The sequence below is a fragment of the Roseateles aquae genome, assembly GCF_032337115.1.
Taxonomy (GTDB): Bacteria; Pseudomonadota; Gammaproteobacteria; order Burkholderiales; family Burkholderiaceae_C; genus Roseateles_C; species Roseateles_C aquae.
In genome coordinates, this window is record NZ_JAVXZY010000015.1 from 1 (window position 1) to 41,412 (window position 41,412).

General features: G+C 66.8%; 41 protein-coding genes, 1 pseudogene, 2 riboswitches and 1 other annotated feature. Of the genes and pseudogenes, 18 read left to right on the forward strand and 24 right to left on the reverse strand.

Going from position 1 to position 41,412, the window contains the following annotated elements; all coding sequences use genetic code 11:
• Positions 1–115 precede the first annotated feature (115 nt).
• The 3 genes from RQP53_RS23885 to RQP53_RS23895 are packed head-to-tail and all read right to left on the reverse strand — an operon-like array spanning position 116 to position 3,535.
• Positions 116–1,030, reverse strand: a complete 915-nt coding sequence (locus tag RQP53_RS23885) for an MBL fold metallo-hydrolase (RefSeq protein ID WP_315653244.1) — start codon at positions 1,028–1,030, stop codon at positions 116–118.
• A 33-nt stretch (positions 1,031–1,063) separates the two neighbouring features.
• Positions 1,064–2,761, reverse strand: coding sequence for a long-chain-fatty-acid--CoA ligase (locus RQP53_RS23890; protein WP_315653245.1), 1,698 nt, complete (start codon positions 2,759–2,761; stop codon positions 1,064–1,066).
• Positions 2,762–2,815: 54 nt separating this feature from the next.
• The gene (locus RQP53_RS23895) at positions 2,816–3,535 is read right to left on the reverse strand and encodes a DUF8198 family protein (RefSeq protein WP_315653246.1); all 720 of its coding nucleotides are present in this window, start codon (positions 3,533–3,535) and stop codon (positions 2,816–2,818) included.
• A gap of 141 nt (positions 3,536–3,676) precedes the next feature.
• Between RQP53_RS23895 and RQP53_RS23900 the strand changes: the two genes are divergently transcribed.
• Entirely contained in the window at positions 3,677–4,606 is a 930-nt protein-coding gene (locus RQP53_RS23900; protein ID WP_315653247.1) for an esterase/lipase family protein, read from the forward strand.
• Between the two features lie 57 nt (positions 4,607–4,663).
• Here RQP53_RS23900 and hppD read toward each other — a convergent pair whose 3' ends face one another.
• Positions 4,664–5,785, reverse strand: a complete 1,122-nt coding sequence (hppD, locus tag RQP53_RS23905; protein ID WP_315653248.1) for a 4-hydroxyphenylpyruvate dioxygenase — start codon at positions 5,783–5,785, stop codon at positions 4,664–4,666.
• Between the two features lie 123 nt (positions 5,786–5,908).
• Here hppD and RQP53_RS23910 point away from each other — a divergent pair, with 123 nt between their 5' ends.
• The gene (locus tag RQP53_RS23910; protein WP_315653249.1) at positions 5,909–6,391 is read left to right on the forward strand and encodes an Lrp/AsnC family transcriptional regulator; all 483 of its coding nucleotides are present in this window, start codon (positions 5,909–5,911) and stop codon (positions 6,389–6,391) included.
• A 56-nt stretch (positions 6,392–6,447) separates the two neighbouring features.
• Here the strand turns inward: RQP53_RS23910 and RQP53_RS23915 are convergent, their stop codons facing one another.
• The 3 genes from RQP53_RS23915 to RQP53_RS23925 form a co-directional block, all read right to left on the reverse strand.
• Positions 6,448–7,299, reverse strand: a complete 852-nt coding sequence (locus tag RQP53_RS23915; RefSeq protein ID WP_315653250.1) for an HDOD domain-containing protein — start codon at positions 7,297–7,299, stop codon at positions 6,448–6,450.
• 381 nt (positions 7,300–7,680) lie between these two features.
• On the reverse strand, positions 7,681–7,863 hold the full coding sequence (locus RQP53_RS23920) for a hypothetical protein (RefSeq protein WP_315653251.1): 183 nt from the start codon (positions 7,861–7,863) through the stop codon (positions 7,681–7,683).
• 737 nt (positions 7,864–8,600) lie between these two features.
• The gene (locus RQP53_RS23925) at positions 8,601–9,194 is read right to left on the reverse strand and encodes a hypothetical protein (protein WP_315653252.1); all 594 of its coding nucleotides are present in this window, start codon (positions 9,192–9,194) and stop codon (positions 8,601–8,603) included.
• A 175-nt stretch (positions 9,195–9,369) separates the two neighbouring features.
• Between RQP53_RS23925 and RQP53_RS23930 the strand changes: the two genes are divergently transcribed.
• Positions 9,370–9,894 carry an SRPBCC family protein gene (locus tag RQP53_RS23930; RefSeq protein ID WP_315653253.1) on the forward strand — a complete coding sequence of 175 codons (525 nt, stop codon included), beginning with the start codon at positions 9,370–9,372 and terminating at the stop codon, positions 9,892–9,894.
• A gap of 23 nt (positions 9,895–9,917) precedes the next feature.
• Here RQP53_RS23930 and fusA read toward each other — a convergent pair whose 3' ends face one another.
• Together fusA and RQP53_RS23940 are read right to left on the reverse strand one after the other, a co-directional pair.
• Positions 9,918–12,029, reverse strand: coding sequence for an elongation factor G (gene fusA, locus RQP53_RS23935; protein WP_315653254.1), 2,112 nt, complete (start codon positions 12,027–12,029; stop codon positions 9,918–9,920).
• 111 nt (positions 12,030–12,140) lie between these two features.
• Positions 12,141–13,436, reverse strand: a complete 1,296-nt coding sequence (locus RQP53_RS23940; RefSeq protein WP_315653255.1) for a D-amino acid dehydrogenase — start codon at positions 13,434–13,436, stop codon at positions 12,141–12,143.
• An 89-nt stretch (positions 13,437–13,525) separates the two neighbouring features.
• A riboswitch (glycine riboswitch) is annotated at positions 13,526–13,641 on the reverse strand.
• A gap of 1 nt (position 13,642) precedes the next feature.
• Positions 13,643–13,736, reverse strand: a riboswitch (glycine riboswitch).
• A 129-nt stretch (positions 13,737–13,865) separates the two neighbouring features.
• Here RQP53_RS23940 and RQP53_RS23945 point away from each other — a divergent pair.
• From RQP53_RS23945 to RQP53_RS23970, 6 genes are all read left to right on the forward strand, one after another.
• Positions 13,866–14,780: a DUF2785 domain-containing protein gene (locus RQP53_RS23945; RefSeq protein ID WP_315653256.1), complete on the forward strand. Its 915-nt coding sequence runs from the start codon at positions 13,866–13,868 to the stop codon at positions 14,778–14,780.
• 128 nt (positions 14,781–14,908) lie between these two features.
• Positions 14,909–15,121 (forward strand): YgaP-like transmembrane domain, encoded by a 213-nt coding sequence (locus tag RQP53_RS23950; protein WP_315653257.1) that lies wholly within the window; start codon positions 14,909–14,911, stop codon positions 15,119–15,121.
• A 4-nt stretch (positions 15,122–15,125) separates the two neighbouring features.
• Positions 15,126–15,689, forward strand: coding sequence for an RNA polymerase sigma factor (locus tag RQP53_RS23955; protein ID WP_315653258.1), 564 nt, complete (start codon positions 15,126–15,128; stop codon positions 15,687–15,689).
• Positions 15,690–15,858: 169 nt separating this feature from the next.
• Entirely contained in the window at positions 15,859–16,002 is a 144-nt protein-coding gene (locus RQP53_RS23960; protein WP_315653259.1) for a hypothetical protein, read from the forward strand.
• Between the two features lie 392 nt (positions 16,003–16,394).
• Positions 16,395–16,589: a hypothetical protein gene (locus RQP53_RS23965; protein ID WP_315653260.1), complete on the forward strand. Its 195-nt coding sequence runs from the start codon at positions 16,395–16,397 to the stop codon at positions 16,587–16,589.
• Between the two features lie 185 nt (positions 16,590–16,774).
• On the forward strand, positions 16,775–17,881 hold the full coding sequence (locus tag RQP53_RS23970; protein ID WP_315653261.1) for a serine hydrolase domain-containing protein: 1,107 nt from the start codon (positions 16,775–16,777) through the stop codon (positions 17,879–17,881).
• Here RQP53_RS23970 and RQP53_RS23975 read toward each other — a convergent pair.
• A complete protein-coding gene (locus RQP53_RS23975) occupies positions 17,862–18,923 on the reverse strand; it encodes a GNAT family N-acetyltransferase (protein ID WP_315653262.1) in 1,062 nt (353 codons plus the stop codon). The two genes, RQP53_RS23970 and RQP53_RS23975, sit on opposite strands and share 20 nt — an antisense overlap.
• Before the next feature lie 108 nt (positions 18,924–19,031).
• Here RQP53_RS23975 and RQP53_RS23980 point away from each other — a divergent pair, with 108 nt between their 5' ends.
• Complete coding sequence (locus RQP53_RS23980; RefSeq protein WP_315653263.1) at positions 19,032–19,781, forward strand: TetR/AcrR family transcriptional regulator; 750 nt, start codon at positions 19,032–19,034, stop codon at positions 19,779–19,781.
• Positions 19,782–19,805: 24 nt separating this feature from the next.
• Here RQP53_RS23980 and RQP53_RS23985 read toward each other — a convergent pair whose 3' ends face one another.
• The 10 genes from RQP53_RS23985 to RQP53_RS24030 all read right to left on the reverse strand — a co-directional run bounded on the left by RQP53_RS23985 (position 19,806) and on the right by RQP53_RS24030 (position 29,228).
• Positions 19,806–20,417, reverse strand: a complete 612-nt coding sequence (locus RQP53_RS23985; RefSeq protein ID WP_315653264.1) for a GNAT family N-acetyltransferase — start codon at positions 20,415–20,417, stop codon at positions 19,806–19,808.
• Positions 20,418–20,495: 78 nt separating this feature from the next.
• Positions 20,496–20,780, reverse strand: coding sequence for a hypothetical protein (locus RQP53_RS23990; RefSeq protein WP_315653265.1), 285 nt, complete (start codon positions 20,778–20,780; stop codon positions 20,496–20,498).
• A gap of 13 nt (positions 20,781–20,793) precedes the next feature.
• The gene (locus RQP53_RS23995) at positions 20,794–21,225 is read right to left on the reverse strand and encodes a hypothetical protein (RefSeq protein WP_315653266.1); all 432 of its coding nucleotides are present in this window, start codon (positions 21,223–21,225) and stop codon (positions 20,794–20,796) included.
• On the reverse strand, positions 21,222–22,094 hold the full coding sequence (locus RQP53_RS24000; RefSeq protein ID WP_315653267.1) for an alpha/beta fold hydrolase: 873 nt from the start codon (positions 22,092–22,094) through the stop codon (positions 21,222–21,224). The genes RQP53_RS23995 and RQP53_RS24000 overlap by 4 nt, the downstream gene beginning before the upstream one ends.
• Positions 22,091–22,726, reverse strand: a complete 636-nt coding sequence (locus RQP53_RS24005; RefSeq protein ID WP_315653268.1) for a TetR/AcrR family transcriptional regulator — start codon at positions 22,724–22,726, stop codon at positions 22,091–22,093. The genes RQP53_RS24000 and RQP53_RS24005 overlap by 4 nt, the downstream gene beginning before the upstream one ends.
• Entirely contained in the window at positions 22,723–24,033 is a 1,311-nt protein-coding gene (locus RQP53_RS24010) for a glycosyltransferase (protein WP_315653269.1), read from the reverse strand. The genes RQP53_RS24005 and RQP53_RS24010 overlap by 4 nt, the downstream gene beginning before the upstream one ends.
• A 212-nt stretch (positions 24,034–24,245) precedes the next feature.
• Complete coding sequence (locus RQP53_RS24015; protein WP_315653270.1) at positions 24,246–25,427, reverse strand: GGDEF domain-containing protein; 1,182 nt, start codon at positions 25,425–25,427, stop codon at positions 24,246–24,248.
• A gap of 48 nt (positions 25,428–25,475) precedes the next feature.
• Entirely contained in the window at positions 25,476–27,038 is a 1,563-nt protein-coding gene (locus RQP53_RS24020; RefSeq protein WP_315653271.1) for an AMP nucleosidase, read from the reverse strand.
• Between the two features lie 124 nt (positions 27,039–27,162).
• Positions 27,163–28,569, reverse strand: a complete 1,407-nt coding sequence (locus RQP53_RS24025; protein ID WP_315653272.1) for an ATP-binding protein — start codon at positions 28,567–28,569, stop codon at positions 27,163–27,165.
• A complete protein-coding gene (locus RQP53_RS24030) occupies positions 28,566–29,228 on the reverse strand; it encodes a response regulator transcription factor (protein ID WP_315653273.1) in 663 nt (220 codons plus the stop codon). Before RQP53_RS24030 ends, RQP53_RS24025 begins: the two co-directional genes overlap by 4 nt.
• 175 nt (positions 29,229–29,403) lie before the next feature.
• Between RQP53_RS24030 and RQP53_RS24035 the strand changes: the two genes are divergently transcribed.
• The 3 genes from RQP53_RS24035 (at position 29,404) to RQP53_RS24045 (ending at position 34,673) form a co-directional block, all read left to right on the forward strand.
• Entirely contained in the window at positions 29,404–32,037 is a 2,634-nt protein-coding gene (locus RQP53_RS24035) for a TonB-dependent receptor (protein WP_315653274.1), read from the forward strand.
• 291 nt (positions 32,038–32,328) lie between these two features.
• Positions 32,329–33,522, forward strand: a complete 1,194-nt coding sequence (locus tag RQP53_RS24040) for a DUF5009 domain-containing protein (RefSeq protein WP_315653275.1) — start codon at positions 32,329–32,331, stop codon at positions 33,520–33,522.
• An 86-nt stretch (positions 33,523–33,608) separates the two neighbouring features.
• The gene (locus RQP53_RS24045; RefSeq protein ID WP_315653276.1) at positions 33,609–34,673 is read left to right on the forward strand and encodes a lactonase family protein; all 1,065 of its coding nucleotides are present in this window, start codon (positions 33,609–33,611) and stop codon (positions 34,671–34,673) included.
• 12 nt (positions 34,674–34,685) lie between these two features.
• On the opposite strand, the gene RQP53_RS24050 is transcribed toward RQP53_RS24045, so the two are convergent.
• The gene (locus tag RQP53_RS24050) at positions 34,686–34,898 is read right to left on the reverse strand and encodes a DUF1127 domain-containing protein (protein WP_315653277.1); all 213 of its coding nucleotides are present in this window, start codon (positions 34,896–34,898) and stop codon (positions 34,686–34,688) included.
• 92 nt (positions 34,899–34,990) lie between these two features.
• On the opposite strand from RQP53_RS24050, the gene RQP53_RS24055 reads away from it, so the two are divergent.
• On the forward strand, positions 34,991–35,893 hold the full coding sequence (locus RQP53_RS24055; protein ID WP_315653278.1) for a LysR family transcriptional regulator: 903 nt from the start codon (positions 34,991–34,993) through the stop codon (positions 35,891–35,893).
• Here the strand turns inward: RQP53_RS24055 and RQP53_RS24060 are convergent, their stop codons facing one another.
• Together RQP53_RS24060 and RQP53_RS24065 are read right to left on the reverse strand one after the other, a co-directional pair.
• On the reverse strand, positions 35,894–36,370 hold the full coding sequence (locus RQP53_RS24060) for a CreA family protein (protein WP_315653279.1): 477 nt from the start codon (positions 36,368–36,370) through the stop codon (positions 35,894–35,896).
• Between the two features lie 809 nt (positions 36,371–37,179).
• Complete coding sequence (locus tag RQP53_RS24065; RefSeq protein WP_315653280.1) at positions 37,180–37,566, reverse strand: VOC family protein; 387 nt, start codon at positions 37,564–37,566, stop codon at positions 37,180–37,182.
• 75 nt (positions 37,567–37,641) lie between these two features.
• Between RQP53_RS24065 and RQP53_RS24070 the strand changes: the two genes are divergently transcribed.
• Entirely contained in the window at positions 37,642–38,247 is a 606-nt protein-coding gene (locus RQP53_RS24070; protein WP_315653281.1) for a hypothetical protein, read from the forward strand.
• 101 nt (positions 38,248–38,348) lie between these two features.
• Positions 38,349–39,125: a M23 family metallopeptidase gene (locus RQP53_RS24075; RefSeq protein ID WP_315653282.1), complete on the forward strand. Its 777-nt coding sequence runs from the start codon at positions 38,349–38,351 to the stop codon at positions 39,123–39,125.
• Between the two features lie 232 nt (positions 39,126–39,357).
• On the opposite strand, the gene RQP53_RS24080 is transcribed toward RQP53_RS24075, so the two are convergent.
• Positions 39,358–40,365 carry an NAD(P)/FAD-dependent oxidoreductase gene (locus RQP53_RS24080; protein WP_315653283.1) on the reverse strand — a complete coding sequence of 336 codons (1,008 nt, stop codon included), beginning with the start codon at positions 40,363–40,365 and terminating at the stop codon, positions 39,358–39,360.
• 142 nt (positions 40,366–40,507) lie between these two features.
• On the opposite strand from RQP53_RS24080, the gene RQP53_RS24085 reads away from it, so the two are divergent.
• Both RQP53_RS24085 and RQP53_RS24090 read left to right on the forward strand, forming a co-directional pair.
• Positions 40,508–40,729, forward strand: a complete 222-nt coding sequence (locus RQP53_RS24085; RefSeq protein ID WP_315653284.1) for a TIGR02450 family Trp-rich protein — start codon at positions 40,508–40,510, stop codon at positions 40,727–40,729.
• 308 nt (positions 40,730–41,037) lie between these two features.
• Positions 41,038–41,412 (forward strand): annotated as a pseudogene (locus RQP53_RS24090) (transposase); the annotation flags it as partial.
• Positions 41,316–41,412: a sequence feature (AL1L pseudoknot), on the forward strand. This feature is flagged as partial in the annotation. Its footprint overlaps the pseudogene before it by 97 nt.

Sequence of the window (41,412 nt, forward strand, 5' to 3'; positions counted from 1 at the left end):
CCACAGTGAGACCTGCAAGTTCAAAACCCCCGACTTCGTACGAAGCGGGGGTTTTTGCATTTGGGTTCACCGCGGAGAGCTGTGCCGAATGAGACCGATACAGCGCAACACTCGACTAGGCAGCGATTCGGATCACTTCACCTTCGGCCTTCAATTGCCCGCCAGCCAGAAGTTGTTCAACCACTTGCTCGCTCCAGCTGGCCAGGCTCTGCGCAGGTGCAAAAAAGCGCTTCCACATCGCTTGATGAACCGGCGTACTCATCTGCCAATGTTGCAAGGTATCGCGTGGCTGCCGCCGGTGCTCCAGCATGTGAAACATCACCAGCGCCTTGGCCGCATGCTGGGCATGACGCTCGGGCTGTTGCTTGAAGAAGCTCAGACGCGAGCGTGCTTCGGCCAGCGCCAGAGCAAGGCCGCTGAAGGGAGCGCCATGGCCGGGAATGACGACGGCCGGCTGCAGCGCTTCGATCAGATCCAGGCTCGCGGCGACGGCCTCAAAGGCATGCTCGCCATCGAGTTCCGGAAAGACGATGCCGAAACCGTGCTCCCACAGCGCATCGCCGGCAATCAAGACGCCAGATTTCGGATCGAACATCAGCACAGCATCAGGATCATGACCTGGTGCGGCATGAATTTGCCATTCGCGCCCAGACTGTTGGTAAACCTCACCCGGCGTGAGCGCCGCGGTGGGTATGAACCTGGGGCACTCTTGTCCGGTGGCCCGGTAGCTCAGGGCACTTTCGTCCCAGTCTTTCGCCGCCCAAAACTGGCCCGGTGGAATCCTGATGGGGCTTGAATAGCGCTGCTGCAAGGCCGCATTGCCGCCGCAATGGTCGGAATGCAAATGGGTGTTGAGAATTTCGCGCGGCAGCTCTTCACCTAAGGCGCCCGCGATCAGCACCAGCGTTTGCGAAGCATGGCTGCAATAGCCGGTGTCAACAATCACCGGACCGCGAGCATCGCCGCGCAGCAATACGGTATTGGCTGACAGCCACCCGCGTTCAAGCACTTGAATATCGTCCGGCAGCATGTTCGGCGCCAAAGGCTCTGTCAGAGGCTCCGCTCAAGTTGAGCGCAACTCGCGCCGCAGTATCTTGCCGACGTTGCTCTTGGGCAGTTCGTCGCGGAACTCGATATAGCGTGGCCGCTTGTAGGCGGTCAGCTGCGCGTGGCAGAACTGCGCGAGATCCTCTTCCGCCAGCGTGACATCCTTCTTCACCACATAGAGCTTCACCGCCTCGCCCGACTTGGCATCGGGAATGCCAACTGCCGCGCACTCGAGCACGCCCGGGTGCATATTGACCACCTGCTCGATCTCGGTCGGATAGACGTTGAAGCCAGAGACCAGAATCATGTCCTTCTTGCGGTCGACGATGCGCACATAGCCGGCTTGGTCCATCACGCCAATGTCGCCGCTTTTGAAGAAGCCGTCGGGGTACATGACGTTGGCCGTCTCCTCCGGGCGGTTCCAGTAGCCGGCCATCACCTGAGGACCGCGGATGCAGATTTCGCCGCGTTCGCCAATGGGCATGTCGCGGCCGTCGTCGTCGCGGATCGCAATCTCGGTGTTGGGTACCGGCAAGCCGATCGAGCCGGTGAAATCATGCACGTCGAGCCGGTTGACCGTGGCCACCGGTGAAGTTTCCGACAAGCCATAGCCCTCCACGACCGGGCAGCCGGTGATCTTCAACCACTTCTCGGCAGTGGCCTGCTGGACGGCCATGCCGCCGCCGTTGGAAATCACCAGCTCCGAGAAATCCAGTCGCGCGAAGGCGGCCTCGTTGGCCAAGGCATTGAAGAGCGTGTTCACCGCTGGGAACATATGGACGCGGTAGCGCTGCAAGGTGCTGATGAAGCCGGGGATGTCACGCGGATTGGTGATCAGCAGGTTCTTCATGCCCAGCCGGGCGCCGAGCATGTAGCAGGCCGTCAGCGCAAAGATGTGATACAGCGGCAGCGCGCAAACGGTGGTCATCTGCTTGTTGCCGATCTTGGCCAGCATCGGCGCGAACCAAGCCTCGCTTTGCAGAATATTGGCCACGACATTGCGGTGCAAGAGCATGGCGCCCTTGCTCAGCCCCGTGGTGCCGCCGGTGTACTGCAGAAACGCGAGGTCGTCCGGCCCGAGGTCGACCGGCGCCAGTCGCATGGACTGCCCCTGACGCAGCGCCTCGTTGAAGCGCAGCACGCTGCGATCTGGCCCCAGCGGGAGACGGAATTCAGGCACCAGCTTGCGGACATGGCGAACAACGAAATTGACCAGCGGGCCTCGCCACCAGTTCAGCAAATCACCCAGCGAGGCCAGCACCACATGGCGCACCGGCGTGTTGGCAATGACATCTTCCAGCGTGCAGGCAAAGTTCTCCAGCACGATGATGGCTTCGGCACCGGAATCCTTGAGCTGATGCTCCAACTCGCGTGGCGTGTACAAGGGGTTGACGTTGACCACCACAAAGCCGGCCCGCAGGATGGCCGCGATCGCCACCATGTACTGCAGCACATTGGGCATCATGATGGCGACACGCGCCCCGCGCTGCAGCCCCTGAGCTTGCAGCCAGGCGCCTAGCGCAGCGGACATCTCATCGATCTGCCGGTAGCTGATCGGCTGATCCATGCAGACGGCGGCTTCGCGATCGGCGTACTTGCGGAAGGCCTCTTCCAGCAGGGCCACCAGCGAGCGGTAGCTATCGACCGGCACCTGCGCCGGCACCGTGTCGGGGTAACTCTTCAACCAGGGTTTGTCGGCAAGAACAGCAGCCATGAGAGTCCAGCGGGTCAGGGGACTTTCATGGTCGGCGCTGCAGCCGCCTCAGGGCTAGGGGAGTTGCCCTAGGAGTTCGTCACCTGGGGGACATGTGGTGATGCAATCCGGCTGTGCGGCGAACAGCGCTGCGGCCAATCGCTCCTCACGCGACTTCACCGTCGCAAGAAACTCGCGCGCGCCCGCCATCGCCTTGAAGGTGTCGAAGCCGGTTTCTAGGAAGTGCTGCAGGGCCGACAGGCCTGCGGCTTGCGCTGGCCCACGCATCATCCGCAAGGCTTGGCGCAGCAACGGTTTGCGGGTGAAGGCATCCAGCTGTTCGCCCACCTGCAGGGTCAGCTCGATCTGCCGCTGGCGCAGCGCCGGCTGGCCGACCTGCTGCCAGGCTCGCACATAGAGCGTCGCGTTCAGGGTCTCGCTGTTCAGCGCGGCGCCCATCTGGCCGTCCAGCATTTCGGAGATGGCATGCAGCTCGGCGAGCCAGCGCACGGTTCGTACGACATCTTGGGGAAAGAGCTTGACCAGCGCCGGCACCACGCGAGCAAACTGCGCATCGCGTTGCGAGAAGTCATCCGGCCCATACAGCTCGTTCAAAAAGAAACCGGCGGCCTGGCCGTAGCGCGGGCTGGCCAGCAGATCGGCGTAGCTGCGCGAGAAGCGTTGCTGCTGATAGCGCTTCAGCGCCAGCACGCGAGCCTGCAGGGAGGCGTCGGCAGCGCGGCGGCTGCGCTCGGTCTCGACCTGCTGAAGGAATTGCAAGATCTGCTGGTCCATGGCGAATGAAGTGAACCCTCCAGATTCTGCCCGCAGCCGCCCCCTACACTGGGCTGGCAGCTGGAGACGCCTGCCTAAATCGCCTGAACAGGCTGATCTTGAGCTAAGTGCCCCTCATGGAACACCGACGATGAATGCCTCATGAATGCGATCTGGCAGCGCGCATTGCTGCTCCTGCGCTTGTTGCTGGCGCTGGTCGTCGGCGTCGTGGTCTGGCAGGCCGATGGGCTTCTGCCAGCCCTCGCCTGGGCCGCCTTGCTGTTCTGGTTCTGGGTCCCGCCGCTGATGCTGGGAACGCTGATGCTTAGAGGCCTGGCGCCAGGGCGAACAACGCCGCGCCCCGCATGGCTGGCTTTGCTGGGCGCCGCGCTGCACGAGGCCTGGGTCTGTGAGTGGGTGTTCAGTTGGCGCCAGCCCTGGGCTGCATCCACGGAGCCGGACTGGCTGCCCGCGCAGAGCCGTGCGCGAGGCGTGCTCCTGCTGCATGGCTTCTGCTGCAACCGCGGCTTATGGAATCGCTGGTTGAGTCGGCTGCGCCAACGCGGCCACCCGGTCATGGCCTTGACGTTGGAGCCGGCCTTTGGCTCGATAGACCGCTATGCGCCCGCGATCGATCAGGCGATTGCTGCCTTGACGCACAGCGCCGGTGGACTCGCGCCTGTGGTGGTGGCGCACAGCATGGGCGGCCTGGCGATACGGGCTTGGTGGCGCTACGCACAGCAGCGCAGCAGCGGCACTCATGTGGCTCGCGTCATCACCCTGGGAACGCCGCACCAGGGCACCTTGACCGCAGAGCTGGCCTTGGCTCGCAATGCCCGTGAGATGCGCCGGCAGTCCGCCTGGTTGAAGCAGTTGGCCGCTGACGAGCAGAGCCGGGCTGAAGCAATGGCAGCGCAGTTCGAGTGCTATTACAGCCACGCCGACCAGGTCGTCTGCCCCGCCGAGACGGCGCTATTGCCTGGCGCCGCAGCGCACCATCTGCCCGCCTGCGGCCATCTGGCGCTGCTCGAACGGCCGGAGCCCTGGGCGGCTTTGTTGGCGGCGCTGAATGAAAAAAGCGCCCCCACCTGAGCGGTAGAGGCGCTTGATCACGCGGGCCGTGGTCGTGCAGACCTTGACCCAGCAGTCTTACTCGGCCTTCAGCACGCCGCGGCGGATCTGGTCGAGTTCGATGCTTTCGAACAAGGCCTTGAAGTTGCCTTCGCCGAAGCCTTCGTTGCCCTTGCGCTGGATGATCTCGAAGAAGATCGGTCCGATCACTTCCTTGGTGAAGATCTGCAGCAGCAATTCGTTCGGCGCGTCCAGGTGAGCGGCGCCGTCGATCAGGATGCGCAGGCGGCGCAGTTCCTCGACCGGCTCGCCATGGCCAGGCAGGCGCTTGTCGATCAGGTCGAAGTAGGTGTTGATCGTGTCCTGGAACACAACGCCGGTGCCCTTCATGCCTTCGACGGTGCCGTAGATGTTGTCGGTGCCCAGCGCCACGTGCTGGATGCCTTCACCGTGATAGAGGTCCAGGTACTCGGCGATCTGGCTCTTGTCGTCGCTGCTCTCGTTGATCGGGATGCGGATCTTGCCGCAGGGGCTGGTCATGGCCTTGGACTTCAGGCCGGTCAGCTTGCCTTCGATGTCGAAGTAGCGCACTTCGCGGAAGTTGAACAGGCGCTCGTAGAAATCCGCCCATTCCTTCATGCGACCGCGGAAGACGTTGTGCGTCAGGTGGTCGATATAGGTCAGGCCATGGCCGACCGGGTTGGACTCCACCGGCTTGCCTTCGGCATCCAGCAGCGGCACGAAGTCGACGTCGTAGATGCTGATATTGCCGATGGCGCCGGCCGGGGCGCCGTCCTTGCCTTGCCAGCGGTCAACGAAATAGATCAGCGAATCGCCAATGCCCTTGATCGCCGGGATGTTCAGCTCCATCGGGCCGGCCTTGTTGTCAAAGCCCCAGGCGCCGAGTTCCAGCGCGCGTTGGTAGGCGTAGGCGGCATCCTTGACGCGGAAGGCGATGGCGCAGATCGACGGGCCATGCAGACGCGCAAAGCGCTGGGCGAACGAGTCGGTCTCGGCATTGATGATGAAGTTCACGCCGCCCTGGCGGTACAGCGTGACGTTCTTCTGGCGATGCTTGGCCACCGCGGTGAAACCCATGGTTTCGAACAGCTGGCCCAGTGCCGCTGGATCGGGGGCGGCGAATTCGATGAATTCAAAACCGTCGGTGCCCATCGGGTTGTCCCAGGGGGTAAAGCTCATACCTGTCTCCGGAAAAGGAAGTCTTGCGATAGCTCAACACTGTAGAAGGACGGGCCCGCAGGATTCATGCGATCTCTGGCGTGACATGGCTCAAGCGCGCAGGATTCCTGCAAGAATGGCGGCATGGACGGTTCAACACAGCTTGATGTCATCGATAGACGCATCTTGAGGGCGCTGCAGGCCGATGGCCGCGTGACTTATGACGCACTCGCGGCCCAGGTCAATCTGTCGGCATCGGCGGTGCTCAGGCGCGTCAAGCGCTTGGAGGAGAGCGGCGTCATCGCCGCCTATGTGGCGCTGGTGCGGCCGGAGAAGGTGGGTCTGGGGCTGACGGCCTATATCAATGTGCGGCTGGAAAAGCACACCGAGTCGCACAAGCGCAACCCGATGGACCTGTTTCGCGCCGCCGTACAGACCTGGCCCGAGGTGGTGGAGTGTGCGGCGCTGACCGGCGAAATGGACTATGTGCTGCGCGTGCTGGTCGAGGACATGGCGCATTACTCGCGCTTCATCACCGAGACCCTGCTCAAGCACCCCAGCGTGCAGGATTGCAAGACCAGCTTTGTGCTGGAGCGGCTGAAGAACACGACGGCCGTGCCGGTGTGAGTGCCTTCATGGCGCGTTCTCGGCGCGCTCCGGCATGGAAACGGCGCCGTCGAGATTCAGCGACCGCTGTCCAGATCCTGAACCAGGATCAGCGTGTGTTCGGCGCTCAGGTTCAGCAGGGCGCCGATGTCCTGCAGATCGTCGGGCACGGCCGGGTTGCCCCAGCTGTCCGCCGTGTGGCGGGCAAGCCGTACGGCCAGCCGCACGCTTTGCACCTGGGGATCGTTGCCCCGCTTGTCGTCGGTGATGTGGGTCAGCAACTCGGGCAGGCGCCAGGCTTTCATCAGCGACTGTTCGAGATCACCGAGCTCGATATTGAGCACCGCCCGCTGTGCCACGGTGCTGCGCAGATTGGGGTCGACCCGCTGCGCATGCTGGATGCGCAGCGCCAGCTGCGGCGCATAGCACCACAGCAGCATCTCGGCGAAGTCATGCAGCAGTGCGGCGCTGTGAAGCACCTCGGCATCGGGGTCGGTGCGGTGAACGGCAAAGCCCAGCGCAAACCGCGCCGCGCGTTCGGCGCGGCGCAGCACACGCTGCAGTCCGCCAAAAGCCTCGGGTTGGTCGCCCAAGCGCTGCTCAATCGTCGGCTGCGGGCCAAAGGCATTGAAGAAGGGCGTGATGCCCAAGAGCACCAGCGCCGCCGTCACCGTCTCGGCATCGGCCAGCAGACGACTCGATCGCTGCGACGACGCAAAGCTGAGCACTTTCAGCGTCATCAACGGATCGCTGGCCACAGCCTCGCCGATCACATGCGCATCCACCGCGTCCTCATTGGCGCGCCATTCCTCAAGCAAGGCCGCGCTCGAAGCCAGCACCGGAATCTCCGCGTCGCGGAAATACGCGGTCCAGCGGCTCAGGTCGGGCAGGGCCTGGGTCAAGGGCGCATGGGCATGGGGCGCAGACATGGGCGGCATGGCAGGGGCGGGTTTCTGGTTCTTCAGTTATCGGCATCGCCGCGCCGAGCTTGAGCCCCAGGCCCAGCACGGCGATGCAGCCCCAGAGTGGCGCCGATTTCATCGCAGGCCGCGCAGCTGCGCCTGCGCATCACGTCGCGCTTTCGGCAAGTGCCAGGCGCCTTCCGGCGCGCAGGATTCCAGGCCACGCTCTGCGCCGGCCTGGGCGCGGCGAGGTGCCAGCGCGCGGCCGAGAGCCCGCTTGAGTCTGCGCTTCAGCGCCAGCAGGCGCCGCCGCCAGGCTTGGTCAACGGCCGCTTCATCACCTGGGCCGCGCAATTCATCGAATCTCAACATCGTCGTTCTCCCACAGGGCCGCTCGGGCCCGTCTGTTCATGGGCTGCGTTCAAGCCTGTCCAGGCTTTGCAGCTGCTGTTCGAGCTCACGCCGTTGGGCGTGGCGTTGGTTGCCGCCCTGATGGCGACCTGACTTGCGCATCAAGCTGGGCGCAACCAGCGGATTGCGCGGTTTGAGCAGGCCACGGTTCTGGGCGCGGGGCGCGGTGTACTGAGGCATGAGAACTCCTTGGCAAGCAGGGCTTGCAGCGTTTCGGGCATGCGGCGGCGCCACTGGGGCACGGGCCACGGTGATAAAGGTTTTTCAATCAGCCATGCAGCGGCTGAACCTGGGCCAAAAGCTCAGGCGAGACGGGGACGGTGGCAGCGCCGGCACGGGGCAGGCGCTTGAGTCAAGGGCAAGAGAGCGGGCGCGCTGTTTGGCGATGTCGCCGCTTGGACCGTGAACAAGGGTGGGCTGGGTTCAAGCCGTCTTGTCGGGCTGGCGGCGGTCGCTGGCGACCGGTTGAAGCTGGGCATCCCGGAGAAGGGGCCTCACCACAGTGAACCAGGCTGTGGCTTGCGCAAATGATAAACGATTGATTATCTTGTGCAAGTACTTTTTATCATTGACGATAAACAAATTCAGCGCACGGCAAAGCCGCACAGCTCGGCCCAGGGAGGGGCCGGCGTCTTGCAAGGCTCATTGCGCGCAAACTTTTGATGCCCCGAAAGCCAGGCAAACGCAGACCACAGAGTCACGGAGACACAGAGGAAGTTGCATCAGAGCATCGTTCCCTTTATGAATCGCACTGCGACGTTGTGGCGCTGTGGTTTGCTCTGGCTGCTCAATACTCAACGAGCAAAGCGCGCCTGGCGAAGCCATCCAGTAGTTGGCCGCTGGGCGACCGGCGTCGGCAGAGTTGCGTTTCGGTTTGCGCCTCTCGCGCTCCGCGCTTGGCCGCGGCCGGGCGGGCGTCAGCGCTTTTTGGGCTTCAGCGGTGCGATGCCTTGCTGAAGCCGGCGCCATTCGTCCAGCTCGGCGGCACCGCCCGGCTTGGGCGCCGCGGCGCTGGCGGGCTTGCTGGGCGGCAACTGGGTGCTGGCCGTCGGGCGGGCCACAGCAGCCGGCGCGGGTGCCGCGCTGGGCGGGGTCAGCACCTCGCCGAGCAGGTCGAGCAGGCGGGTGCGGGCGCGCTGTGGGTGGCGGCGGTAGTAGGTCAGCACCAGGCCGACGATGAAGCGTTCGTCGTCATCCTGAGGCACGCTGGGGGTGTCGGCGCTGCTGGGCTCGGCAGCTGTGGCAGTGCCGTGCTCCTGATCCATCCAGCCCATGGGCTTGTGAAACAGCTGCTCGAACTGGCGCGCCAGCCGCTCGCCGATCTGGCGCGAACGGCTCTTGATCTGGCTCCAGTAGCTGGGCTGGATCTGCAAGCGCTCGGCAAAGCGCCGCTCCAGGCCGCGCAGGGTGGCGGCATCGGCGTGCTTGACGGTGGCGGCGACGAACTCTTCGAACAGGCGCATCGCATTGTCCAAGCGGATCTGTGCGACGTCCCGGATAGCGGAACACATCTGCGTATGATAAAGCTTCGTTCATCGTCGACCGTCCAGGCGCCACCGCCGGCAGGAGATAAACATGGCTCTACCGTCCAGGTTCACAACGATAGCGCTTGCCCAGACGCTGGGCTTATCGCTAGCTCTGCCGTTTGGAGCGGCGCAGGCCCAGGAGCGCAGTCTTGATAAAGAAGTGATCATCAAGGCAACGCTGGACCAGGCCTGGCAGAGCTGGACCACGCGCGAGGGCATCACCAGCTTCTTTGCGCCCGACGCGCGCATCGAGGCCCGCGTTGGCGGCGCTTTTCAGATCTACATCGACCCCGGCGCCGAGCCCGGCATGCGAGGTGCCGACGACATGCGTTTCATGGCGCTGCAGCCCAAGAAGATGCTCAGCTTCGACTGGAACGCGCCGCCCTCGCTGCCCGAGGCGCGGGCGCAGCGCAGTTTCGTCGTCGTGCGTTTCGAACCGGTTGATGCCGAGCACACCCGCGTGCGCCTGCATCACACCGGCTGGGGCGATGGCGGCGAATGGGACAAGGCCTACACCTATTTCGACCGCGCCTGGGGCTTTGTGCTGGGCAATCTGAAGACCCGATTCGATAGCGGCCCGCGCGACTGGAGCGAGTGGCTGGCACAGCTGGAGCGTGCACGCGCGGCCCAGGCTGCCGCGCGCCCCGCTGCGCCTGCGGCCAGCGCAGCGACCGCGGGCCGTTGAGCGGCGCGCTGCGCTGCCAAGCTTCAGTCGTCCTCGTCGCCGACCTGATGCGCCGCGACCAGCTGGGCCTGTGTATTCGGCGGCACCGCCTCGTAATGCGATAACGCTATCGTGTAGCGGCCCTGGCCGCTGGTCATCGCGTTCAGCCGGGTCTGGTAGCTGGACAGCTCGGCCAGCGGCGCCTGGCCTTGCACGGTGATGATGCCCGGCACCAGGCTGCTGGTGCCGTTGACCTGGCCGCGCCGGGCGGCCAGATCGCCGGTGATATCGCCCATCGCCGCCTCCGGCGCGGCAATCTCGATCTGCACAATCGGTTCCAGCACCAGCGCACGGGCCTCGCGCACGGCCGCCATCAGCGCCCGCTTGCCGGCGGTGACGAAGGCGACCTCCTTGGAGTCGACCGAGTGGTGCTTGCCGTCGAACACGACGACGCGCAGATCAACCAGTGGGTAGCCGGCGATCACGCCACTGTCCAGCGCCGCACGCACGCCTTTCTCCACCGCCGGCATGAACTGGCCGGGGATGGTGCCGCCCTTGACCTCATCGCGGAACTCGAAGCCGCTGCCGCGCGGCAGCGGTTCCACACGCAGATAGACCTCGCCGAACTGCCCGGCGCCGCCGCTCTGCTTCTTGTGCCGGTAGTGGCCCTCGGCGGCGGCCGAGATCGTCTCGCGGTAGGCCACCCGTGGCGGCTGGGTCAGCACCTCGGCCTTGTAGCTTTCGCGCAGCCGCTCCAGCATCACCCGCAGATGCAGCTCACCGAGGCCATAGACCAGGGTCTCGTTGGTCTGCGCCACATGGGTCAGCTTCAGGCAGGGGTCTTCATCGACCAGCCGGTTGAGCAGGTCCCAGAGCCGTTGTTCGTCGCCATGGCGGGCCGGAGCAATGGCCAGGCCGTGCACCGGCGTCGGAAAGTCCAGCGGCGCCAGGTGCAGGTGCTCGTCTTCCTGGGCATCGTGCAGCACGGCGTCGTAGTGGAGTTCGTCGACCTTGGCAATGGCGCAGATGTCGCCGGGCAGGGCCTCGTCGACCTCGACATGGCTCTTGCCGCACAGCATGAACAGATGGCTGACGCGGATCGGCTTGCGCGCATGCCCAACGAAGAGCTGGCTGTTCTTGCGCAGCGTGCCCTGGTGGACCCGCATCACGCCCATCTTGCCCAGATAGGGGTCGACATTGAGCTTGAAGACCTGCGCGATCACATGGGCGGCGGCGTCGGGGCTGGCCTGCAGCGGCCGGGCGTCGGCGCCTTCGCCCTCCAGGAGCTGCTGCGGATTGGCCTCCAGCGGATTGGGCAGCAGGCGCTCGAACACCTCGAGCAGCTCGGGCACGCCGGCGCCGCTCTTGGCCGAGGTGAAGCAGACCGGAATCAGATGGCCTTCGCGCAGCGCCTGTTCCAGCGGTGCATGCAGCTCGCTGGCGTCGACATCGCCCTCGTTCAGATAGCGTTCGACGAAGTCGCCGTCGACCTCGACCACCTGCTCGACCAGTGCCCGGTGCGCCGCCTCGACCGGGCCGAAGTCCGACTGGCCCTCGCGATTGAAGAAGCAGTCGATCACCCGGCGCCCGCCCTCGGCCGGCAGGTTCAGTGGCAGGCATTCGCGGCCGAACACGCTCTGGATCTGCGCCAGCAGCGCGGCCAGATCGATATCCGGCGCATCGATCTTGTTGATCACGATCAGCCGGGTGCGGCCGCGCGCCGCGGCCGTTTCCATCATCCGCTTGGCCATCAGCTCGATGCCGTTTTGCGCATTGAGCACCAGCACCGCGCTTTCCACCGCCTCGAGCGCGGGCAGCGACTGACCGATGAAATCAGCGGCACCCGGGGTGTCGAGCAGATGCAGGCGCAGGCCCTGATGCTGGAACTGCAGCACCGTGGTCTGCAGCGAATGCTGCATGCGGCGCTCGAGCAGCTCGTGGTCGCTGACGGTATTGCCCTTTTCGACCGAGCCGGCCTGGCTGATCACGCCGGCCTGCAGCAGCATGGCCTCCGCCAGAGTCGTCTTGCCAGCGCCGGCGGGGCCGACCAGGGCCAGCGTGCGAATCGCTGCGATCCCTGGATGCGCCCCGACGGCGCTGCCTGGGCTGCCGGAGGCTGCGCCTCCCTCGTTCTGCGTCGATGGGTGTGCGGCCATGGCGTGCTCCTTGCTGTCGCTGTGCTGAGCCCAGCGTAGAGGAAGCCGGGGCCGGACACAAGGGCCCCGGCCGGCCGGGCATTGGCGCCGAGGCAACGCTTTCGTCGGAGCTCAGGCAGCGAATTTGGGCTGCATCAAGGCCGACTGCTGCGTGGCCGCCGTGAAGGCGTAGTCCAGCTCCGGGCGGCGGCCGTCGACGAGATCGGCCAGCGCCGCGGCCGAACCGCAGGCGTGGGTCCAGCCCAGCGTGCCATGGCCGGTGTTCAGGTACAGATTGGCGACCGCACTCTGGCCGATATAGGGCAGGTTGGACGGCGTGGCCGGCCGCAGCCCGGTCCAGAACTGGGCGCCCTGGCCATCGGTCATCTGCGGGAACAGCTCGCGGGTGCGGCGCACGATGGCCTCGCAGCGCACCAGGTTCAGCGCCGTGTCGTAGCCGTTCAGCTCGGCCGTGCCGGCAATGCGCAGCCGGTCGCCCAGGCGCGAGAACACCAGCTTGTATTCGTCATCGGTCAGCGAGACCTGGTAGCTGTGCTGGGGCGCAATCACCGGCAGCGTGACCGAGTAGCCCTTGGCCGGATAGATGTTCAGCGAGACGCCCAGGTCGCGGGCCAGCGCGCGACTGAACGAGCCCATGCAGAGCACAAAGCGATCGGCCGCCAGGCGGCTGACGACGCCATCGGCGTTGGCGGTGATGACGCGGCTGATGGCGCCGCCCTCGCGTTCCAGCCCGAGGATGCGGGTGTCGTAGCGAAAGCGCACGCCGGCGGCGGCGCAGCGCGCGGCCAGGGCCTGGGTGAACTTGTGCGCGTCGCCGGACTCGTCGCTGGGCGTCATGCTGCCGCCGACGATTTGCGCGCGGCATTGCGCCAGTGCCGGCTCGATGGCCACGCATTCGTCGGGCGTTTTCATATCGAGTTCGCAGCCCTGCTCGCGCATGATGCGCGCCGGCTCCTGCGCGGCCTCGTACTCGGCCTCGCTGGTGTAGAAGTGCAGGATGCCCTGCGTGCGCTGGTCGTAGTCCAGCCCCAGATCGCGGCGCAGCGCGCGCAGCTTGGCGCGGCTGTACAGCCCGAGGCTGACGATGTTGCGGATGTTGTGGGCGGTGCGGCCGGGCGTGCATTCACGCAGGAATTGCAAGCCCCAGCGCCACTGGGCGGCGTCGGCGCGCAGGCGGAACAGCAGCGGCGCGTCTTCGCGCATCAGCCACTTCAGCACCTTCAGCGGGGCGCCGGGATTGGCCCAGGGCTCGGCATGCGAGACGGAGATCTGGCCGCCATTGGCAAAGCTGGTTTCCAGCCCGGCCGCCGGCTGGCGATCGATGACGGTGACCTCGTGGCCGGCCTGACGCAGATACCAGGCGGTGCTGATGCCGGTGACGCCGGCGCCGAGAACGATGATGTGCATGGAGCACTCCCAAGGGTGGGTCGTGCAGGCGCATGCCTTCGCCATGGACAGACAAGCCATGAGCAAGGGAGAGCGTGCGCCTGACGCGCGCCGCTCCCGCTGTCCTTTGTACCTGAGAGATTCAGCGACGGGCCTCCTGCCCCTCGCCTTGCTCCTTCGGCGGGTGCTGCAAAAGCTTGCGGCACCGCTCTCCAGCATTCGGCTTGTTGACGGATCCAGTACGGGGCCTGAGCGAGTATGGGAGCTTGCGCCTTCGGCGGCGGCTCGCCGGGGCGGGCCGCACTCTCCTGAATCCGGCCGCCAGTGTAGCCGCAGGCCGGCGCCGCGGGGGGATGAGGCGAGATGACTTTGTGCACCAGGGGAAATCGCGCAGGCGGGGCCGCCGCTGCAGGCGGCAAGATGCCGGCATTGGCGTGACGGGAGTGGACGATGCAGCAAGGGTTTCGACGCTGGGGTGTGATGGCGGGCTTGTTGGCGGGCCTCGGCCTGTTGCTGGCGGGCGCGGTGCGCGCCGAGTGTCCGCCGGCCGGCATGGTGGCGCAGTCCGCTCCGCCCCGGGGACAGTTGCAGGCGCTGGATGCCCAAGCCCGCGAGGCGCTACAGCCCGCGGCGCTGGCGCTGCTGGACTGCCTGGCCGATCCCCGACCCGAGTTGCGCGATGAGTTCGCGTTCGAAACCCTGTCGGCCTGGCTGCGTGCCGGCCTGCTGACGCCCGCCACCCAACTGGCGCTGCGCACCGCGTTGCTGCGCAGCCTGGCCGAGCCGGCCGATGCCGGCGGCTTTCGCCAGCCCTTTGCGGCGCTGAGCCTGGCCGAACTGGCACGTGCCGACCGGCTGGCGCCGGTGCAGGATGCTGCGCAGCGCGAGGCCTTGCTGGACGCCGCCACGCGCTATCTGGCCGGCGTCAACGATCGGCGCGGCTTCACGCCCGCCGAGGGCTGGCGGCACGGTGTCGCCCACGGCGCCGATCTGCTCTACCAGCTGAGCATGAACCCGGCGCTGACGCCTGCACAGCAGCGCCAGATCCTGCGCGCGCTGCAAAGCCAGGTGCTGGGCGGAGGCACGGAGTTCTACCGTTATGGCGAAGGTCAGCGCCTGGCCGCGCCGGCGCTGCATGCCTTGCTGCGCAGCGAGCTCGACGCGCAGGCTTGGGCCGACTGGCTGGATCAGACGCTGGCACCACTGCGCAGCCCGGCCGCGTTGGACGAGCCACGGCTGCTGCTGATGCACAACGCCCGCGAGTTCCTCTGGCCGCTCTATGTGGCGCTGGCCGAGCAGCCGGACGTTGAGCGCCGCAACACGCTGATCGCACCGGTGCGGCGCTGGCTCAAGCAGCTGCGCTGAGCGGCAGCAGGGTCTTGTAGAAACCCGTGCGCCGTGCGCGGCCGGAATTTATTTCTGCGCCGCTGAATCCTTTTGGAATTTTGCTCACTCTATGTCTGTGTCAGCCACTTTCAGACAGGATTCTCACCATGTTCTTCATCAAGCGTAATCTGCCCATTTGGGAACGCGTGCTGCGTATTGCCGCCGGTGCGGCCATCGGTGCCGCCATGTTCAAGGGCGCACTCAGCCCCGGCCTGACGAGCTATGGGGCTCTGGCCGCCGCCGCCACTTTGGTGCTGACCGCCTTTGTCGGCTTCTGCCCGGCCTGCGCCATGCTTGGCCGGCGCTACTTGGAGAAGTGAAGCCATGATCCGCGCCGAAACGCAATTGATCGAGGCCGCCACGCGCGGCGAGTCCGGCGCGGTGCAGCGCTTGCTCAGCGTTTGTCAGCCCGACCTGAAGCGCTTCGCGCGGCGCACTTGCGCAAGCACCGAGGACGCCGAAGACGCGGTGCAGATCGCGCTTTGGCAGCTCTATCGCAAGATCGGCGCGCTGCGCACCGTGGCGACGTTCGCGACCTGGATGTTTCGCATCGTCGAGCGCGAGTGCTACCGCCTGCTGCGCCTGCGCAGCAAGGCCGAAGACCTGGACGAATTGGCGCCGCAAGACATGCCTCAGGCGCCGGAGTTGCCGACCGATCTGCGTATGGACCTGGTGCGTGCCATGGAGCGTCTGACGCCGCCGTACCGCGAGGTGCTGATCTTGCGCGATGTGCATGAACTGACGGCGCCTGAGGTGGCCGCGCAACTCGGGCTCAGCCTGGAGGCGGTGAAAAGCCGCTTGCACCGAGCTCGTGCCCAGGTCCGCGAACAGCTGCTGGCCAGCGGCTATTGGCTCAAGGACGGCGTACCAGAGTCCGTGGAGCCATGAGCCCTCCAAGGATCAGCGTTGAAGAAACCCGTTTCCTTGCACAAATCCGAGACACCCTTCAGCAGGGACTCTTCGATGCAAACGTCAAGATTGAAGGCCGGTGAGAGTCCTAGCGTGTGCGCCTCACCTTGGAGTCACCATGATGCCCGTGAAAGGCTAGGTGCTTGCTGTGCTGGCTTGCCGTGAGATGCCGCAGTGCTTTGACGACGGCCTGGCCGTGCGGGTGAGCGAGGCGCCAGAGCATCCTGAATTCGCGCAGGTGGGCCGTGGCGGCTTGCTGGCGTTGGTCGGGCAGTTGAACGCGGGCAATTGAACGCGGGCGCGATTTTCTTGGAGACCTGCGCAAAAAGATGAACCCTTTTGCACCCGCTGTGCCTCTAGGGAAGGTCTGCATAAGTCGGCGTGGGCCGTGGCAAGCACCGGCCAAGGCCTGCCTAGGCGCGAGCCGCAGCTCAGGCTGGTGGCCTGCGCAAGGCTCGCAACACCGGCAGGGTTTGGCTGGTGCTTGCCCTGCGGGTTGGGAGAAATGGGGCCCCCACGGGCGTTGCGCTGCTCGGCTGTCGGGCCACCAGCCCGACCTTCGCAGCGCGCCTACGTGGCCGCCCCAGTTCTCCCAACCACGGCCCACGCCGACTTATGCAGACCTTCCCTGGGTCGGAGTGATCCACTCTTCAGCAGGTATCCATCATGTTTTGCAGCAGTTCAGTGTCGCTTCATCTCCTGCGCGGTGCCGCCGCCTTGGGTTTGATGTTCGCGGCCATTTACCTGGGCAGCCATGGCGTCTTTTGGTCTGCGCTTGCGGGCGTTGGCGCCGTCGTGCTGCTGCGCGGTTGCCCCATGTGCTGGTTGATGGGCCTGTTTGAAACGGTCGCCCAAGGGCGCGGTCGCGAGGCCGGCTAGCCCACGGCGCGTCGCCCGCCGAGGCAGCTCATGCCGACGCTTGGGCGCTGCGTCGCTCTGTCTCGGCCTGGACGCCTGCGCCTGGCGACACTGCCCAGCCCTTCCCCTTGAAACCGACTCTCACCAAGATGAAAAACCTAACGAGCATGACCCTGGCCGCGCGTGCTGCCCTCCTGTGTGTGGGAATGGCGACGACCACGGTTTGGGCTGGCGAAGTGGCCGCCGAGACTGCAAAGTCCGCTGCTTCCGCCCAGCCTGCCGCTCCCTCCCTGGACGCCTCACTGCAGGCCGCCATGGCGGAATACCAGCTGCCCGCCATGGGCGCGGTGCTGATACGCAAGGGGCTGGTGAGCGAGCTTGCCGTGCTGGGCCGGCGCGCCAGCGGCTCGGCCGATCCGGTGCAGATCGACGATGTCTGGCACCTCGGATCCAATGGCAAGGCCATGACCGCGGTGATGGTCGCACGCCTGGTCGAACGCGGCCTGCTGTCCTGGGAAGCGCCACTGAGCCAGCTGCTGCCAGAGTTGGCCGCCGAGATGCAGGCGGGCTACCGGGAGGCGACCTTGCGCGATCTGTTCGCCCATCAGTCCGGCCTGCAGCCGAATATCGACGAGTCCTGGGAGGCGGCATTCCAGAAAGACACCCGCAGCCTGCATGAGCAGCGCCTGGCTTTTGCGCGCCTCGCCCTGGCCCAGGCGCCGGCCTTTGCCCGCGGCAGCGCCGATGGCTACTCCAACAACGGCGTGCTGATCGCCGGCCTGGTGGCCGAGCGTGCCAGCGGCCTGCCCTATGAGACGCTGATGCGTGGCGAGGTCTTTGAGCCGCTGGGTCTGGCCAGCGCCGGCTTTGGCGCCACGCACCGCGGCCAGCCTCTGGGGCACAAGGCCGGTGCGCCGGTCGAGGGCGCCTTGGCGGATAACCCGGCCGTGCTGGCGCCGGCCGGCGGCATCCATATGTCGCTTCAGGACTGGGCCCGCTTTGCGATCGACCAGATGGCCGGCGAGCAGGGCCGGGGCCGGCTGCTGAAGGCCGAGAGCTATCGCCTGCTGCACCAGCCGGCCCGCGAGGGCGGAAAGTTCGCGCTCGGCTGGCGGGTGCAAAGCAGCATGGCGGGCGTGAATGCGCGCCACCTGGCCCACACCGGCAGCAACGAGCGTTGGTTTGCGCTGATCGCGATGCGCCCCGACAGCGAAGACGCGGTGCTGGTGAGCTGCAATGCCGGTGAGGACATGAAGGCCGACAAGGCGGTGCGCGAGGTGGCGGTGCGCCTGCTCAAGGGCATGGCGCCCTGAGCAGCTTGAAGTAGAGCGCCGTCGGGTGCAGCGTGCCGTGCGGGCTGCGCGCAAAGTCCGGGATGTTGCCGGCGTGCTGCCAGCCCAGATGACGGTAGACCTGCTCGGCCTTGGAGCCGCTCTCGGTATCCAGCACCAGCAGGCTGATGCCTTGTGCGGCGGCGAAGCGCTCGGCCTCGGCCATCAGCAGCGAGGCCAGGCCGCGGCCGCGTGCGCGGCTGTGCACGAAGAGCTTCTGGATCTCGCCGCGATGGCGGCCATTGGGCTTGCCACAGCGATCGAGCTGCACCGTTCCCAGCAGTGCCTGGCCCTCGCGCAGCAGCCAGAGCTGATGCTGGCTGCCCAGCGAAGCGGCCACGCCCTGCCAATAACGATCCGCCTCGGCGTCCGCCAGCGGGTGCATGAAGCCGATGGAGGCGCCGTGGGCCACGCTGTCGATCAGCAAGTCGGACAAGGCCGCACGCGTTGCGTCGTCGATTGTCGTCAACTGCTCGATCTCCATCTCGCTGGCGGCACGCGGCAGCGCCTTGCCCAGGCAGATGGCGTCGGCACGCTGCGCATAGCTGCCGAAATTGGCGATCTCGGCAAAGCCGTGGCGGCGGTAGAAGGCCACGGCGCGCAGATTGATGCGCCGCGTTTCCAACCACAGTTCGCGGTGGCCCAGCCGGCTGGCCAGTGCCTCCATATGGCGCAGCAGGGCGCCGCCCACGCCGGCCGTGCCAGGGCGGGCAAACATCCGCTTCAGCTCGACGATGCCCTCTGCGCCCCCATCAGCGCTGGCGTCAGCGGCGGCGAGGGGCCGCAGCGCCGCACAGCCCAGCGGCTCGCCATCGTCGGCCAGGGCCAGCACAAAGGCGGCACCGGGCTGGCGCACCTGGGCGGGGTCGAAGCTGCTGCGGCCGCTGTCGCCGCTGATCTGCGTCAGCGCCTCGTTCAGCGACGCCATCAGCGCCAGTGCCCGCGGGTCCTCGGGGTCGACGCTGATCAGGCGCGCGGCGGTTTTTGCCGGCAAGTCCTGCGCGGCGAGCGGGTTCTGTGGCATGGTTGGGGCTGCAGCAGATTGCTGGTCAAAAAATTAACAACGATCAAATACTAACCAATGGTTAGCAAAAACACAAATCCTTCGCCGCGGCCAACCGGACCCAAGGGCTTGCACCGCAGCAGCGGCGTGGTGGCCGAGGAGGCCGCTGGCCCGGCTGCCAAGCCGACGGCCAAGCCGGTGCCGCGCACCCGGCAAAAGCTCAGCAAGCCCGAAGGGCCGCTGAAAAAACGCCAGGCGGCGGCCGAGGCGGGCGGCAAGGCGGTGGCGGCCCCCAGCGTGTCGCAGCTGCGCCGGGCGGCGCACAAGGCCTCGCTGGAAGAGGGCATCCTGGCGGTGGCGCGGCAGATGCTGGTGGAGCAGGGGCCTGAGGCCTTGACCCTGCGCGAGGTGGCGGCGGCGGTGGGCTATTCGCACGCCACGCTGTATGCCTTCTTCGCCGACAAGAATGCGCTGCTGGCCCGCTTGGGCGCCGACGCCAGGCTGGCCCTGGAGGACACGCTGGCCGCCCAGAGCGCCTCGATGACGCCGGATGCCGCCGAGCGGCGCGACCCGCTGCTGCCGCTGGGCCGGGTGCTGGCCGCCTATGTGCGCTGGGCCCAGGCCCATGCTCATCTGTTTCGCCTGCTGGCCGCTGGCGACGAGTTGCAGCAGCTGATGCCGCCGCTGCTGGCCGAGCGGCTGGCCGCCGTGCCGCTGGCGCCGCGCTGGCGTGATCCGGGCCTGCTGGCGCAGACGCTCTGGGCTGCCGCCCACGGCGTGGCCTTGCTGGCGCTGCAGCAGCCGGGGCTGAGCGATCTCGATGCGCGGATTGACGCCTTGCTGGCGCTGTGCCGGGCCGGTGTCAGCCAGGCCGAGTGAGGGACTGCGGCTGCCGGAATTCCATCAGCCCAGCTGCTTGTACATCAGCACGGTGTCGTGCAGCCGGCCTTCGGCGCAGGCGCCATAGCCGGGGATCTCGCCGGCACGTTGCCAGCCCAGGTGCTGATAGACGGCTTCGGCCTGCGAATCGGCCGGCACATCGAGCACCAGCAGCTTGCGTGCATGCTTGAGCGCGGCGCACTCCAGGCTGGCGATCAGTTGGCTGGCGATGCCGCGGCCGCGCTCCTGGCTGTGCACCATCAGGCGTTGCACCTCACCGCGGTGGTGCGCATTGCCCTGTGTTGGCAAGGCCAGCTGAACCGCGCCATGCAAGGGGCCGTGGCCATCGCCTTCGCAGGCAATCCACAGGCTGTGCTGCTGGCCGAGCCGGGCGTAGACGCTGTGCCAGTAGTCCAGCGCCGCATAGCGCGACAGCGGGGCCAGAAAGCCCAGCGAAGCGCCCTGGTGGACGCTGTCGATTAGCAGATCGGCCAGCGCCGGCAGCCATTGCAGATCCCGGGAGCTCAGCTGGCGCACCTGCACCGGCGGGCGCACGCCGCTGGGCAGCGCGTCCTGGGCGGCCGCGCCGCGGGCGAACAGGTGGTGCAGGCTGGTGGGGCTTGTAAGGGCTTGCATGATCGGGCTCCCGGCTCAGGTGAATCTGCCGCCTTGTGGACGGCTCCTGAGAAACCCTGATGCAAGCGGCGTGCCAGCTCAATCGCGCCGCCGACGCAGGCGGGTGACAAGGCCCCACACCAGATAGAGCAGCAGACTCGGGGCGGCACAGATGAAGGCGGCCAGAGCGGCATCGATACCAGACTGCAGCAGCGCGGCCAGCGGGATCAGCACACTGGTCGCCGAAATCGCGGCGGCCAGCAGGGCGCTTGCGCGCTGATCGGCCCAGCAGGAGGCGGCGCGCAAGGCCCAGCACCAGGGGCCGAGCAGGGCCCAGATCAGCAAGATCGGCAGCAGTGCAAAGGGGAACCAGCCAATCCCCATCATTGCGGGCTTTCTAGGCGGCCAGTTGGTAGCCCAGCGCCAGCGCCCCGAGCAGGCCCAGCAAGACCACGGCACCCAGCCGGTGTTGCCAGCGATCCAGCGCGGCAAAGCCAACGCTATCGCCGCGCTCGGCGCACTGCAGGCGGCGCCACACCAGCACGACGCAGACCAGATTGGCCAGCACGGCCACCGCGGCCATGCCGAGTTTGAGCGCCAGCACCGTGCTGCCGCTGGCCTGGTGCAGCAGCAGCCAACCGCTGAGCACAACGCCGCTGAAAGCCGGGATCTCAACGAACAAGTCAACGCGCCAGTGCAGTCGGGCCAGCCAGAGTTCGGCCGCCGGCCCACGCCCCAGCAGGGCGCGCTCGAACAGGGCCTCGGTCAACACACATCCCAGCCAGAGCCCGATCAGCAGCAGATGGGTGAGCAGCGTCAGACGATTCATGAGGCCTCCACCTCAAACAGGAATTCACGGCACCGCTGGGCCACCTCGGCGGCGGCTTCGACCATGGGCACATGGCCCTGCTGAGGCAGCACGGTGATGCGGCTGTTGGCGATGCCGCTGGCCAGTGTGGCGGCGTCAGCGACGTGGACGACGCGATCCAGCTCGCCCCAGAGTAGCAGCGTTGGCGCCTTGACCTGGCCGAGCAGGGCGCGTTGATCCTGGTCGCGCGCCAGGTCGCGCAGCAGCTTGCGCTCGGTCGTGCGGCGTGGCTGCTTCTGTGCCAACAGCCAGCGCTGCACAAAGCCGGGCAAGTAGGGCGGCTTGGCCATGCCCCAGGCCAGCATGGCGCGATAGTCCGGCAGGCTGTCGACCTCGACCATCGGATGCGGGTGGCCGCGCTCGACGTGGCGGCGCAGCTCGCTTGGCTGCGTCTCGGCGCCCGCGCTGCTGATCAGGGTCAAGGAGCGCACCAGCGCCGGCCGCAGTGCCGCGAGGCGGATGGCGATCGCGCCGCCCATCGAATGCGCGATCAGATGGACATGCCGAACTGCCAGGCTGTCGAGCCAATCGAGCATGCGCTCGGTCTGCGCGCTGATGCCCAGGTCGGCGTCAGGCGGCACCGTGCTCTCCCCATGCCCGGGCAAGTCGGGCACCAGCACGGGTCCGCGCCAGCGCAGGGCTGCCAGCCAGGCCAGCCAGCTGCTGTGGTCGGCGCAGGCCCCATGCAGCAGCAGCAGGGGCGTGCCCTCGCGGCCTTCACCGGCTGAGTGATAGACCAGCCGGCCCCAGGGTAGCGTCTGCAAGCGCTGGTTCAGCCCGGCGCGGCGGCGTGCGGCGCGGAGTGCCTGGCGCATCAGCCAATCTCTCATGGCCCGTTCTCGCCCGGCCGGACGCTGGCGGCCAGCGCCAGTGCAAACATCTGGCCATTGAAGCGGGCCAGACGATCGAGAAAGGCATCGTCCATGGTCCGTTCCATCTGGGCTTCGAGGTTGTCGCGCAGCAGCATCGGCATCATTGCCAGGCTGGTGAAGGACAGGCGCAGCACGTCGGCGTCCAGCTCTGGGTCGAGCAGGCCGGCCTGCTGCATGTCCTGCAGGCGCTGCGCACCGCGCTGCTGGCCGCGCTCCAGCAACTGCTGGACAAAGCGCCGGCCGGGCCCGGCGTTCAGTGCGACGACCTTGAACAGCAGCTTGGGCAGCTCCGGCGTCGCCGCCATCGTGCGGTAGTAGACGCGCAGGTAGTTGATATAGCCTTCCGGGCCGTTCAGTGACAGCTGATCCAGCGCGTCGAGGATGGGCTGCAGCGCCTGGCGGATCATCTCTTCGTACAGGCCTTCCTTGCTGCCAAAGTAGTAGCGGATCATCGCCGTGTTGACCTGGGCAGCATCGGCAATCCGGCGGGTGCTGACGGCGTGGTATTCGTCGGCCAGGAAAAACTCTTTGGCGGCCTGCAGCAGGCGCTCGGCGACGCTGTCGGTGGCGGCGGTGCTGGCAGCGGTCATGGCGTTGGCGTCCGTTTGAAGCCCTGGCCGGCCGAGCCCATGGCCGCCAGCTGTGCTTCCATGCGCTCGCACAGCAGCTGCGGCGCCTGGCATTGCGCGAAGTGCGCTGCGGCGCGGGCGCAGTGCTGGGGCACCGCGGGGTCCTCCAGCAAATCCCGCAAGCGGCTTGCCAGCCGACGCGGATTCAAGCGCGTGGCCGGCAGCACTCGGGCCACGCCCAGCCGGGCCAGGCGCGCGCCATTGTCGAACTGGTCCCAGGCAAACGGGGTGATCAGCTGGGGAGTGCCCTGGCGCAACGCCTCGGCGCTGGTGCCGATACCGCCATGGTGAACGATGGCGTCCACCTGACCCAGCAGCTGGGCCAGCGGCACATAGGGCTGCCAGCAGGCCCAGTCAGGGAGCTGGGCTGGTAGTTGCTGCCGGTCCTGGCTGAGCAGCAAGGCGCGCCGGCCCAGCGCAGCGCAGGCGGCCAGCGCATGGGCAAAGAAGGCCTTGGCATGGCGATTGCCGGTGCCGGCGGTGAACAGCAAGGGCTTCGGTCCAGTGGCAAGAAAACGCGACAGTGCCGGCTCCAGCGGCTTGGCGGCGCTGGCTTCAAAGAGCTGAAAGTCACCACCGATGCGTGGCTGCGGCCAGTCCGGCGCATCGGCAGCGAACCAGGCCGGGAAAAGCAGCAGCGACAGGTCCGGCGCTTCAGCAATATGACCCAGGAAGGAGTTCACCGGGGCCAGGCCCTGCGCCGCGCGCAAGGGGTTGATCTGTGCCAGCGCCACCGGGTCGATCCAGCCGCGCTCGACAAAGCGCCAGTAGGCCCGCCGCCAGCTCATGGGCACCCAGCTTGGCACGGCCACCGGGCCGATGGTCAGCGGATCGGCGCAGCTCTTCAGGTTCGACGGCGCCAGATAGGCCGCCACCACGCGCTCGACCTGTCCGGCCGCTCTGGCCATCGCGGCGCCGGGAACAAGAAAGGGGTGGCTGATGACGATGTGGCGCCGCCGCGCGGGCAGGCCTCGAAAGAAAGCGGCCAGCTCGGTCAGCCCCTCGCGGTAGCCGCTGCCCATCAGCGCGGCGAAGGACTTGCGCGCGTCCCAGATGTCCGGGTTGCGCAGCAGGGCTTCGTAGTCCTCCTCACGCCCCAAGCCGACAAAGGGCAGGCCGAGCTGCGCCACGCGCGGGCCGTGGATGCTGTGGCTGAGCACGGTGACCGGCCTGCCCATCGCTTGCAGCGCTTGGGCAAGGCTGAGCATGGGATGGAGGTCGCCGGTGGTGCCCACCGTGAGGATCAGGTAGTGCGGGGTCTCGGTCATGGTGTCTGGCTCGGGGCAGGCCCAGAGAGCGGGTAGCGGAGTGAGCTGGGCAGGGCACCTGGAGGGCATGGGCTCGCTGCGCGCCGGCGCTCAGGCACTTGTTTCATCAGCCCGCATTTTTAGGCCCGCTGCCGCCAGCGGCCAGCAATTTCGCTACTCAAAATCGCGGTTCTGAATAAGGGCGGCTGATCGCCCGGCGCAGCCGGGCCGGTTCAGTCCTCGACGCCGGGCTCCGCGTACAGCCGGCCGCTGCCGCTGCGCTTGGCCTCGTAAAGCGCCGCCTCGGCGCGGCGCAGCAGGTCTTCGATATTGCGGTCGCCATGGCGCAGCTTGGCCCAGCCGGCGCTGAAATCGAGGGCGAAGCCGAGCTCCTTCGGGGCACGGTCGGCCAGCGCGCTGCGCAGCCGGGCGTCCAGGGCCTGCGGGCCCTGGCCATCGCTGCGTGCCAGCAGCACGGCGAACTCCTCGCCGCCGACGCGGCCGACGACATCGCCGATCCGCTGCACCTGAGTCAGGCAGGCGGCAAACAGCGCCAGCGCCTGATCGCCTGCGACCTGGCCGTGCTGCTCGTTGACGGCTTTCAAGCCATGCAGGTCCAGCATCATCAGGGCCAACGGTTCGTCGTAGCGGCGTGCCATCGACATCATCTCGGCGGCGCGGCCGACCAGCGCGCGGCGATTGGCCAGGCCGGTCAACGCATCAGTCTGTGACATGCGCTGCAGCGCCGCCTCGGTTTCGCCGCGCCAGGCCACCAGCACCGCCAGCATGCTGATCATCACCGCGATATGGGCCAGCACCAGGGCGCTGATGTTGACCGGGTGCGGGCTGGCCAGCGTCGGGTAGCTGGCTGGATCGAGCGCGCCGACGGCACCGCGCCACAGCGTGGCCAGCGCCAGCGCCGCCATGCTGACGAGCAGCAGCAGGCGCCAGCGTTGGCTCTCGGCTTGAGCCAGCGGCGCACCGCCGCCTGGGGGCAGCCCGCAGGCCAGCGCCAGCAGCGCCAATTGCAGGCCCAGGCCGGCGTTGGCCAGGCCGACGCGAATGGGGTAGTTGTCAGCGGCCAGCAGATAGCCCAGCGGCAGCAGTAACGGCAGCGCCGGCATCAGCCAGCGGCCGGGCCGCTCGCCCAGCCAGGTGCGCAGCGCCCACCACAGCGCCGACAGGCCGCCGCTGAGCAGGCCCAGGGCCAGCGCGGCCAGCCAGGGCTCCAGCAGCGAACCGGCCAGCGGCGAAAGCAGCAGCGCCAGCCAGCCGGCGGCCTGCAAGGCGGTGGCGCCCTGGGCGCAACGCGCCGCGCGGCTGACTTTCCAGCCCATCAAGACCGGCAGCACCAGGGCCAAGACCAGCACCTGGATCAGCAAGAGGCTCAGCAGCGTCGGGATGTCAAAGCGCATCGGCGGTCGTTGAAGATGGGTCTGGCCGATTGTGGTGTGTTTTGGCCCTTACTGGAACGCCACTTCGGCAAAACTGCGCAGCTTGCGGCTGTGCAGCTGGCCGGCGGCGGCGCGGCGCAGATGCTCGATGGCCCGCAGCCCGATGCGCAGATGCTGGTCGACCCGCTCGCGGTAGAACTGATTGGCCATGCCGGGCAGCTTGATCTCGCCGTGCAGCGGCTTGTCGCTGACGCACAGCAGCGTGCCGTAGGGCACCCGGAAGCGGAAGCCGTTGGCGGCGATGGTGGCGCTCTCCATGTCCAGCGCGATGGCGCGGCTCTGGCTGAAACGGCGTTCCGGCCCGCCGTGGGGCAGCAGCTCCCAGTTGCGGTTGTCGGTCGAGGCCACGGTGCCGGTGCGCAGGATGCGTTTGAGCTCGAAGCCCTGCAGCTGCGTCACCTCGGCCACCGCGCGCTCCAGCGCCACCTGGATCTCGGCCAGCGGCGGGATGGGCACCCACAGCGGCAACTCTTCGTCCAGCACATGGTCCTCGCGCACATAGGCATGGGCCAGCACATAGTCGCCCAGCTGCTGGCTGTTGCGCAGGCCGGCGCAGTGGCCCAGCATCAGCCAGGCATGCGGGCGCAGCACGGCGACATGGTCGGTCATCGTCTTTGCATTGGCCGGGCCGACGCCGATATTGATCATCGTGATGCCGCTGCGGTCGCGCCGCACCAGGTGGTAGGCCGGCATCTGCGGCAGCCGGGCCAGGGCGGTGCCCAGGGCGTCCGCCTCCTCGGCGGCCAGGCCGGCGCGGCGCAGCACGCGGTTGCCGGGTTCGACGAAGGCGATGCAGTCGTCCAGCTCGCTGGGCGTGGCCGGGTCGGGCGCCGCGGCCATCAGCGTCTGGCCCAGGCGCACGAACTCGTCGATATAGAACTGGTAGTTGGTGAACAGCACGAAGTTCTGGAAATGCTCGGGCGAGCAGCCGGTGTAGTGGCGCAGCCGGTGCAGCGAGTAGTCGACCCGCGGCGCGGTGAACAGCGACAGCGGCTGGGCTTCGCCCGGGGCCAGGTCTTGCGTGCCGTTGGCGATGCCGTCGTCCATCGCGGCGAGATCGGGCAGGTCGAAGAGATCGCGCAGCAGCCGGCGGCGTTCGGCACTCAGCTCGCCCTCGATGTGCTCATGCTCGCTGAGCGCGAAGTGCAGCGGTATCGGCTCGCTGCTGCTGCCGATCTCCAGCGCCACGCCGTGGTTTTGCAGCAGCAGGCGGAACTGTTCCAGGTAATAGGGGCCGAACAGATCGGGCCGGGTCAGCGTGGTCTCGAAGCTGCCGGGCCCGGCGACGAAACCATAGGCCAGGCGCGAATCGGCCCGTGCCACCGTCTGCGTGCGCAGCCGCACAAAGGGGTAGCAGGCGCGCACGCGGCCGGGTTCGCCGCCGGCGACGAAATCCTGCAAGGCCTGGCGCAGATGGCGCACGCCGGCGGCATAGATGGCCTGGGCCTGCAGCAGTGCGGCGGCCGGGTCCTCAAAGGCCTGCGGAGCAAAGAAGGGCGCACTGGACGGCGCACCGGCACCCTGCGGCGCGGATGCGGAAGGGCTGGGCGGCTTGCGCGGGCTGCGTGTCATCGATAAGGCCTGTGTCAACACCAGGGGGCCGATGCGAGGGCGGCGCAGGCTGCGCCGTTCGCGGTGGCGATCAGCGGATTCTGCGTCATGGCGATGACGGCCGGTCGATGGTGACGGTGCAGGCTCAGGCGGCGGGGGGCAGGCCGAAACGGACATCGACCCGCAGGCCGCGCCGGCCCTCGGGCGCCGCGGGGTCGGCGTCGCCGAGTGTGAGCGTGGCGCCATGCAGCGCCGCGGCCCGCTCGACAATGGCCAGGCCCAGGCCGCTGCCGGGCTGTTCCTGGCCGGGCAGGCGGTAGAAGCGCTCGAAGACGCGGCCGCGCAATGCGGCAGGAATGCCGGGCCCCTGGTCGCTGACACTGAGTGTCAGCGCCTCGCTGCCGGACGTGATGCTCACCTGCAGCAGGCTGCCGTCCGGCGCGTACTTGATCGCGTTGTCGAGCAGGTTGTCGATCAGCGAGGCCATCGCCTCGCGGTGCAGTGGCAGCCAGGCCTGCTCGGGCGCAATCAGCTCCAGCTCGATATCGCGGCGCAGCGCCAGCTGGCTGGCCAGCACCAGGCGGTCGCGGCACAGCGTCACCAGGTCCTGCTCACGCCGCTCCAGCGCACTGGTGCCAGCCGCCGAGCGGGACAGCGAGAGCAGCTGGTGCACCGTATGGGTGGCGCGCTTGACGCCCTCGTCCAGCCGTTGGCGAGCCTCTTGCGCGCGGGCGGTGTCCGGCCGCGCCTGGCCAAGGATCTCCGCGTTCAGCTGGATCACCGCCAGCGGCGTCTTCAGCTCATGGGCAGCGTCGAGCAGGAAGTCGCGCTCGCGTTGCTGGTGCTCACGCAGCTGGCTCAGCAGGCTGTTGACGCCATCGACCACCGGCGCCAGCTCGACGTAATCGGACGCCGGCAGCGGGGCCAGGTCTTGCGCCGGCCGCTGGGCGATCTGGCGGCCGATGCGGCGCAGCGGCCGAAAGCCGCGGCGCAGCAGCAGCCAGGCCAGGCCCATCACCAGCGGCACGCTGTAGAACAGCGGCCGGGCGTAGTAGGCCAGGCCGTTCAGGCCCAGATGCCAGTCGCCGGGCACCTCCTGCCAGCGGCGCACGCGCAGGCCCCGTTCGGCGTCGCCGAGTTCGACATAGAGCCAGACGCCGTCGCTGGCCTTTTGTGCCTGGTCGGGCGGCGGGCGGCGGCCGATGTCGGCCGAGGCAAAGCGGTGGATCAGCCGCTCGTGTTGCCAGAGTTGCAGGAGGATGGTCGGCGGGTCGTAACCCATCTGCTGCCATTCCTGGGCGCGCAGCCGCTCCAGCTCGGCCAGCACCTGCTGCAGGCGCTCGGGCTGATCGGACCACAGCCGCGCCTGCAGCCGCACATGCTCGGCCCAGACCTGGTTCCAGGCCTGGCCGTTGCGGGCCTGGACGATCTTGACGTCGTAAATCTCGCTGATGAGCATGGCCAGCCAGGCCCCGAGCACAACGGCATAGAAGGCCAGCAGGGCGCGCCGGAACAGCGATTTGCTGGCCGCCGCCGCGCCGCTGCTGCTCATTGCCGCTCGACCAGAAAGCCGACGCCGCGCACGGTGCGGATATAGCCATCGCCGATCTTGCGGCGCAGATTGAACATATGGACGTCCAGCGCGTGGCCTTCGCTGTGCGGCAGTGCGCGCGATTCCAGTTCGCGCCGGGTCAGCACCCGGTCGGCAAACTTCATCAGCGTCAGCAAGAGTGTGAATTCGGTCTTGGACAACGCCACCGCCTGCCCGGCCCGGCTCAGCTGCATCCGCGCCTCGTCCAGCGTCAGATCTTTGACCGTCCAGATGCCGGCCTCGGCGGCATCGCCGGACTGACCGGCACGGCGCGTCACCGCGCGCAGCCGGGCCAGCAATTCGGCGCCGACAAAGGGCTTGACCAGATAGTCGTCGGCGCCGCTGTCCAGGCCGTGCAGGCGATCCTCGATGCTGTCGCGGGCGGTGATCAGCAGCACCGGCAGCTGGCGTCGGTCGCGGCGAATCTCGTGCAGCAACTCCATGCCATTGCCGTCGGGCAGACCCAGATCGAGCAGCAGCGCGTCAAAGGCCTGCTCGGCCAGCCAGTGGCGGGCGTCGGCGATGCGGCGTAGCCAGAGCGTCTCGTGGCCGGCGTCCTGCAGCACGGTCTGCAAAGACCGCCCTAGTACCAGATCATCCTCGAGCAGACACACTTTCATGGCCGCACTCTAGCCTGAGGGGCCGTGCATTCCCGCTGCTTCTCCACTGTGGCTAACCCTGATGCGGGCGATGCAACATTGATGAAATCTTGAGCTTGGCCTGATCGCAGTTCGTCGATATTTGATACCAGTTAAAAACCAGCGAGAGTCGCTGGACCACAACAAGGAGACGGCGATGAAGCGCAATGCGATCAAGCAACTGCCCCTGTGCCTGGCCCTGGCGGCAGCGATGCCGGTGCTGGCCCAGCAGGCCGGCAGCGGCACAACGGACAAGGTCAAGAACGAATTGCCCCAGGTGCAGGTGACGGCGACCCGCAGCAGCACCGATTTGCTGAAGACCCCGGTGTCGGTCACGGCGCTGAAGGCCGACGACCTGGTCCGCGACAACGTCAAGGAACTGCTGGACCTGAGCGCCTTGGTGCCCAATCTGCAGCTGGGCCTGTCCAATGGTGACTCCGGCGTGCTGGCTTCCATCCGCGGCGTGACCTCGACCAACTTCACCGAGATCGGCGACCCGGCCGTCGGCATTCATATCGACGGCATCTATTCGCCGCGGCCGCAGGGTTCTCTGGCGCTGATGTTCGACCTCGACCAGGTCGAGGTGCTGCGCGGCGCCCAGGGCACGCTGTTCGGCCGCAACTCGACGGCCGGCGTCGTCAACATCATTCCTGCCAAGCCCGACTTCAAGTCCAACTATGGCTGGACCAGCGTACAGGCCGGCAACTACAACAGCCGCCAGCTGCGCTCGGCCTACAACCTGTCGTTGGGCGACAGCTTCGCGCTGCGCGCGGCGGTGATGGTCGACAAGCGCGACAGCTACCTGAACCAGGAGCAAGATCTGCGCGACCGCGGCATCAAGAAGCCCGACGGCACGTTCAGCCCCGATGGCAAGCCCGATACCGACCAGCGGCTGAATCGCAAGCTCGATCCGTCGGAGTACTACAACAACAGCAATGAATGGGCGGCGCGGCTCAGCGCACGCTGGGCGGTGAACCGCGATGTTGAATGGCAGCTCGGCTTTGAGTACTTCAAGAACAAGGGCGCTGGCGATATCGGCCTGAAGGACTGCGAGATGGCCTCAGGCACCCGCTATGCCTGCGGCCCTGAGGGCCAGTGGCATGCGGTGATCAATGTGCCGGGCAAGATCGATATGTCGATCGCCACCGTGCGCAGCAACCTGAGCTGGAAACTCGGTGAGGGCACCGAGCTGGGCTACAAGCTCGCCTATGCCAAGCAGCAGCGTTACCAGCAGCACGACGACGATGGCGGCCAGAGCTATATCAATGCCGAGGTTGACCCGATGCAGGAATGGGGCAACTGGGGCCGCCAGCACGCGATCGACCAGGCCAGCTACACGCTGGACTCCAACTACCGCTCGTGGGTCCATGAGCTGCAGCTGAAGCAAAACGGCAAGGGCTGGCGCTATGTCGCCGGGCTGTTCTCGCTGGCCGAGAAGAACCAGATCAACTTTGCGCAGGACAATCTGGTCGCCGCACCCTATGCGATGCCGCAGGGCCAGTTCTATGCCCAGCCCGATCGCCGCGTCGATTCGCAGGCGATCTTCGCTCAGGGCGATCTGCAACTGGCCGACAAGCTGACCGGCACCGCGGGCTTTCGCTACAGCCGCGACAGCCGTAGCGACAACGGCGGCATCAGCGCCGGGCTCTGGGATGCCTCGACGCCCTGGTACTACAACGGCAAGTACACGCCACCCTGCACGCCGGGCCTGTGCACGCCGCACAACGGGACGGACCTGAGCACGGCCATGGGCCCCTTCGCCGGCCTCGGCGTCTATCCGACGCCGGTCGTCAATACGCACAGCGCCAAGTGGTCCAAGGCGACCTGGCGCCTGGGCCTGCAATACGACCTGAGCAAGACGCAGATGGTCTTCAGCTCGTTGGCGACCGGTTACCGTCCCGGCGGTTTCGGCGACAAGTTCGACACCTGCGGCGGCGGCGAATGCACCGACGGCAGCAAGCAGAAGTTCAGCTTCCTCGAATACGGCCCGGAGTCGACGACCAATTTCGAGCTCGGCTACAAGGGCCGGCATTACGACAACAAGCTGGACTTCAGCGCCACCTACTTCAAGACCAAATACAAGGACATGCACGTCACCGGCATGAACGCCGTTGGTGTGAAGAAGCTGCGCCCGGGCGAGACCTGCCCCGACTGGAACCCGGCCTGCGACATCGTCACCGCTTGGAAGACCGAGAACATCGGCAATGCCGACATCCAGGGCCTGGAGCTGGAGTTCAAGGTCTTGCCCTGGCAGGGTGGCACCTTCTCGGGTTACGCCTCCTGGCTGGACACCAAGGTGGCGTCCTACCCGACCTATGACGACAACTGGATCTGTGGCTTCCGCGAGGAGTTTGGCGCGCCCAAGTGTGCCGACATCTACCTGGGCACCGATCCTGCCAAGCGTGGCCGCGCCATTCTCGATGTGACCGGCCACCAACTTCCCTATGCGCCCAAGTACTCGTTTGCGCTGAACTATGGCCATGACTTTGCTCTGGGCAATGGCATGACGCTGTCGCCTAACATCGGCATGCGCTGGCAGAGCAAGATGTACTTCAGCGTGCGCAATCTCGACAACCCGGTGATCGGCGACTATCAAAAGGCCTACACCAATTGGAACGCCTCGGTGAAATTGGCTGCCGCCGATGGCAAGTGGGATGTCGAGCTGTGGGGCACCAATCTGAGCAACAACATCGTCAAGAACTGGATGGGCCAGGGCCTGGCCGGCGGCTATACCTTCAACAGCTATAACCCGCCGCGGATGGTGGGGCTGCGTGCGACGTTGAACTACTGAGCGTCACCCGCCTTGGCCTAGGAAGGGCATGCGCCGGTGCGCCGGTGGCATGCCCTTCTTGTGCTGCTGCAGTGCCGTTGCATTTGGCGTTTTGCGCGCTACTTGTTGCTCGGTCGCTGGCGCTCGAAACGCAAGCACAGAGGCACGGAGGCGCAGAGGAATTCACAGGGAGTGCCAGGATTCGAAAGGCTTTTCTCTGTGACTCAGTGCCTCCGTGCTTGCCATTTGGCGTGTTTTGAGCATCAACAATTGACGCCAATGAGGCCTCGTTTTTTGAACTCCACTGTCCCGATGAGCGATTCCCCCCGCGGCCGCAGCGCCGCCATCGACGCCTTCCGTGCGCTGACGGTGCTGGCGATGATCACCGTCAATGAATGGCACGGCATCGCCGGCCTGCCGGCCTGGATGAAGCATTACCCGGCCGACGCCGACGCGATGAGCTTCGTCGACATGGTGTTCCCGGCCTTTCTCTTTATCGTCGGCATGTCCATCCCGCTGGCGCTGGCAGCGCGGCAGGCGCAGGGCGTGCTGCGCAGCCTCGCGCACATCGGCTGGCGGACGGCGGGCCTGCTCATCGTCGGCCTGTTCATGGTCAATGCCGAGGGTGGTTTTCTGGCCAGCGCGATGCCTCTGCCCATCGCCGCCTGGGCGCTGCTGAGCTACCTGGCCACTTTTCTGGTCTGGGGCTCGCTGCGCGGCGGCCCGCCGCTGGCCTGGCCCTGGCGCCTGGCCGGCGGCCTGCTGTTCCTGGCGCTGGCCTGGTGCTACCGCGGCGGTGCCGATGGCAGCCTGGGCCTGCAGCCGCAGTGGTGGGGCATCCTGGGCCTGATCGGCTGGGCCTACCTGATCGGCTGCCTGGTTCATTTGCTGGCGGCCGGGCGGCTCTGGCCGCAGCTGCTGGCGATGGGCCTGCTGCTGGCCTACTATGCCGTGGCGCGGCGCCAGCCCGAGGGGCAGGCCGGCGTGCTGGCCCTGCTGCTGGGGCAGAGCGGCCATGCGGTGCATGCCCTGCTGGTCATCGCCGGCATGCTGTGCCAGCGCCTGGTGCTTGGCGCCGCGCAGCCGCGGCGCGGCCTGCAGCAAGCACTGCTGTTCGCCCTGCTGCTGGCGCTGGTCGGCCTGGCACTGCGCCCGGCCTATGGCATCTCCAAGATCTACGCCACGCCGAGCTGGGCTCTGTTCAGTGCTGCCGCCTGTGTGCTGCTGTTTGTCGCCTTGCAGCGCTGGATGGGGGCGGGCGAAGCAGGCGGTGCGCGGGCCCTCCAGCGTGGATTGCAGCGTGGGCTGCAGCCGTTTGCCGCCCACCCGCTGCTGGCCTACATGATTCCCTTCGTCGTCTTCCAGACCCTGGCCTTGGTCGGCCTGCAGCTGCCGGCGGCCTTGCGCCAGCCTTGGCCGGGCCTGCTTTGGGGGCCTGTCTATGCGCTGCTGGTGCTGGCCCTGGTGCGCCGGCTGGCCGCACGTGGCTGGCGCTTGCGGCTGTGAGTGCCGTGCCACTGCCGCGCCGCCGAGGCCTGATACTGGCGGCCCTTTTTGCCTCATCGGCGCGCCTGGCGCGCGCCACAGCCGCCATGGTCGAGCCTTTGCCCAGCCCCATAACCGCCGATGCACTGGATGCCTATGTGGGCAGCTATGGGCCGAGCGGCTTGAGCCGCCTGCGCCTGGCGCAGGGCCACTGGCAGGCCTTGGCCGGCCAGCCCGGCCCTGGCGACCCGAGCTGGCTGAGCGCCCATGCCGGCGGGCGGCGCCTCTATGCGGCGCTGGAGGGGGCCAACGAATTGCGCGTCTATGACCGCGAGCCGGATGGTGGGCTCCAACTGCTACAGCAGCGCGCCAGCGGTGGCAGCGGCCCGGTGCACATCAGCCTCGACACGGCTGGTCGCCATGCGCTGGTGGCGCACTACGGCAGCGGCGAGCTGGCCTTGTGGGCGCTGGACGAGCAGGGCCTGCTGGCCGAGCGTCTGGCGCTGCGCCGCACCGGCGAGGCGCAGGGGCAGGTCTTGCCCCATGCTCATATGGCGCAGTGGGACCCGAGCGGCCGCTTTGTGCTGTGCAGCGATCTGGGCCTGGACAGCCTGTTTTGCTGGCGCTTCGACGCCGCCGCTGCCCCGACCCAGCGCCTGGCCGAGACCTCGCAGCGCTGGCGTTCGGCCAGCGGCGCCGGCCCGCGCCATTTCCGCTTCCATCCGCGCCTGCTGCAGCAGCTCTATCTGCTCAATGAGCTGGACTCGACCCTGGTCTGGCTGCGGCTCGACCCCGACAGCGGCGCGCTGCAGGCGCAGCTGCGCTTGAGCAGCCTGCCGGCCGGCCACCGCGACACCAGCTATGCGTCCGACTTGCTGATCAGCGCCGATGGCCGCCGGCTCTACGCCCTGAACCGGCTGCACGATTCGATCGCCGTGTTTGCGCTCGCGCCCGACGGGGCGCCGCAGCTGCTCGGCCATGAGCCTACGCGTGGCAGCTTTCCGCGCAGCGCCAGTTTCTCGCCCGACGGCCGCTGGCTGTTCACGTGCAACCAGCGTGGCAACAGCATCAGCCGCTTTGCGCTGGATGAGTCGGGCTGGCCGCGCTTCCAGGACCAGCTGACAGTCGATGCTCCGGCCAGCCTGCTCCTGCTGCCGGCCCTGCCAGGTTGAGGCGACGCTGGCTCAGGTCCAGTAATCGATCTCGCCGCGGCCCAGGCCCAGATCGCGCAGTTCGCGTTCATCCATCTGCTGCAGCGCGCGGCGTGCCGTGCCGGCCTGGCGCCGCTGCACCGCCTGCTCGATGAGGGCGTAGAACGGCGCCAGCAGCAGCTCGATGCCGGTGGGGGAGGGCGCGCTGTCGCGGGCCGCTTCGGGGGGGCAGATTGCGTTGTTCATGCCGCCATGGTCGTGGCGACGGTTGGTTTTGAAAAGTTGAATGATCTGATTGCTGAGGTCAGAAAAGCTGAATCAAACCGATAATCGCCGCCATGCGAGCCCTCAACCTGGATCAGCTGCGAACGCTGGTGGCGATTGCCGACTTAGGTACTTTTGCTGCCGCCGCGCAGGCCCTGCACCTGGCTGCGCCCACGGTCAGCCTGCACATCAGCGAGTTGGAGTCGCGGCTGGGCGCGGCGCTGCTGCTGCGCAGCAAGCGTGTGGTGGCGCTCACGGCCGCCGGCGCGGCGCTGCTGCCGCGAGCCCGCCAGCTGCTGCTGGACGCCGATGAGGCGGTGCGCCAGATCGGCCTGCACGCCAAGGGCCTGACCGGCCGGGTGCGGCTGGTCGCCAGCACCGGCCCGCTGGTGCATCTGCTGCCGCCGGTCCTGGAGCAGATGGCCGCTGAACATCCTGAGGTCGAGATCGAGCTGCGCATCCTCGGCACGCACCATGCGCGCGAGCGGCTGCTGGCCGGTACGGCCGATGTGGCCCTGGTCTCGCTGCCGCTGGAGGAGTCGGCCGAACTGCAGGTGGCACGCTGGCGCAGCGATCCGGTGATGGCACTGCTGCCGCCGCAGTGGAAGGCGCCGCGGCGCATCACGCCCGCCTGGTTGGCCGACAAGCCCTTGATCCTCAACGAACCCGGCTCGCAGATCTACCGCCAGACCATGGCCTGGTTCGGCGCTGCCGGCCTCCATCCGCGTGCCCGCATCGAGCTCAACTACACCGAGGCGATGAAGAGCCTGGTGGCCACCGGCTATGGCGCCGCCGTGCTGCCGCTGGACGGCGATGCCGAGCCCCACCAACTGGCCTTGCATGAACGCATACAGCTGCGTCCGCTGGACCCGCCGCTGCACCGCGAGTTGGCGATTGCGCACCGACGCAGCAAGGCGCTGGCGCCCAGCGTTAGGCAGCTGCTGGCGGTGCTGGCTGAGCACCGCCAAAAGCGTTGATCACTTCACTGGAATGACGGTGGCGCGATCAACCGGCACCGCGGTCACGCTGTTCTGCGGCGAGCCCTCGATGACGCGGTCGGAGTAGGTCAGATAGACCAGGGTGTTGCGCTTGGCATCGACCATGCGGACGATGCGCAGCTTCTTGAACACCAGCGAGATCCGCTCGGTGAACACGTCTTCCTGGCGCGGCAGCGGCTTGGTGAAGCTGATCGGGCCGGTCTGGCGGCAGGCGATCGACGCCTCGCTCTTGTCCTCGGCAATGCCCAGTGCGCCCTTGATGCCGCCGGTCTTGGCGCGCGAGACATAGCAGGTCACGCCCTGCACCTTGGGGTCGTCATGCGCATCGACGACGATCTTGTGATCCGGCCCGATGAACTTGAACACGGTGTCGACTTCGCCGATGGGCTCGGCATGCAGGCTTGTTGTGGTGAAGGCCAGGCTGAGAGGCAGGGCGAGGGACAGAAGGGCGCGCATCAGGAACTCCGGACTGTGGATGGAGCGATTATTGAGCGCGGATCATGTCAGCTTGGGCGCTCTTCGTGCGGGCGCTCAAGCACCGTTTTCTTTGTATGAGCAGCTACTCGCTGAGAGGTTTGCTGTTTGGGTGAGAGCCCGCCGGGATTCCGCCCCGGCTGGCGGGTAACTTTCTTCTGCTGGCTCAGAAGAAAGTCACCAAAGAAGTGAGCCCGAAATTCAAACGTGCGACTTGACCGAGCGGCACGCTCGCTACCGCTCGGGGCAAGCTCAGGCACGAAGGGGCAGCTGATCACCGCTAGACGGCTCAACGGGCGGTTCGGCATGTTGGTCTCTGGCAGAACAGCCAACAGCCGTAGCGCTGGCCACCAAATGTTTCGGCTGTTTGGTATGCGGTCTTCTTCCAGAGCCCAGCATGCCGAACCAGCGGTGTAGCCGTTTGGCGGTGATCAGCTGCCCCTTGTGTCGCTACCTCGGTCCGAGCGCGAGCGAGCAACTCGCTCGGTCAAGTCGCACGTTCAGGCGTTCTTCTTTGGTGACTTTCTTCTGAGCCAGCAGAAGAAAGTTACTCGCCCTGCCGGGGCGACAACCCGGCGGGCTCTCTCCCAAACAGCAAGCCTCTCAGCGAGTAACTGCTACGTCCCTGCCGGCGGGAAAATACGCCGTCCATGTGCAGAAGCCGAACGGAAGCCGAACGGAAGCCGAATATGCCAGTAAATCTCCAGGCCGCAGTGCTAACGGCGAAACGGACTTCCCCACCATCGGCATGATCGCCGCCGGTCAGCCAGAGAACCACGATTCATTTCGCGTCACTCCGCCTCATGGCAAACCGCCTCGATATTGTGGCCGTCCGGGTCCAGCACAAAAGCGCCGTAGTAGTGCGGGTGATAGTGCGGGCGCAGGCCCGGCGCGCCGTTGTCCGTACCGCCGGCCGCCAGCGCCGCGCGATGGAAGGCGTCCACGGCGGCGCGGTTCGGTACGCGAAAGGCGATGTGCAGCGGCGGCTGCACCGGCTGACCCTGGCGTATCCAGAGGTCGCTGCCGTCCTCATGGCAGAAGCCGGCACTGGGCGAAGCTGCGCCTGCTGCGGTAGGCAGTTCGACAATGCGCGCATGGCCCGTCGGCGCCAAGGCCTGCTGGTAAAAGGTCTTGCTGCGCGCGTAGTTGCTGACCAGCAGGCTCAGGTGGTCAATCATCGGCTTTCCCCCGTGGCTGAATCGCTCTGTCTACCTTAGCATCCGTTTCTTGATCAAGCCGCTAATGGCTAAAAGATGCGTCCCATCGAGAAGAAGGTATCAGCCCAGAGTTGCAAGGCCGACTCCGCCACGTCGGGCCGCGATTCGCTGCGTGGCGGGCTGTTGCGCGCGCGGCTCGCCACTGCTGGGCTGGCACTTCTTGGCGCACTGATGCAGGGCTGCGCAAGCCATTCGCCGACCGTGACTACCGCCGTCACGGCGCCAGTTGCAGTCGAGTGCGCCGAGGGGGTTAACGAAGCGATCAGTGAGGAAATTGGAAAGCGCCATCGCAAGCTCTTGCATGCATTGAACGCCGGGAACATCGATGAGGCCCTGACGATCTACGCGCCGAGCGCCATCGTCCTTGCGCCAAGCCGGGAACAGCATGCCTACCGAGGCCAGGCATGGGTGCGCCTGTATCTGCAAGAGCAACTGATTGCTCACGGCGCACGCTTCGCGACCGAAGACCTGTTCAACGGTATTGCCAGCCACTGTGGCATCGAGGTGTATGGCGGCCAGTACCGCTTGACACTCGATGGCGTGACACAGATGCGGCCCTATCTGATAGTTTGGCGGCACATCAACTCGGAGTGGATGGTGATTGCGCAGCATGTGGACTTGGGATTGCCGGCGGCGCGGTGAAGCGGTGGCGACATCGACTGAGTCCGTGGAGAGTGGGTAAACTGTTAGGTGTGCGGCATCAAGAGGGAAGGCGGATTGTGCCTGTGGGCAAGCCGGCCGATATGTCTAAGTCAGCCAAAATGGCGCGAACAGCGCGCGACACGATGCATCCGTCATTGAGTGTTGGTTTTCCGCTGTCAGGCGAGTGGTACGTGGCTGCCGATGGAACTGAAGCCGGGCATGAGCTTGCACTTGACTTCATTCGTCTGGACAAGCACTTCAAGGCGACGCGCCGCTCGGCATGGCGAGAACTGCTGACCGCTGTTCCCTATGAGCAATACCATGGTTGGGGGCAGGCGATACTCAGCCCCTTCGATGGGCGGGTTGTCGCGGCCGTTGATGGCTGCCCCGAGCATCCGCAAAGCTTTCTGATGAAACTGTGGGGCCTGGCGAAGGCGTCTTTTCTGTCGCCTGGCCAGCGGCGTCGCCTTGCCAATCTGCTGGCCAATGGTGGCGGCGACATCCGTGAGTTTGCAGGCAATCATCTCATCATCGAATCGGTCGAATTTGCGGGCATCTATGCCTTCCTGGCCCATGCCCGGCGCGGTTCGCTGAAGGTCAAGGCCGGGGATATGGTTCGCTGCATGCAGCCGATCGCCGAAGTCGGTGACAGTGGGCAGTCCATTGGTCCTCATCTGCACTTTCAGCTGATGTCCAGCCCGAATCCGCTGACCCAGCAGTTGGTCCCCTTCAGCTTTTCGGTCTACGAAGCTCAGGTGGATGGACACTGGTTGATCCAGAGGCAGGCACTGCCCCCGCGTGGGCAGAGGATTCGAAGCCTTGGGCCTGATGGCACGACGTCTAGCCCTCCGAGTGGGGTTCCAAGCGACCCCCTCTAGGCGGACGACGACATGCAGGCTGGGGCAGCCTGGGCGCGGTGTTCACCAACGAGACGGGCTCTTGGATCCCCTCTCCAGAAGAGGGATCGTCAATCGCCGATTGCGTCGCCGCAAAGCTTGAAGGGGAGTCGGCAGAGCGGGGTGATTGAGCCGTGCGGACTCTCGAAATGCCACCATCGGTGGATTGAAGAACCAATGAGTAGCTGTTTGGTGACCTGCCGCGCATGAAAGGCTAAGCCGGCCTACGTTCCCGCAGCAGCGCCTCGGCCAGCGCCAGCCCGCTGAGCCAGGCGCCTTCGACCTTGCCGCCATGCAGCCAGTCGCCACACAGGCCCAGGCCCGCTTCTGCGTTCCAGTCGCAGCCGGCATCCAAGGCAGGAGCACTGTCGGCATAGCTCCAGCGGTGCAGGGTCCAGTGTTCAGGCGCCTGGCCGCCGTGCTCGGCAAAGGCCCGCAACATCAGCGCGGCGACCTGCTCGGAGGCCTGTTCCAGATGCGCTTCGCTCCATTCCGCCTCGGCATGCAAGAGCCAGGTCTCGGCGCCGCCGCGGCCGGGCTTGCTGCTGTTGCGGGCGATCCAGCGCAGCGGGCCGCGGTTGACGAAAGCGGCGTCGAAGGGCAGTTCAAGCGGCTCGCGGTACTGCAGCATCAGCGCCCAGCAGCCACGCATGCGCACGGCCGAGCAGCGTTCGCTCAGCGCCGGGGCATGCAGCTCCAAGAGCGCCGCTGCCTGCGGGGCCGGCAGGGCCAGCAGCACGGCGCTGAAATGCTGAGGCAGCCAGCCTTGCTCGGCGGTGTGCAGTTGCCAGCTGGGGGCCCTCTCACCATCGCTGCTGCGGCGCAGCGCAGTCACGGTCGCATTCAGTGTCACGTGCAGCTGTGCGGCCAGCCAACGCGCCGGTGCCGTCATCTGCGGCAGGCCGACCCAGCGCTCGATGCCGGCATCGGGCCGGTGCTCGCCCAGGCCGCCCAGCACCTGCAGCCGTGGCGCCCAGCGCGCCGCCACGCCGGCCTCCAGCCAGCGCGCCAGCTCGGCCTGAAAGCGCGGGTCGCGGGCGGTGAAGTACTGCGCGCCATGGTCGCAGGCCCAACCCTCACCACGGCGCGTGCTCATCCGCCCGGCAGGGCCGCGGCTCTTGTCGAACAGCTGCACGGGCATGCCGGCCTGCTGCAGGGCCGTGGTGCAGCTTAGGCCGGCGATGCCGGCGCCGATCACGGCGATGGGGGCGGGGGTATGCATGGCGCTGTAGGCGAAGAAAGCGGAGCGTCATTGTGCCTAGCGATGCCGCACCACGCGGGATGGTGTGCCATGGCCGTCGAGCGAGGCAGTTCTTTCACCATCAGCTCTGCAGGGCGGCCGCGCCTCGGCTAAGGTGCGCGGCATGAACGCGGTGCACCCGAAGAAACTGTTGCTGAGCAAGTGGACGGCCGTGCGGCCCGAGGGTCGAGAGAAGCATTTCCTGGTGTCTGCCCTGGTGCTGCCCGACGCGCCCGGTGAGGCGCTGGAGTGGGTTGAGATCGAAGCCGTGCATTCGAGGTGCAGTCAGCGCATCCAATGGCGCGAACTGCGTGATGCGGAGCGCTGGCGGCAAGGGTGGGTATGAGTGCCGGGAGGGCCGTTGGACTGGCGCGGGCTGTCTCAGTTCGGGCGGCGTTCGCGATGCCAGCGCCAGGCGTGGGCGATGCGCTATCTTTGCCTCGTCAGTTTGAAACGTCCCAATTCTGAGTTTCTCCCCAGCCCAAATCCGACGTAGTGGCCTGTCGCGCTTCCCTGCGCCAGCGTCCCCCGCAGCAGCAAATAGCCATCGCAAACATCGACGCGTCCCATGGTCAAGTCTTTGCCGTCGAGTGCAAATGCGATGCGTGAATCGCCCCGGGTATCGAGGAGGCTCCAACTCTGGAGAATGGAGCCATGAAGAAGTCCCCGAAGTTTTCGCCCGAGGTGCGTGAGCGCGCGGTGCGTATGGTGCTGGAGCACCGAACAGAGCATCCGTCGCAGTGGGCGGCCATTGAGTCCATTGCCGGCAAGATCGGCTGCGTACCGCAGACCTTGCACACCTGGGTGAAGCAGCACGAGGTCGACTCCGGCCAGCGCGATGGCGTCTCCACGGCGGAGGCGCAGCGCATCAAGGATCTGGAGCGGGAGGTGCGCGAGCTACGCAAGGCCAACGAGATTCTGAAACTGGCCAGCGCGTTTTTCGCCCAGGCGGAGCTCGACCGCCGCATCAAGTCCTGAAGGCCTTCATCGACCAGCACCGCCAGCAGCTTGGGGTCGAGTCGATCTGCC

Coding starts and splice junctions, on each gene's coding strand:
- RQP53_RS23885 (WP_315653244.1), bottom strand. CDS start 1,030: ATGCTGCCGGACGATATTCAAGTGCTTGAACGCGGGTGGCTGTCAGCC.
- RQP53_RS23890 (WP_315653245.1), bottom strand. CDS start 2,761: ATGGCTGCTGTTCTTGCCGACAAACCCTGGTTGAAGAGTTACCCCGAC.
- RQP53_RS23895 (WP_315653246.1), bottom strand. CDS start 3,535: ATGGACCAGCAGATCTTGCAATTCCTTCAGCAGGTCGAGACCGAGCGC.
- RQP53_RS23900 (WP_315653247.1), top strand. CDS start 3,677: ATGAATGCGATCTGGCAGCGCGCATTGCTGCTCCTGCGCTTGTTGCTG.
- hppD (WP_315653248.1), bottom strand. CDS start 5,785: ATGAGCTTTACCCCCTGGGACAACCCGATGGGCACCGACGGTTTTGAA.
- RQP53_RS23910 (WP_315653249.1), top strand. CDS start 5,909: ATGGACGGTTCAACACAGCTTGATGTCATCGATAGACGCATCTTGAGG.
- RQP53_RS23915 (WP_315653250.1), bottom strand. CDS start 7,299: ATGTCTGCGCCCCATGCCCATGCGCCCTTGACCCAGGCCCTGCCCGAC.
- RQP53_RS23920 (WP_315653251.1), bottom strand. CDS start 7,863: ATGCCTCAGTACACCGCGCCCCGCGCCCAGAACCGTGGCCTGCTCAAA.
- RQP53_RS23925 (WP_315653252.1), bottom strand. CDS start 9,194: ATGTGTTCCGCTATCCGGGACGTCGCACAGATCCGCTTGGACAATGCG.
- fusA (WP_315653254.1), bottom strand. CDS start 12,029: ATGGCCGCACACCCATCGACGCAGAACGAGGGAGGCGCAGCCTCCGGC.
- RQP53_RS23940 (WP_315653255.1), bottom strand. CDS start 13,436: ATGCACATCATCGTTCTCGGCGCCGGCGTCACCGGCATCAGCACCGCC.
- RQP53_RS23945 (WP_315653256.1), top strand. CDS start 13,866: ATGCAGCAAGGGTTTCGACGCTGGGGTGTGATGGCGGGCTTGTTGGCG.
- RQP53_RS23950 (WP_315653257.1), top strand. CDS start 14,909: ATGTTCTTCATCAAGCGTAATCTGCCCATTTGGGAACGCGTGCTGCGT.
- RQP53_RS23955 (WP_315653258.1), top strand. CDS start 15,126: ATGATCCGCGCCGAAACGCAATTGATCGAGGCCGCCACGCGCGGCGAG.
- RQP53_RS23970 (WP_315653261.1), top strand. CDS start 16,775: ATGGCGACGACCACGGTTTGGGCTGGCGAAGTGGCCGCCGAGACTGCA.
- RQP53_RS23975 (WP_315653262.1), bottom strand. CDS start 18,923: ATGCCACAGAACCCGCTCGCCGCGCAGGACTTGCCGGCAAAAACCGCC.
- RQP53_RS23985 (WP_315653264.1), bottom strand. CDS start 20,417: ATGCAAGCCCTTACAAGCCCCACCAGCCTGCACCACCTGTTCGCCCGC.
- RQP53_RS23990 (WP_315653265.1), bottom strand. CDS start 20,780: ATGGGGATTGGCTGGTTCCCCTTTGCACTGCTGCCGATCTTGCTGATC.
- RQP53_RS23995 (WP_315653266.1), bottom strand. CDS start 21,225: ATGAATCGTCTGACGCTGCTCACCCATCTGCTGCTGATCGGGCTCTGG.
- RQP53_RS24000 (WP_315653267.1), bottom strand. CDS start 22,094: ATGAGAGATTGGCTGATGCGCCAGGCACTCCGCGCCGCACGCCGCCGC.
- RQP53_RS24005 (WP_315653268.1), bottom strand. CDS start 22,726: ATGACCGCTGCCAGCACCGCCGCCACCGACAGCGTCGCCGAGCGCCTG.
- RQP53_RS24010 (WP_315653269.1), bottom strand. CDS start 24,033: ATGACCGAGACCCCGCACTACCTGATCCTCACGGTGGGCACCACCGGC.
- RQP53_RS24015 (WP_315653270.1), bottom strand. CDS start 25,427: ATGCGCTTTGACATCCCGACGCTGCTGAGCCTCTTGCTGATCCAGGTG.
- RQP53_RS24020 (WP_315653271.1), bottom strand. CDS start 27,038: ATGACACGCAGCCCGCGCAAGCCGCCCAGCCCTTCCGCATCCGCGCCG.
- RQP53_RS24025 (WP_315653272.1), bottom strand. CDS start 28,569: ATGAGCAGCAGCGGCGCGGCGGCGGCCAGCAAATCGCTGTTCCGGCGC.
- RQP53_RS24030 (WP_315653273.1), bottom strand. CDS start 29,228: ATGAAAGTGTGTCTGCTCGAGGATGATCTGGTACTAGGGCGGTCTTTG.
- RQP53_RS24035 (WP_315653274.1), top strand. CDS start 29,404: ATGAAGCGCAATGCGATCAAGCAACTGCCCCTGTGCCTGGCCCTGGCG.
- RQP53_RS24040 (WP_315653275.1), top strand. CDS start 32,329: ATGAGCGATTCCCCCCGCGGCCGCAGCGCCGCCATCGACGCCTTCCGT.
- RQP53_RS24045 (WP_315653276.1), top strand. CDS start 33,609: ATGGTCGAGCCTTTGCCCAGCCCCATAACCGCCGATGCACTGGATGCC.
- RQP53_RS24050 (WP_315653277.1), bottom strand. CDS start 34,898: ATGAACAACGCAATCTGCCCCCCCGAAGCGGCCCGCGACAGCGCGCCC.
- RQP53_RS24055 (WP_315653278.1), top strand. CDS start 34,991: ATGCGAGCCCTCAACCTGGATCAGCTGCGAACGCTGGTGGCGATTGCC.
- RQP53_RS24060 (WP_315653279.1), bottom strand. CDS start 36,370: ATGCGCGCCCTTCTGTCCCTCGCCCTGCCTCTCAGCCTGGCCTTCACC.
- RQP53_RS24065 (WP_315653280.1), bottom strand. CDS start 37,566: ATGATTGACCACCTGAGCCTGCTGGTCAGCAACTACGCGCGCAGCAAG.
- RQP53_RS24070 (WP_315653281.1), top strand. CDS start 37,642: ATGCGTCCCATCGAGAAGAAGGTATCAGCCCAGAGTTGCAAGGCCGAC.
- RQP53_RS24075 (WP_315653282.1), top strand. CDS start 38,349: ATGTCTAAGTCAGCCAAAATGGCGCGAACAGCGCGCGACACGATGCAT.
- RQP53_RS24080 (WP_315653283.1), bottom strand. CDS start 40,365: ATGCATACCCCCGCCCCCATCGCCGTGATCGGCGCCGGCATCGCCGGC.
- RQP53_RS24085 (WP_315653284.1), top strand. CDS start 40,508: ATGAACGCGGTGCACCCGAAGAAACTGTTGCTGAGCAAGTGGACGGCC.